We start from the raw sequence: 51,152 nt of genomic DNA on the forward strand, positions 1-51,152 counted from the left end.
GCTTCCTCGTGAAGCTCCCGCAAGGCAGCCAGTGCGAGGGCGCGCAGACGGCTCTGCGTGGCGTGCTGGCCACATGCCGCCTGCAGTCGCTCTAGGACAGCCGGATGGATATCTCCGCCCCACGGCAGACGATGGTCGGTTGCGTCGCGTCGTCCGCCGGGAAAGACGTGCAGATCGGGCATGAAGACATGCGCCTTGTTACGCCTGCCCATCAGCACGCGCACGTTCTCTCGCGATCGATCGAGCAGCATGATCGATGCCGCATCGCGTGGCCGGAGTGAGCGCTTTGCGGCCTCCGGGCGGGCGCCGGGTGCACGCGGCTGTACGTCCATCGGTACCGTCACGCGGCCGGATCCCGTGCAGGCAGGATATCCTCAGGCCTGTCCTCGTGGTCTCCGAAGCCGTGCATTCTCAGCGCCCATTGTAGGCCGATGACGCCTCCCTTGACGGGCTGCATTAGGGCCAGCGACCCGATGATGGTGATCGGCACCCAAATGGCCAGATGCCCCCAGTTGGAGAGCGGCAGGATCATTTCCGTCGCCATGAAACCGGCCAGCACGACATGACCCATGATGGTCACGACGATATAGGGTGGGAAATCGTCGGCGGCGTGCCGGTCGAGCTGTTCGCCGCAGGAAGCACAGGCGGGAACCGTCTTCAGGAAGCGGCCGAAAAGCCGGCCACTGCCACAGGCCGGGCAGGTGTTGAGAAGCCCGCGCTTGATGGATCGCCAGACGGGGCGCTCGGTGCGTTCCGTCTGTTCGAAGCGGATCGTTTCAGGATTGCTACCGGTTGCCTGCATCGCCAAATCCTCATTTCATGAACGCGGGCAATGCCCGCATCCCTCAGCGCCTGCCGCGCGGCGGCCGTGTTCCCGGCATCTTGCGATCCCGGCGGCCGGACTTGTGGAAGGAGCGCGTTGCCGTCGGCATCTTGCGTCCTTCGCTGATCATCTCGAAGCGAAGCGCGCCGGCCAGCGGCACGGCCTCCACAAGCTTGACCCTGATCTGATCGCCCAGGCGATAACCGAGACCGGTCTTTTCGCCCGACAGCGCCTGATGGGCCTCGTCGTAGATGTAATAGTCGCGGCCCAGCGTAGATATAGGCACGAAACCGTCGGCGCCATAGGCCGGCAGGGTGACAAAAAGTCCCGCCTTGGTCACGCCGGAGATACGGCCGTCGAATTCCTCGTTGACCCGACCGCTCAGATGATGGGCGATCAGCCGGTCGATCGTGTCGCGCTCGGCTGCCATCGCCCGGCGCTCGAAGGTGGAGATTTCGGCGGAGATATCGTTGAGGGCCGCTTCTTCCGCCGGCGTGATGCCGCCTTCACCCAGTCCCAGCGTGCCGACGAGCGCGCGGTGCACGATCAGGTCAGCGTAACGGCGGATCGGCGAGGTGAAGTGGGCGTATTTCATCAAGTTCAGGCCAAAATGGCCGATGTTTTCCGGGCTGTAGATCGCCTGGCTCTGCGAGCGCAGCACCATTTCATTGACCATCGTCTCGAAAGGCTTGTCCACCGCCTTCGACAGGATGCCGTTGAAGTGGTTGGAACGCAGGTTGCCGCCCTTGACGAGCGACAAGTCGAGTGTCGCCAGGAACTCGCGCAGCGTCTCCTGTTTGGCGAGTGATGGTGCGTCATGGACGCGGTAGACCAGCGGCTGCTTCTTGATTTCCAGCGTCTCTGCCGCGGCCACGTTGGCCTGGATCATCATCTCTTCGATCAGCTTGTGGGCATCGAGGCGATCGGGCACGAAGACCCGGTCGACGGTGCCGTCGGCCTTGAGGACAATCTTGCGCTCGGGCATGTTGAGTTCGAGTGGCTGGCGTCGGTCGCGGCCGCGCGTCAGGATGGCGTAGGCGTCCCACAGCGGCTTCAGGATCGGTTCAAGCAAAGTACCAGTCTGATCGTCCGGATTGCCATCGATGGCGGCCTGAGCCTGATTGTAGGAGAGCTTGGCAGCGCTCCGCATCATGATCCGGTGGAAGGTATGGCCGGCCTTGCGCCCTTCCTTTGAAAAACGCATGCGCACGGCAAGCGCCGGGCGATCGACGCCCTCCTTCAGCGAGCAGAGTTCGTTGGAAATCCGTTCGGGCAGCATCGGCACGACGCGATCCGGGAAGTAGACGGAATTGCCGCGTTTGGCCGCCTCGTGGTCGAGCGCGGATTTCGGCCGCACATACCAGGAGACATCCGCGATCGCCACGGTGACGATCACGCCGCCCGGATTGTGCGGGGACGGGTCCGGCTCCGCATGAACGGCGTCGTCGTGGTCCTTGGCGTCGGCCGGATCTATGGTGATCAGCGGTAGCGAACGCCAGTCTTCCCGGTGCGACATGGTCGCGGGACCGGCGGCCTCCGCTTCCTTCAATACATTTTCAGGGAAGATATAGGGAATGCCGTGGGCATGAATGGCGATCATCGAGATCGCCTTTTCCGAGGCGACGGAGCCGACGACGGATTTCACCTGCGCGCGCGGCAGGCCGAACCGGCCGGCGCGAACGATTTCGACCTCGACGAGATCGCCGTCCTTCGCCGTGCCCTGATGCTCGGCATCAACCTGCATTTCTTCGCTGCGCTTTTCGATCGGCATGATCCGGCCGCCACCATCGGGCAGGAGGCGGAAAACACCCATGGCGGCGTTGTTGTTGCGCTTGCGATCCAGCACCTTGACGATGCGCGCTGTATAGGCCGGACCGCCACGGTCCTTGGCTGGAAAGATCTTCGCCAGAACCCGGTCGCCGATGCCGCCGACGGGCGTCTTGCCCTTGGATTGGCCGATGCTCGACTGACGGATCAGCACGGCAGGCGCCACACCTTCATCCTCCGGCCATTCGGTTGGCCGGCCGATCAGTTCGCCGTCCTTGTCGCGGGTCGTAATGTCGAGAACCGTGACCGGGGGCAGGGCGCCGGGGCGGACCAGCGAGTTGCGCTTCTTTTCCAGAAGCCCGTCCTGTTCCATCTCGCGCAGCAATGCCTTGAGTTCGACGCGCGTCTCGCCCTTCAGGCCGAACGCCTTGTAAATCTCCCGCTTAGAGGCTTTTTCCGGGTTTTCCGAGATGAAGCGCATCAGCACGTCGCGTGGCGGCACCGCGCCGTGAATGATCACGACGTCATCTGCCGGCAACACGGCCTTCTTGCCCGCGCGTCCGATCCGGACTGCGGGTTTGCCGGGCCGTTCGGATCGATCGCGTGGGATTCTGGTCACGTTCAGGCCTTCTTGGCTTTTGCTGCCGTCTTTGGCTTGGCAGCCGCTTTCGGTTTGGCGGCGGTCTTCGGCTTCGCGGCCGCCTTCGGTTTTGCTGCCTTGGTCGCGCCCTCGGCCTTTTCTGCTTTCGGTTTCGCAGCCTTTGTTGCCTTGCCCTTGGCGGGCTTGAGCCCGGCCTTGGCGATACGCTCCGCAATCAGCACCAGCGATTCATCCAGTGTCACGGATGCCGGATCCTTGCCCTTCGGCAAGGTCGCATTGACCTTGCCCCAGTTGACATAGGGGCCGTACTTGCCGTCGCGCACGGTGATCGCGCCGCCGTCGGGATGTTCGCCGATCTCCTTCAGCGCGGCAGCAGATGCGCCGCGTCCACCCGGTCCCTTGGCCGCCTTGTCGGCAAGCACCGAGACGGCGCGGTTGAGGCCGATCGAAAACACGTCCTCGATGCTTTCGACGTTGGCATATTTCCCATCATGAAGGATGAAGGGTCCATAGCGGCCGAGGCCGGAGGATATCATCTTGCCTGTTTCCGGATGGGCACCGATATCGCGTGGCAGCGAGAGCAGCGCCAGTGCCTTCTCGTGGTCGATGCTATCCGGTGCCCAACCCTTGGGCAGGCTGGAGCGCTTGGCTTCCTTGCCGTCGCCACGCTGGACATAGGGGCCGAAGCGGCCGGATCGCAGGGTAATTTCCTCGCCGGTATGCGGATCCTTGCCGAGCGCCTGCGGTTCGTTGCTGACGCCAGCTTCACCATTTGCGGCTTCTGCGCCGAACGGGCGGGTATATTTGCATTCCGGATAGTTCGAGCAGCCGATGAAAGCGCCGTTGCGGCCGAGCTTCAGCGACAGCTTGCCCGTTCCGCAGACCTGGCACGTGCGCGGATCGCTGCCGTCCTCGCGCTTCGGGAAGACCAGCGGTGCCAGTTCTTCGTTCAGCGCATCGAGAACGTTGGTGACGCGCAGTTCCTTTGTGTCTTCGATCTGGGCGAAGAAATCCTTCCAGAAGTCGCGTAGCACGTCCTTGTAGTTCAGTTCGCCGGCGGAAATCTGGTCGAGCTTCTCCTCCAGCGATGCCGTGAAATCATACTCGACATAGCGGGTGAAGAAGCTTTCGAGGAAGGCTGTGACCAAGCGTCCCTTGGCTTCCGGGATCAGTTTACGCTTGTCGGTGACGACATATTCCCGGTCGCTCAGCGTCTTCAGCGTCGCGGCATAGGTCGAGGGTCGGCCGATGCCGAGTTCTTCCATCTTCTTGATCAGCGAGGCTTCCGAATAGCGCGGCGGCGGCTCGGTGAAGTGCTGGGTCGAGTTGATCTTCTGCTTGGCGAGATTTTCGCGTGCATTGATCTCCGGCAGGCGGCCATCCTCGTCGCCGTCGTCGCTCTGCTCGCCATCCTCCTTCTGGTCGGTATAGGCGGCGATGAAGCCGTCGAAACGGATGACCGAACCGACAGCACGCAGGCCGGCCTTTTCGCCCTTGTTGTCGGCGGTGATCTCGGCGGTCGTGCGTTCGATCTCAGCCGACGCCATCTGGCTCGCGATGCCGCGCTTCCAGATCAGGTCGTAAAGGCGCAACTGGTCGGCGTCGAGGAAGCGCTTCACCTGGTCCGGCGTGCGGGTGAAATCGGTCGGCCGCACCGCTTCGTGGGCTTCCTGGGCATTCTTCGCCTTGGTGGAATAAAGGCGGGCCTTGTCGGGCACGTATCGTGCGCCGAACTGGTCAGCAATCGCGCTGCGGGCGGCATCGATCGCTTCGGCCGCCATCTGCACGCCGTCGGTACGCATATAAGTAATGAGACCGACGGTCTCGCCGCCGAGGTCGACACCTTCATAGAGTTTTTGCGCAACCTGCATGGTGCGCGAGGCGGAGAAGCCGAGCTTGGAGGAAGCGGCCTGCTGCAATGTCGACGTGGTGAAGGGCGGCGACGGGTTGCGCTTGACGGGCTTCGCCTCGACGCTATCGACCACGTAGCTGGCACTTTCCAGCAGAGCCTTCAACTTGCCCGCATCCTCGCCATTGGTGACGGCACGGGGCTGCAGACGCTTGCCGTCGGCCGAAACGAGCCTAGCCTCGAACTCATCGCCGCGTGGTGTTTTCAGGAGCGCGGACAGGTTCCAGTATTCTTCCGAAACGAAACGTTCGATCTCGGCTTCACGATCACAGACGAGGCGCAGCGCAACCGACTGCACGCGGCCGGCTGAACGGGCACCCGGCAGCTTGCGCCACAGGACCGGCGAGAGATTGAAGCCGACGAGATAGTCGAGTGCGCGGCGTGCCAGATAGGCGTCGACCAGCGGCACGTCGATGTCGCGCGGATTGGCCATTGCGTCGAGCACGGCCTTCTTGGTGATGGCGTTGAAGACGACACGGCTCACCGGCTTGTCGCCGATCAGCTTCTTCTTTCTCAAGAGATCGAGCACATGCCAGGAAATCGCCTCTCCCTCGCGATCCGGGTCGGTTGCAAGGATGAGACCGTCGGAGGATTTCAGCGCGTCGCCGATATCCTTCATGCGCTTGGCGGAGGAGGCATCGACCTCCCAGAGCATGGCGAAGTCATCGTCTGGCAGGACCGATCCATCCTTGGCGGGCAGGTCGCGCACGTGTCCGAACGAGGCGAGAACCTTGTAGCCTGGGCCTAGATACTTGTTGATGGTCTTCGCCTTTGCGGGCGATTCCACGACGACGACATTCATGGTCATATTCTCAACGCAACCGTTCAAAGCTGTGCCAGGCCGGGGAAAGGCGGCACATTGGGAAATATCGATGCCCCGACATGAACAGGGATTCGTCTGCGGTCAAGTGCCGCGTGGAAAATAAGCCCATACAACGCAATGCAACCTAAAAGAGATTACGTTTTTATTGCAATTAAAGATAAATGCGTTATCGTTCATGAAGTGTACTCGATCTCCATCGAAACCAGGGCTTGAAACCAGTATTCGGCCCGACGGGGAGCCTGTTGACACGACCCGGGCGCCGTATTGGGTTTCGCTCGAACATGATGGCCTGCCGATGGGCGAAGTTGAATGCGCAACAGGGAAAACCGATGATTCCGAATTCGAGCGGCACCGGCAAAAAGGAAGCCCAGACCCATGAAAAGATCGCCTATATCCGGCAGATGCTCGGCGAACTTCGCGGTGTCGCCAGTAATAAGGGCGCGGACATGCTGTGCTACCTGATCGAAATGGCCGCCGTGGAAGCCAGCGACATCCTGGCCGGCAAGCGGCGTCTCTCATTCGCCAATGCTGATGGAAACCAGACCGCCGGGATGCCGATGAAGGCGTCCGGCAAGATCAAGTTCTAACAGGACAAGGTAGACTGCGGACGCTGAAAGTCCGGTGTGGCGAATGATGTCGTCGATTTCGACGGGCGTCGGCCCCAGCGCATCGGTGATCCTGACGCGATCGTTCTCATCCGGCGGCGGCGTCATTGGGCCGGGATCGTGTTCACCGGGTTCTTCCGCCCGCGGTGGCGTGAACAGATCGATGCGGCTGAGAGGCGCCAGGGCTTGCAGGATATCCTGCGCTTCGGTCGTCACCGTCGCGCCGTCCTTCAAGAGGCCGTTCGTTCCATGACAGCGCGGATCGAGCGGCGATCCCGGAACGGCAAAGACAAGGCGGCCGAAGTCACCGGCATACCGGGCAGTGATCAGCGAGCCTGAGCGCGATGCGGCCTCGACGACGAGGAGGCCGAGGCTGACACCGGCAATCAGCCGGTTGCGACGCGGAAAATCACGGGCGCGGGGTTCCCAGCCGAACGGCATTTCACTGATCGCCAATCCATTGCCGTCGGTGATTTCATCGAGCAGGCCGACATTCTCCGGCGGGTAGGGCTGATCGAGACCGCCTGCAAGTGCTGCGATCGTTCCCGTGTCGAGGCTGGCGCGGTGGGCCGCCGTATCGATCCCGCGCGCAAGGCCGGAAATGATGGAATAGCCGGATCGGCCGACATCGCGCGCCATCATTGCGGCAAACTTGGTGCCGCTGATCGAGGCATTGCGGGAGCCGACGATGCCGAGCGAGGGCACAGTGCCGATGGCGGGATTGCCCTTGGCCGCAAGCAGTGGCGGCGCGCCATCGATCTGGCGCAGGGCTGGAGGGTAGTCGGGTTCGCCGATGCCGACGAAGCGGGCACCCAGACGACTAGCGATTGCCAGTTCCTTCTCCGCCTCGGCGACGGAAGCGACACGGATCGCGCGGGTCGAACCACCACGCCGCGACAGTTCCGGCAGCATCTCCAGCGCCGTCTCGGCCGAACCGAAATGATTGATGAGGTCACGGAAAGTGGCCGGGCCGACATTGTCGCTGCGGATCAGCCTCAGCCAGGCAATTCTCTGTCGTTCCGTCAGCGCAATCCCGTTTCGTCCCGCGCTGCCGTTCGACATTCGGTCTTATCCCTTTTCCCCGATCCGGCCCTCGGTTCCGGCCATAAGCCGCTGGATGTTCGCCTTGTGCTTGATCCAGGTGATGATGCTCATCACCACGAACAGAATGCCGATTTTCCCATAGCCCGTTGCCAACAGTACAACCGGAACGACGACGGTTGCAACCAGCGCCGAGAGCGAGGAATAACGGGTGAGCTTGGCGATGCTGAGCCAGACGGCAGCAAAGACGAGGACGATCAACGGCGCAAGTCCAAGCAGGACGCCAATATAGGTGGCAATGCCCTTGCCACCCTTGAAGCCCAGCCATACGGGAAAGAGATGGCCCAGAAACGCCGCGAACCCGGCTGCGATGCCGGCCTCGATCCCCCAACGTGATGCAATCGCGGCGGCAGCCGTACCCTTAAGGGCGTCGAGCAGCAGGGTGGCAGCGGCCAGTTTCTTGTTGCCGGTGCGCAGAACGTTGGTCGCGCCGATATTGCCGGAGCCGATCTTGCGCACATCACCCAGCCCCGCCATGCGGGTGAGGATGAGGCCGAAGGGGATCGTGCCGAGCAGATAGCCGAAGATTGCTGCGATGGCCGTCGATACGGCATCGAGCTGCCAGGAAAATATGTCCACCGGTTCCCCTCCCATGGTCCGTATCGCTTAGATGGAATGGACCAGTTTTCCCGCAACATAGGTTTGAACCGCCCGGCCGGTAAAGCGGGCATTTTCGAACGGCGTGTTTTTCGATCGCGAGATGATGGCGTCCTTGCCGAACAGCCAGGGCTCTTCGAGATCGATCAATGTAATGTCGGCCTTGGCGCCGGGCTTCAGCGTGCCGGCGTCGAGGCCGAAGATCTGTGCTGGGCGGGTCGACAGCGCATCAATCAGGCGCATCAGCGGCACGCCGCCGCTGTGGTAGAGCCGAAGGGCGGCTGGCAGAAGCGTTTCCAGACCGATCGCGCCATCGGCGGCATCGGCGAAGGGCAGGCGCTTGGTATCGACATCCTGTGGATCGTGCGAGGAGACGATGATATCGATCGTGCCATTTGCCAGTGCTTCCACCATCGCCACCCGATCGTCCTCGCCACGCAGCGGCGGCGAGAGTTTGAAGAAGGTGCGGTATTCGCCAATATCGTTCTCGTTCAAGGTCAAATGGTTGATCGAGATGCCGCAGGTGACATTGGCGCCGCGCTTGCGGGCCGTGGCGATGGCTTCCGCCGATTCCGGTAGCGAGATTTTCGCAGCGTGATAGGCGGCCTTCGTCAGACCGGCGATGCGCAGGTCGCGCTCCAGCGGTATGATTTCGGCTTCGCGCGGCACGCCCGAAAGGCCGAGCCAGCTTGCCAGCAGACCCTCGTTCATGACGCCGCCGGCGCCCAAATACTTGTCGCGCGTTTCGAGCGAGATCACCGCCCCGAATTCCCGCGCATAGGTCATGGCGCGGCGCAGCACCAGCGTGTCATGGACAGGCTGGCGGCCATTGGTGAAGCAGACAGCGCCCGCTTCTCGCAACAGGCCCAACTCGGTCATTTCCTCGCCGTCGAGATGCTTGGTCAGTGCGGCAGCCGGATAGACGTTGACGAGCGCCTTGTCGCGGGCGGTCTTCTGGACGAATTCCACCAGCGCGATATCGTCGATCACCGGATCTGTGTCCGGCATGGTGATGATCGAGGTGACGCCGCCGGCAGCCGCCGCGCGCGAGGCGGATTCGATCGTTTCGCGATATTCGCCGCCGGGTTCGCCGACGAAAACGCGCGCATCGACAAGACCGGGCACGGCGACAAGGCCGTTGCAATCGCGGATTTCGGCACCGGCTGGCGCGCCATGTGCGTCCTTGCCGACAGCCGTGATGACGCCGTTTTCGATGACGATATTGCCGGTTTCATCGATGTTACGCGAAGGGTCGATGACGCGCAGGTTTTTCAGGACGAGGGAATTGGTCATGCGCGCGGCCCCTGGTTCTGCGAAAGAAGAAGTGTTTCCATCACCGCCATGCGCACGGCGACCCCCATTTCAACCTGTTGCTCGATGACGCTCTGCGGGCCATCGGCAATGTCGGATGCGATCTCGACGCCACGGTTCATCGGGCCGGGATGCATGACAAGCGCATCCTCCTTGGCCGCCTTCAGCTTTTCCGCGTCAAGGCCGTAGTAGCGGAAATATTCGCGCACCGAAGGCACGAAGGAGCCGGCCATGCGCTCACGCTGCAGGCGCAGCATCATCACGACATCGGCATCCTTCAGGCCTTCCTCCATTGAGTGATAGACCTCGGCGCCCATATCGGCGATTCCCGACGGCAGCAGTGTGGCGGGCGCGACGACGCGCACGCGGGCACCCATCTGGTTGAGAAGCAGGATGTTCGAGCGGGCGACGCGCGAATGCAGCACGTCACCGCAGATGGCGACGATGATGCGCGACAGCTTGCCTTTGGCGCGGCGAATGGTCAGCGCGTCGAGCAGGGCCTGCGTCGGATGTTCATGTTGGCCGTCGCCGGCATTGACGACAGAGCAAGAGACTTTCTGCGCGAGTAGGGCGGCGGCCCCGGCGGAAGAGTGGCGAACGACCAGCACGTCGGGGTGCATCGCGTTCAGCGTCATCGCGGTATCGATCAGCGTCTCGCCCTTCTTCACCGAAGAATTGCTCACCGACATGTTCATGACGTCGGCACCGAGCCGCTTGCCGGCCAGTTCGAAGGAGGACTGCGTGCGGGTCGAGGCTTCGAAGAACAGGTTGATCTGCGTCAGGCCGCGCAGCGTCGATGTCTTCTTTTCTCTCTGCCGGGAAATCTTGACGGCTTCGTCTGCCCGGTCGAGCAGCAGCGTGATGTCCTGTTCCGTCAGGCCCTTGATGCCCAGCAGGTGGCGATGCGGAAAGAAATCCATGGAGAGCCGCCTCATTTTTTAGAAGTTGGGTGGGTCTATAATGACTGTGCGGTAAACCGGCAAGGCTGAGGGGGTGCAAACCGGGTGCATCCCCACGCTTTTCTGGCCTTATCGCAGCATCCTCAAAATTGTTGCGGCAAGCGGCGTTTATCCCATCCCGATGCTGTTCCTAAGCATCGGGACTTAAGCTAGAAACGCGACATGACTCTGAACCGAAATGAACAGAAACTCGCCGATCTGAACCAGCCCAAGCCCTGGTCGGGGATCAATGCATTCCGCTCCGATCCGTTGTTGGTCGATGTCGCTGCGTCGATGCCGCGGCCGCTGCGCGACGATTTCGAATCGATCGGCCGCTACGTGACCTCGCCGGAAGCCCAGGATCTGGCGCGGATGGCGAACGAAGGCGTGCCGAAGCTGCGCACCCACGGCCCGCGTGGCGAGCGTCTCGATGTCGTCGATTTCCATCCGGCCTGGCACGCGCTGATGCGCCGTTCGATGACCTCGGGCCTGCATGCCTCCGCCTGGGAAAACATTGCCGACGAGCGCGGCCGGTCGCACAAGGCGCGTGCCCTGCGTTTCTACCTGACGGCACAGCTTGAAGCCGGTCATCTCTGCCCGTTGACGATGACCAGCGCTTCTGTCGCTGCGATCTCGGCGTCTGCGGCGGTACAGAAGGAATGGGCGCCGAAGATCCTGTCGCGCAAATACGATTCGTCGAACAAGCCCTGGATGCAGAAATCCGCCGTGACCATCGGCATGGGCATGACGGAAAAGCAGGGCGGGACGGATGTGCGCGCCAATACCTCGATCGCCGAGCGGGTGGGCGAGGGAATATACCGCCTGACCGGCCACAAATGGTTCCTGTCGGCGCCGATGAGCGACGCTTTCGTGATGCTGGCGCAGACGCGCGACGGTCTCGGCTGCTTTCTGGTGCCGAGGTTGCTTGAAGACGGTTCGGCCAATGGGCTCAGGTTCCAGCGGTTGAAGGATAAGATCGGCAATCGTTCCAATGCCTCCTCGGAAGTCGAATTTTCCGAGACCTTCGGCTTCCTGTTGGGAACGCCGGATGCCGGCATCCGTACCATTCTCGACATGGTGACGCTGACTCGGCTCGATTGCGCTCTGGCATCCGCCGGCATGATGCGCGCCTCGCTGGCCGAGGCCGTCCATCATGTGCGCGGCCGCAAGGTGTCCGGCAAGCCGCTGGTCGCCCAGCCGATGATGACACGCGTGCTCGCCGATATGGCGCTCGACGTGGCGGCCGCAAGCGCCTTGTCTTTCCGTCTCGCCGAAGCCTTCGATAAGGCGCGCGACAGCGCCGAAGACGCCGCCTATGCCCGCATCATGACCCCGGTCGCCAAATACTGGGCCTGCAAGATCGCGCCCGCGCTGATCTATGAGGCGATGGAATGCATCGGCGGCAGCGGCTATGTCGAGGAGCGCCCGATCGCGCGTCACTACAGGGAGGCCCCGGTCAATGCGATCTGGGAAGGCTCCGGTAATGTCATGGCTCTCGATGTCCTGCGTGTGCTGACACGCGGCAAGGATCTGTTCGAACTGCTGTTCCAGGTGATCAGCCGCGATCTCGGGCCGGCCGGCAAGAAGACCGTCGATGTCCTGCGTGCCGCCATGTCGCTCTGCGAGCGCGACGAGGGTGCGGCCCGCATGCTGGTCGAACAACTGGCGCTGGCCGCCTCCGCCGCCGAACTCTATCGTCTTGGGGCAGGGCGGGTGGCCGATGCCTTCCTCGAATCCCGGCTTGCTGCCGGCTGGCGTTCGACCTACGGCATGCTCGATTCGCGCTTCGATTCCGCTTACATCGTCGACCTGCTTTACCCGGCAGCGATATAGCCGGTGACGGTCAGCACTAGCGGGATGGTGAAGAACGAGACCACCGTCTGAACGGTAGCAACGGCCGCATAGAGCGGCGCATCGCCACCCATCTGCTTGGCAAGGATATAGCCGTTCATCGCGGTCGGTACGCTGGCGCCGAGCGCGATCACCAGCAGCGCATCACCGCGAATGCCGAGCAGCCAGCTGGCGCCGACCATGAAGACCGGCATGATGATCAGCTTCAGGAAGACGGCGAGCAGGGCGACGCGGCTCGGTCTCAGCGCGTCGGCTACCTTGAGACCGGCACCTACCATCACCAGACCGAGGCTGAGCGATGCCTGCGCCAGCATTTCGACCGCCGTCAGCACTGGCTCATAGACCGTCAGGCCGGCAAGATTAATCAGAATACCCAGCGCCGAGGCAACGATCATCGGATTGGTGGCGATCTTGATAATGAAGAAGCGCAGGCCCCGGCCGCTGCCGGTGAAGGCAATCAGCACGCCGATATTGTAGAGATTGATCGGAATGATCAGCAGCGTCATCACGAGCGCTGTCAGGCTGAGGCCGAGCGGACCGTAGAGTTTTTGCGCGATGGCCAGTGCCATGAAGCCGTTCCAGCGCGTCGAGGTCTGGAAGATCGAGGTGAACGCGGGGGAGGAGACATGGCGCTGGCGGAGAAACGGCCAGGTTAGCAGCAGCGCCGCCGACATCAGAGAGATGCTGCCGATCGTGGCAATGGCGGTAGTGTCCGCCTTCATCCCCGCGAAATCCGCCGTCGCCAGCGTCGAAAACAGCAGCGCAGGGAAGAGGATGTAGTAGCCAAGCTGCTCCAGTCCGTCCCACAGCGTGATGTTGATCAACGGTGATCGCCTCAACCAGACGCCCAGCGAGACGAGCAGGAAGACCGGCAGGATGCTTTCGAAGATGATCATCATGGGGGAGAGGCCTGAAGGAAATCGGCTTCACCGATAGACCCTTGTCCACAGGCGGGCAACCGCACGTCCGGATATTAACCTTAACAAATGGTTTACGTTGCGCCGACAAGGTTAACGGGCAAGAGTGAAAACCGCAGATAATTTTAACCATACCCGGCATGAGGCAGGTTCGGTGAGAACTGGCTTGACGATCATCATGATGATGTTTTTTGCGACGCTGACGCTCGATCTGGCTGTTCCGGCGGCCATCCTGACGAGTCTGATGGCACTGGACTGGTTGTCCTCGCAGTTGAAGCGCGGGCTGATCGGCGAGGGGAGGACGGCATGAAGTGGTTCCTCATTCTCTGGGCGTGCCCAGTCCTTCTTCTCACCGGCTGGTACGGTCTTTCCTATTACGACATGAATTTCGGCATCTTCATGCTGACGCGACAGGCGCATGATCTGGTTTTCGCGGTTTATGGCCATGTCCTGGGCCTGCCGCCGGAAAGTATTCCGCCGCTTGTCGCCCGCGCCATCGCCGTAGACAGCCTGATCGTCTTTGCGATCATCGCGTTCCGCAAGCGCCGCCAGATTCGGGCCTGGTACCAGCGCCGTTTTCCCGCTGCTCAGCCGTCTGAAGCCGTGGAGGCGCCCTTCGCCAAGGACGCCAACCTGTCCAGCGCGCCCTGAAGGATGAAGGAGGCGGCGGCCGAATCGATCCGGTCGGCCCGCTTCTTGCGCGAGACATCCATTTCGATCAGTACCCGCTCCGCCGCCACCGTCGATAGCCGCTCGTCCCAATAGACGAAGGGGAGATCGGTCTTCTGCGCCATGTTGTGCACGAACGCTCGGGTCGCCTGCGCACGCGGACCGGCCGATCCGTCCATGTTGATCGGCAGGCCGATGATGAAGGCGGCGATCTTTTCTTTGTTGGCCACGGCCAACAAGGCCTCGGAGTCCGGCCCGAACTTCACGCGCTTGATCACATCGCGTGGCGTTGCAAAACGCCGACCGAGATCCGAGACGGAAATGCCGATGGTCTTGGTGCCGAGATCCAGTCCGCCAATGGCCTGACCGGGGGCAAGCGCGGCCGACAGTTCTTCTATTGTAAGCGTCGTCATCCCTGGCTCAGCGTTTGCGGACAAATTCGGTGCGCAGCACGAGACCCTTGATGCTCTCGTGGCGGCAGTCGATTTCGTCGATATTGTCGGTCAACCGGATCGACTTGATCACGGTTCCTTGTTTCAAGGTCGTGCCGGCACCCTTTACCTTAAGATCCTTGATCAAGGTCACCGAATCGCCATCGACAAGCTGGTTGCCCGCCGCATCGCGCACGATCGCTGCCTCGGCCGCTGCCATTTCGGAAGCGGGGCGCCATTCGCCGGTTGCTTCGTCATACACATATTCGTCATCGGCCGTTGCCATCGTCATTTCCAATTCGCACTCAATGTCATTCGCGTATATCCACCTATGTCATACTCTTCCGTAAGAATCCAAAGGAGCGCACAATGAAGATCAAATGGCTCGGCCATTCCGCCTTCCATCTGGAAACCGCCAGCGCGAAAATCCTGATCGATCCCTTCTTCACCGGCAATCCGTCCTTCGACGAATCGTCGCGCAAGGATGCGGCAGCCGGCCTCACGCATATCCTGCTTACCCACGGCCACGGCGACCATGTCGGCGATACGATTGCACTGGCGAAGGAAACCGGCGCCACTGTGGTGGCCAATGCCGATCTCGCCGCTTGGCTGGGCTCAAAGGGCGTGAAGGCACTTGAAATGGGCAATACCGGCGGAACCATCCATCTCGACGGTTTTTCCACGACCTTCGTCAATGCCCTTCATTCCTCGGCACAACTGACCGAGGATGGTGTGTCGCATTCGCTCGGCAACGCCAACGGCCTCGTCCTGCATTTCGAGGATGAGCCGACGGTCTATCACATGGGCGATACCGACATCTTCTCCGACATGGCGCTGATCCACGAACTGCATTTGCCCGAGATCGGCCTGGTGCCGATCGGCGATCGCTTCACCATGGGCGGTGCGGTTGCGGCACTTGCCTGCCAGCGCTTCTTCAAGTTCGAGACGGTCCTGCCGTGCCACTACGGTTCTTTCGGTATCATCGACCAGACCCCGGAACTGTTTATCGCTGGTATGGACGGTGCCACTACGAAAGTCGCGACACCCAGGGTCGGCGGCATCGTTTCGTTCTGACGGGCGAAATGCCCTGCAAGGCGCGCAACACAGCGATTCCCCCGTTGCGCGCCCGGGGCTTGGTCATTATAGCGGGTAGGAAATTTCTATCGGAGACTATCCATGTCAGTTGACCTCGCCACCGTGAAGCGCGTCGCGCGTCTTGCCCGCATTGCCGTCACCGAAGAGGATGCGCAGCGCATGACCGGCGAACTGAATGGCATCCTCGGTTTCGTCGAGCAACTGTCCGAGGTGAATGTCGAGGGCGTCGAACCGATGACGTCGGTCACGCCGATGGCGATGAAGAAGCGCGCCGATGCCGTTACCGATGGAAACAAGGCTGACGATATCGTTGCCAATGCGCCGAACGAGGACCGGAATTTCTTCCTCGTCCCAAAGGTTGTCGAATAAGCCTTCGCCGCGCCGCCCGAACGCACCTGATTTTTGAAAGCCTGCCATGACCGACCTGACCCATCTGACCATTGCTGAAGCGCGCACCAAGCTGAGCGCCAAGGAAATCACCGCCGTCGAACTGACGGAGGCCTATATCGGTGCGATCGACGCGGCCAATGGCGCGCTGAACGCCTATGTCGTTACGACGCCGGACAAGGCACGCGTCATGGCCAAGGCGTCCGACGCCCGTATCGCTGCCGGCAAGGCCAGGGCGCTCGAAGGTATTCCGCTCGGGATCAAGGACCTGTTCGGCACCGAGGGCATCCATACCCAAGCCTGCAGCCACATCCTCGATGGCTTCAAGCCGAAATATGAGTCGACTGTCACCCAGAACCTCTGGAACGACGGTGCCGTCATGCTCGGCAAGCTGAACATGGACGAATTCGCCATGGGCTCGTCGAATGAATCCTCCTATTACGGCCCGGTCAAGAACCCCTGGCGCGCCAAGGGTTCCAACCTCGATCTGGTTCCGGGCGGTTCATCCGGCGGTTCGGCCGCAGCGGTTGCCGCTTTCCTCTGCGCCGGAGCTACCGCGACCGATACCGGCGGCTCGATCCGCCAGCCGGCCGCCTTCACCGGCACCGTCGGCATCAAGCCGACCTATGGCCGCTGCTCGCGCTGGGGCATCGTCGCCTTCGCCTCGTCGCTCGACCAGGCCGGCCCGATCGCCCGCGACGTCCGCGATGCGGCGATCCTGTTGAAGTCGATGGCCTCCGTCGATGCCAAGGATACGACCTCCGTCGACCTGCCGGTGCCGGATTACGAAGCCTCGCTCGGCCAGTCGCTGAAGGGCATGAAGATCGGCATTCCGAAGGAATACCGCGTCGATGGCATGCCGGAGGAGATCGAGACGCTCTGGCAGCAGGGCATCGCCTGGCTGAAGGACGCCGGCGCCGAGATCGTCGATATCAGCCTGCCGCACACGAAGTATGCGTTGCCAGCCTATTACATCGTCGCCCCGGCCGAAGCCTCGTCCAACCTGGCGCGCTACGACGGCGTCCGCTACGGCCTGCGCGTCGACGGCAAGGACATTGCCGACATGTATGAGAAGACCCGCGCCGCCGGCTTCGGCACTGAGGTCAAGCGCCGCATCATGATCGGCACCTATGTGCTGTCGGCCGGCTATTACGACGCCTATTACCTGCAGGCGCAGAAGGTCCGCACGCTGATCAAGCGCGATTTCGAACTCGCTTTCCATGCTGGCGTCGATGCGATCCTTACGCCTGCGACGCCATCCTCCGCCTTTGGCATCGCCGACGAGGACCTGGCGTCCGATCCGGTCAAGATGTATCTCAACGACATCTTCACGGTGACGGTCAACATGGCCGGCCTGCCGGGCATCGCCGTTCCCGCCGGCCTCGATCACAAGGGCCTGCCGCTCGGCCTGCAACTGATCGGCAAGCCTTTCGAGGAAGAGACCCTGTTCAAGACGGCGCATGTCATCGAACAGGCAGCCGGCCGGTTCTCTCCCGCAAAGTGGTGGTAATTTCATCGGCGCTGCTGGTCAAACGGCAGTGCCGATGCTCTATTCGCGGTGGAAGGGGTCTGCCGCATGATCACGGTTCGCACCGCGCGTGAACTTGAAATTCCAGCCCTGACGGCCGTGGGCCTCGATGCCTGGGAGCGAGCCGTTTCAGGCCTCGCCGATGCGAGGGGCATGCGGCATATCGCCGAGCTTTCCTTTCTCTCCTTCCTCCGCTCACATTGGTATGGTGTCAGCGTCGTCGAAGCCGGCGGCGTCATCGCCGGCTGGGCAGCGCGCGAGGATAATGACGGCAGCATTTCCGATCTGTGGATCGCTCCGGACGTGCAGCGCAGCGGTCTAGGTTCCTTGTTGCTCGCGGACCTCGAACGGACGATCAAGGCTCAGGGCTTCGAGACCGCCATGGTCAAGACCCACGCCCAGAACACCCGGGCCATCGCCTTCTTTCATAAGCATGGCTATTCCGTCAGTTCGCTATCGACCGCCTATGCGCCCAAGCTCGATCGAGACGTCGAATCCATTGGCATGACAAAGGTTCTGGAACACTCCGTGATCCGGCAGGGTCAGGAATGGTTCTGATGGTCACGTCTCCTTGCACATGAAAATGTGATCGGCCGTTCTGGTGAAAACCGTGGCCGCGCGCCCCCTCCAATGTTAAAGATTACTAAAATCTTAATTAATTGTTGAAGCGCGCCTGAGTTTCATTGGGCCGCCCCCTTTGCAGGCGCATTTTGGGGAGAGATCATATGGCAACGATTACTGGTACGTCCGGTCGCGATCTCGTGCATCGTAACGGCGATGGACACACGCCGGGTTTCGGAGTGACTGAATTCAACACGGCAACGGTTGGTGCCGACACGATCAATACCGGCGCCGGAATCGACGAAATCTATTCGGATGCCGGCGACGACGTCGTCAACGCCGGCGATGACGACGACTTCGTCTTTTCCGGTTCCGGCAATGATACGGTGGACGGTGGAAACGGAAACGACACCATCATCGGCGGCGCCGGCATCGATGTCCTGATCGGCGGAACCGGGACGGATGCGTTTCAGTTCAATGCCGCCTCGGACATCAACAACCTTGCCGAAAGCATCAATGGCGGTGCTGACGAAGACATCATCGATTTCGCGCAATTCAATGCATTCGGCACAGTCAACCTCACTGCCGCGACGATCACCGATGTCGAGCATTTCCGCTTTGCCGGCGGTGGCAATGTGGTGACGCTGACAGCCGCGCAACTGGGAGCATTCACCAAGATTTCCGCCGGTTTCGCGACCGATCGATTCTATCTTTCTGCTGCCGGCACGGTCGATCTGACCGGCGCCATTATCAACGATCTCGTCGATGAATTCCGCGGAACATCCGGCAACGACACATTCATCCTCACTGATGTCGGTTTGGGCCAGACCGTCAACGGACTTGGCGGCGTCGACAAGATTTACGGCAGCCTCGGCAATGATAATTTCGATGGCGGCGCCGGTGCCGACACTGTCCTTGGCTATGAGGGCAATGACACGCTGAAGGGCGGTGCCGACGATGATACGATGAGCTCCGGCGACGGTAATGATGTCATCAACGGCGGAGCCGGCATCGACAAGCTTGGCGGCGGCACGGGCAATGACATCTTTGTCGTGACCAATGTCGCGGAGATTTCCGGCCTGGCGGAGACCGTGAACGGCGGTGACGATACCGATCTGTTGCGCTTCGACGGTGCCGGCAAGGTTGATCTGACGAAGGCGAGCCTGAGCAATCTGGAACAGCTTGGATTGAACGGCAACGATGTCACGATCACCGCCGCCCAGCTGAGCCAGTTCGACCAGATCAATGCAAGTTTCGCCGCAGACAGGATTATCCTCGCGGCCGCTGGCACCATTGATCTGTCCGCTGCTGTCATTAGCAACTTGCTGGATGAGCTCCGCGGTTCTTCCGGCAATGACGTGATCAACTTCCAGGCCAATGCGCAGGGGTTGTTTGTCGATGCGCGGCAGGGCAACGACACGATCAATGCTGGCGAGGGGAACGATAGCCTGCGCGGCTGGACCGGAAATGACACACTCGGTGGCGGCGATGGCAACGATATGCTCGATGGAGGTGCTGGAACCGACAAGTTCAACGGTGGTGCGGGCAATGACCTCATTGAGGTCAAGCAGTCGTCGGATATCAGCGGTCTGGCGGAGACGATCAATGGTGGCGCCGATCTCGATGAGTTGAATTTCACATTGCTGGGTGCGATCGGCACGATCGATCTGTCGCTTGCCACACTGTCGTCGCTGGAGAAGCTATCGATAGGAAGCAATTCGATGATCATGACCGGCGCGCAGATGTCCGAGTTCGAGACCATCGCAGCCGGATTCGGTGTCGAGCGGCTGATCATGTCGTCCGCCGGCACAGCAGACTTCACGGGCGATACTCTGGTGCTTGTCGATGAAATCCGCGGATCGACCGGCAATGACATCGTCAAGCTGTCCGGTGTCGCTGATGGGCAGACAGTCAACGGTCTGTCCGGCAACGACAATATCGGTGGTGGCCTCGGTAATGACATCCTCGACGGCGGTTCGGGCACTGACACGCTGTCGGGCACCGCAGGTAACGACACCCTGATTGGCGGCACTTCGGCGGACACGATGGGCGGCGGCTCTGGGGTAGACACATTCCTCTACCGTTCTGCAACGGAAGCACCCGTTGCAACTGCGCACGACGTGATCACCGATTTCGTCCACGGCACCGACCTGATCGACCTTTGTCAACTGGATGCGATGGACGACGTGGCCGGCGATCAGGCCTTTACCTTTATTGGTGGTGGTGCGTTTACGGGCGTTGGTGGCCAGTTGCGTTATTCCAACGGCATCATCTACGGCGAGATGACAGGCGATACGACGGCTGATTTCCAGATCGAGCTTGCCAACAAGGCGGCGATCACCGCGGTCGACTTTCTGCTTTGACGGAAACGGGCGGGAGCATACTGGCTCCCGCCCGTGCTTGCCTAGCGGTTGTTCAACTGCGCGCGCACCAGGACCAGCCCGCGTTGCGTGATGCGGTAGGGCTTGCCGCTGGAGGAGGCGATCGCCTTCTTACGCTTCAGCTTGCGGAAAAGCTCCAGCCCGAAATCAGGATAGAGCCAGCCATCGCGGGTGAAGCATTGTGCCTGGTCAATGCTTTTGCCGGCCCGAATGACTTCGATGCGCCCGCCTTGGGCCATGAGATGAAGAATACGCTGTTCGTCGCGTGAAATGTCCATTGATGATGAGATCCGAAAGGCGTTCCGAAGAACGCATGAAAACGGGTCTGGCGTTCAGTCGAACGTCAGGGCTTCGTTTTCCGGCCCGTGCGCGCAAAGCAGATTTGCGGGCAGGGCCTTCAGGCAATCTCAGACGAGGTAAACATAAAAACTCCAAAGGACAGGCGTTTTCTAAAACGGTAGCTGTGCCTTCGTCAAGAATGTGCAACGGGGAACATCAGCGACTGATGGACGCCGAGCCCCGCCATGACGCCATCGGCGGAGGACAGTGTGATGTTTCCGAAAGCGCGGGCATTGTCTCCGGCTGCGAAGACACCGGCAACGGTGGTTGCCTTCATGGCATTGGTGGCGATGATCTTTCCAGCCGGAGAATCGTCCAGCGCGCAACCGAGATCCTGTGCCAGCGTGCCGCGAATATGCAGTTCCGGCGCGATGAACAGCGCCTTGACTTCGACGCTCGTACCGTTGGCGAGGCGGACTTGCGCCGGAGCATCCGGCGCGCCGTCAATGGCGATAACCGTACCCGGCTGCAATCTCACGCTGCGCTGGGCCAACAGGTCGAGCGTTGCCTCGTCCGGCTCAGGCATGCCGTTCGTGAAGAGCGTCACGTCGCCCCAGTCCGCGACTACGGCTGCCTGATGGGCCGACATCGGCTGGGTGGCGATGACGCCGATCGGACCGCCGCCGATTTCATAGCCGTGGCAATAGGGGCAATGCAGCGCCGTCTGGCCCCAGCGCTCCTGAAGGCCGGGAATATCGGGCAGGCGGTCTTCGACGCCGCTTGCTAACAGGATACGCCGCGTCGCCACCACTTCGCCGCTATCGGTGCGGACGTCGAAATCGTCGAGCGTTCCTTCCGCAGAGTCAGCCTCTCCCCGGAGAAAGGTGACGGTGGGGTAGGCAGAGAGTTGTGCCCGGGCCTCGGCGAGGATTGCGGCACCCGATTTTCCGTCATGGCCCAGCACGCCATGTGCATGTGCGGCAAAGCGATTGCGCGGAGTCCCGCTGTCAATGATCGTGACATGGCGGCGGGCGCGGCCGAGGATGTAGGCGGCGGACAGGCCGGCGAAGCCGCCGCCGATGATGATGGCGTCCTGTTGCATGATTGTTCCTTTTGTCATGGCTCCGCCGGCCGGGTTCTAGGTGTGGAAGCCGGAGGCGAAGCCGAGGTTTGGTTTGACTGTCAGCCGTGCGGTTTGAGCCTGGCCCGATGTTCGGCAAAGCGCCGCTTGAAATCGTCGGCAAGGGCCGCCAGCGTGACTTCGCCGAGACGGGCGATCAACATCGCCTCGGCGTCGCGAAAGGCGTCGTCGAGCGCGTGATTGACAGCCTGTTCGACAAGGCAGCCCGGGCTTTCGCTGACATTGCCCATCTGGAAAAGCATCGGCTCTCCGAGCGCCGCGTAGATGTCGCGCATGGTCAAGTCCTCGAGCGGGCGCGCGAGCGTCCAGCCGCCGCCATGGCCGCGGCCGGAAGCGACGAGCCCCGCTTCACGCAGCCCGGCCATGGTGCGCCGGACGACGACGGGATTGGTGCTCAGGCAGACCGCGAGTTCATCCGAGGTCATCGGACGTTCGCGTTCGGCCATGTGGAGCAATGCATGCAGCACTGCGGAAAGTCTGCTGTTTCTCTTCATGTAATAATAATAGTTACGAATCTTGCGCTATGTCAAGCGACACGCCGAAAGACGTAGCAAGGCGAGTGATCATCCGCCGAAGATGGCGCTGGCCAGCTTCCAAAGCGCGATCATGGTTCCGGCAATGGCAATGAGCGCATGAAACAGCAGGATGAGGATCAGCCGGGTGCGAAACGGCTCCTTGCGCGTCTTGTGACGCAACCATTGCTGGGCAGCGAGCGCGCCAAGGCTGCCGCCGATGAAGGCAAGGCCGAGCAGCCGGCCTTCGGGAATGCGCCAGGCGCCGCCGCGTGCCGCCTGCTTGTCCCACCAGAAGACGCAGAAGGTGACGATATTGAGCAGCAGAAGGATCGCAAGGATGGTTAGGGCCGTTGTCATGGCCGATACGATACCGGGTAGGTCTGAACGGAGCGCAAACACATGGTTCCCGCCTGTTTGCACGGCTGCCGCGCGCGACAAGCCTTGCACGCCCTAGCCAATTGTTCTACCGAGGGAACCACGAATTCGAGCTTACAGAAGAGCATTCCATGACCCTCGTCGACGTCCGCATCTCCGAACCGAAACGCTATATTCCCGGCGCCACTGGCGACTGGGAAGTGATCATCGGCATGGAAGTCCATGCCCAGGTGACGAGCAATTCGAAGCTGTTTTCGGGCGCATCGACGACGTTCGGCAATGCGCCGAACGCCAACGTGTCGCTCGTTGATGCGGCCATGCCCGGCATGCTGCCCGTCATTAACGAGGAATGCGTCAAGCAGGCGGTTCGCACAGGCCTCGGCCTGAAGGCGAAGATCAACAACCGCTCGATCTTCGACCGCAAGAACTATTTCTATCCGGACCTGCCGCAGGGCTACCAGATTTCGCAGTTCAAGGACCCGATCGTCGGCGAAGGCAAGATCATCATTTCCGTCGGTCCGGATCGTCAGGGCCAGTTCGAGGATGTCGAGATCGGCATTGAGCGGCTGCACTTGGAACAGGATGCCGGTAAGTCGATGCACGACCAGAGCCCGACCATGTCCTATGTCGACCTGAACCGGTCGGGCGTGGCGCTGATGGAAATCGTCTCCAAACCGGACATGCGCTCGTCGGATGAAGCCAAGGCCTATATGACCAAGCTGCGGTCGATCGTGCGCTATCTCGGCACCTGTGACGGCAACATGGACGAGGGCTCGATGCGCGCCGACGTCAACGTCTCCGTGCGCAAGCCCGGTGCCGATTTCGGCACACGCTGCGAGATCAAGAACGTCAACTCCATCCGCTTCATCGGCCAGGCCATCGAATTCGAAGCCCGCCGCCAGATCGCGATTCTGGAGGAGGGCGGTACGATCGACCAGGAAACCCGCCTGTTCGACCCGAACAAGGGCGAGACCCGGTCGATGCGCTCGAAGGAAGATGCGCACGATTACCGCTATTTCCCCGATCCTGACCTGCTGCCGCTCGAATTCGACGATTCCTTCGTTGTGGCGTTGAAGGCGGACCTACCGGAATTGCCGGATGACAAGAAGGACCGTTTCGTCAGCGAACTCGGCCTGTCGGTCTATGACGCCTCCGTGCTCGTCTCGGACAAGGCGATTGCCGACTATTTCGAGGCTGTGGCTGAAGGCCGTGATGGCAAGGCGGCTGCAAACTGGGTCATCAACGACCTGCTTGGCGCGTTGAACAAAGCCGGCAAAGGCATTGAAGAGACTCCGGTTTCGCCCGCCCAACTCGGTGGCATTCTCGATCTCATCAAGTCGGAAGTTATTTCCGGCAAGATCGCCAAGGATCTTTTCGAAATCGTCTGGAACGAGGGCGGCGATCCGGCCAAACTGGTCGAAAGCCGTGGCATGAAGCAGGTCACCGATACCGGCGCCATTGAAAAGGCCGTCGACGAAATCATCGCCGCCAATCCGGATCAGGTTGCCAAGGTTCAGGCCAAGCCCTCGCTTGCCGGCTGGTTTGTCGGTCAGGTGATGAAGTCGACCGGCGGCAAGGCCAACCCGCAGGCCGTCCAGGCGCTGGTCAAGGCCAAGCTCGGTATCGAGGACTAAGCAATTCCAGGAAAACTGTTACGCGGTTTTTCGTCCGGAATTGCGATTGAAAGGCACAAAACATGTTCTTCGTCCGCACGGCCACGGAGCGGGATCTGGCGAAAGTCTCGGCGCTTCTCGGCGAGACCGCGCATGCGACCTATGATGCGCAGTACGGCGCCGAGAAGATCGACGAGATGACGGCCAAATGGTACTCGGTGGCTGCGCTGAAGGCCAATCTGCAGCGCAAGAACGGCGAGTTTCTAGTTGCCGATGACGGCAAGGTGATCGGCGGTATGGGCTTTGCATCCATGTCCGAGACGCTGCACGAGACAGCGATCCTGCACCAACTCTACGTCCTGCCGCAGTTCCAGCGGCAGGGGATCGCACGCGACATCTTCGCCGAGCTTGAGACGTGCTTTCCCTATGCGGGTACGATGCGGGTCGAGGTCGAGGAAAACAATGCGAAGGCCATCGCCTTCTACGAGGCGCATGGTTTCGTCCGCGCAGGGGCGGGTGCCGCGACCTGGGGCATCCCGACGATCGCCATGGAGAAGGCGCTCGACTGAGCAGCGCTGCTGCTTGCTGCCGAACCGTCACATTTCCTTCGTCATCGGCTGGCATGCCACGCGGAAAACAGGAATCCGACGCATGCATGCCCCAAGACCGAATGTCAACATCAGGCCGGCCACTTGCGAGGATCTCGCCGACATCATCGCCCTGTTCGCTTCGGACACTGTCGGTGGTCATGGCGATACGACTGATGGCGATGCTTTCCCGGATTACCTCGCGGCATTTGAGCACATTCTCGCAACACCGACAGAGACGCTCTATGTCGCCATTCTGGACGACGCAGTGGTCGGCACGTTCCAGACGACGATGCTGCGCACGCTCGTCGGGCGTGGTAGCTCCTCGATGATGATCGAGGCGGTGCAAACGCGCGAGGATATGTGCGGCAGGGGGATCGGCGAGGCGATGATGCGCTTTGCCGTCGGGGAGGCGCAACGGCTCGGTCTTTCCAAGGTTCAACTGACGTCGAACGGCAAGCGCAAGGACGCCCACCGCTTCTATGAGCGCGTCGGTTTCGAGCCGTCGCATCTCGGCTTCAAGATCCGGTTGAAATAGCTGCAGTGCAACGGAATCGCTGGACAATCGGTAGCCTGCGCGGCATAAGCGGGGCAGGAATAGTGTGTATCCGCCCGTCCATCGCACGGCGCGGTCAAGGACGGCAATCATGAAGTCTCTGCTGCAGATTTTTACCTGGTGGAACGGACAGACGATCGGCACCCGGTTCCATACCTGGCGCTTCGGCAAGCGCGTCGGTTCGGACGATCAGGGCAATGTCTATTATCAGGGTGGCAAGGATTCCGAAGGGCGCACGCGCCGCTGGGTGATCTACAAGGATTATGCCGAAGCCTCTGCCATTCCTCCGGGTTGGCACGGCTGGATGCATCACCGCACGGATGTGTCGCCGGCTGACGAGAATTACAAGCCGCGCGAATGGCAGAAGCCGCATCGGCTGAATGGCACGGGTTCCGCGGATGCCTACCGCCCGCAGGGCTCGATCAACAGTACCGGCGAACGTCCACGGGTGACCGGTGACTACGACGCCTGGACGCCGCGTTCCTGAGACGATTGAAGCAGGGCTTTCCTGAATTTGTTGATTGCTCCGTTGGCATCATGCCTCGGCCACATTTGATGTTTAGCGCCTGATATCCGGTGGTTAGGCCGAGTATCGCGCGGGAGACGGGTGTTCATGGTAGTTTCAGGTCAGCGAATTCAGATGCGCCGGTTTCTGGTTGCAGCTGCCGCATTCGCGATTGCCAGCACATCTTATCTGTCTGCCGCGCAGGCCGCCCGTATCACCAATCCAGTGGCCGTCTTCTCCGGTATCGACAAGATCACCGGGCGCATTACGACGTTCGATGTGTATATCGGTGAAACCGTACAGTTCGGCGCGCTGCAGGTGACACCGCGCGTCTGCTACAGCCGTGACGATACCGAAGCGCCAAAGACCGACACGTTTGTCGAAGTCGACGAAATCACGCTCGACCGCAAGATCCGCCGCATCTTCACCGGTTGGATGTTTGCCGACAGCCCCGGCCTGAACGCCGTCGAGCACCCCGTCTATGACGTCTGGCTGAACAGCTGCAAGGCAAAGTCGGACCTGCCGCCGCCGGATGATGCGGCCAAGCAGTAACCGGAATATTCCGAATTTCAGAACGGCAGATGCGGCGAATCGATCGCCCGCTCCAGCATCTTCACATAACGCGCCTTGGGCACGTCGATGGCGCCGAAATTCTTGAGGTGCTCGGTGGTGAATTGTGTGTCGAGAAGCCTGAAGCCGTTCTGGCGCAGGCGTTCCACCAAATGCACGAGGCAGATTTTCGACGCATCTGTGCGGCGCGAAAACATGCTCTCGCCAAAGAAGGCCGCGCCGAGTGAGACACCATAAAGCCCGCCAACCAGTTCATCGCCGTCCCAGGCTTCCACCGAGTGAGCGTAACCCATGTCATGGAGCGCCGTGTAGAGAGAACGGATCCTGCGGTTGATCCAGGTTGTCGGCCGGTCCAGGGCAGGGGCAGCGCATCCTTCCATCACCGCCTCGAAAGCCGTGTCGTAGCGGATGTCGAACGGCGCACGGCGAATGGTCTTCGTCAGGCTTTTGGAAATGTGGAACTCATCGAGCGGGATGATGCCGCGCAATTCCGGCTCGACCCAGAAGAGATCGGGGTCATCGGCGCTGTCGGCCATCGGGAAAAGACCGATGGAATAGGCCCGCAGCAACAAATCCGGTGTAATGTCCGGTTGCCTGCTGCAGGTGCCTTTCATTTAGAGCCTCATTTCTCTTATACGATCCATTCTGTCGGCTCAAAACGGCCATCCCGCAAGAAGGATGGTGCGGAGCGATGCGATACCATCGGTCAAGCCATCCGCCGCAGTGGGTGGCCGTTTTCAGCCGACCCGAAGGGCTGGATGAATTCTGGCTATTACCGTCGCCGGCCGCCTCGACCGCAGCTTTTTCTGCGCTCTTCGCCAACCGCCTTGGTCCTAGCCAGAATTCCTTCCAGCAGGATGGGTCGTATAAGAGAAATGAGGCTCTAAAGCCTCATTCGGCCGACTGGGCCAGATAGTTTTCCAGCCAGTGAATGTCGTAGTCACCGTTGGCGATGTCCTGATTGTTGATCAGGTCCTGGAACAGCGGCAGCGTCGTCTTGATACCGTCGATGACGAATTCGTCAAGGACGCGGCGCAGGCGCATCATGCATTCGACGCGGGTGCGCCCGTGCACGATCAACTTGCCGATCAGGCTGTCATAGTAGGGCGGGATCTTGTAACCCTGATAAGCGCCGGAATCGACGCGCACGCCAAGGCCGCCGGGCGTGTGGAACGTCGTGATCGTGCCGGGCGACGGCACGAACGTGCGCGGGTCCTCGGCATTGATACGGCATTCGATGGCGTGGCCCGCGAAGACGATCTCGTCCTGCGTGACCGACAGGCCACCCCCGGACGCGACGCGAATCTGTTCGTGCACGAGGTCGATGCCGGTGATGGCTTCGGTGATCGGGTGTTCCACCTGCAGGCGGGTGTTCATTTCGATGAAATAGAACTCGCCGTTCTCGTAAAGGAACTCGATCGTGCCGGCGCCGCGATACTTCAGCTTGCGCATGGCATCGGCGCAGATTTCGCCGATCGCCATCCGTTGCTCGACGTTCAGCGCCGGCGAATTGGCCTCTTCCCAGACCTTCTGGTGGCGGCGCTGCAACGAGCAGTCGCGTTCGCCCAGATGGATGGCATTGCCTTCGCCGTCGCCGACGACCTGGATTTCGATATGGCGCGGCTTGCCGAGGTATTTTTCCATGTAGACGGCGTCGTTGCCGAACGCGGCGAGCGCCTCGGAACGAGCAGTCGAAACGGCTTCTTCGAGGTCGGCTTCGGTCTTGGCGACCTTCATGCCGCGTCCGCCACCGCCCGCTGTCGCCTTGATCAGGACCGGGAAGCCGATCTCGCGGGCGATTTCGAGCGCGTTCTCGGGCTTCACCTCACCGGCGGAACCGGGGACGACGGGGATGCCGAGCGCCTTTGCCGTTTCCTTTGCGGTGATTTTGTCACCCATGATGCGGATATGATCGGCGGTCGGGCCGATGAACGTAATGCCGTGCGCGTCGAGAATGTCGGCGAACTTGGCATTTTCCGACAGGAAACCGTAACCCGGATGAACGGCGTCGGCGCCAGTGATTTCACAGGCGGCAACGATCTGGTGAATGTTCAGATAGCTGTCGCGCGACGGCGGCGGACCGATGCAGACGCTTTCGTCGGCAAGGCGCACATGCATCGCATTGGCGTCAGCCGTGGAGTGAACCGCGACGGTTGCGATACCCAGTTCCTTGCAGGCGCGCAGGACCCGGAGGGCGATTTCGCCGCGATTGGCAATGAGGACCTTGGAAATCATCTGTTTGGCCTATTCGATGACGACAAGCGCTTCGCCGTATTCGACCGGCGTGCCGTCTTCAACGAAGATTTCAGTGACCTTGCCGGAGCGCGGCGCCGGAATCTGGTTCATCGTCTTCATGGCTTCGATGATCAGGATGGTCTGGCCTTCCTTGACCACGGCGCCGACTTCGACGAATGGGCGCGATCCCGGAGCCGGCGACAGATAGGCCGTGCCGACCATGGGGGCGGTGACCGCATTCTTCGACAACCGGGCTTCCGCTACAGGGGCGGCAGCAACCGCTGCGCCGGCGGAAGTAACCTGAAGCGGTGCTACGGCGGGGACGGGAGCGGAGACGTATTGCGGCGTACCGGCGCGTGAAACGCGAATGCGCAGGTCGTCCTGCTCCACTTCGATTTCGGTGAGATCGGTCTCGTTGAGAATATTGGCGAGATCGCGGATCAGCGACTGGTCGATCGCGGGTTTCTTGTCAGCCATGGGTGTGAGCCTCTGTGTTCTTTTTATTTCGTGATTTGGGTGAGTGTCTTTAGCGCATTGAGCGCAAGAATGTAACTGTCGGCGCCGAAACCGCAGATAACGCCCTTTGCGGCCGGGGCAAGCATCGACTTGTGCCGGAATTCCTCGCGCGCATGGACATTCGAGAGGTGCAGTTCAACGACGGGAATACCGATCGCCTTGGCCGCATCGTGCAGGGCAATCGACGTGTGGGTGTAGGCGCCGGCATTGATCGCAATACCGGCAGCCACTTCACCGGCCTCGTGGAACCAGTCGACAAGATCCCCCTCATGGTTGCTCTGCCGACAAACAACGTCGAGACCGAGCGACTTGCCATGTTCGACACACATTGCCTCGATATCCGCCAGTGTCTGGCCGCCGTAAATACCGGGCTCGCGCTTGCCGAGCGCGTTGAGGTTGGGGCCGTTCAGCACGAAAATTGTCGATGGCATAAGGGATCCGGTCCGATAATCGAGCGTTACCTATAGACCGATGGTCCCACAAGGAAAAGCCCTTTGCCTCCCTGCGGGATTTGTCCACAAGCGATGGGGAATTGCGACTTCAAACCGATCGGCTTCAGCAGACCGTCTTGCCGCAGGTGCGGACATTCGTCACCTTGGCTTCGATCTCCTCGGCACCGACAGCGCCGTAGACCGCTTCCTTGCCGACGACATAGGACGGTGTTCCGGTGATGCCGAGGTCATTGGCGAGCGTGTAGACGACCTTCACGGCATCGTCCTGCGTATTCTCGGCCATCTTCTTGCGCATATCAGCCTCGGAGACACCAAGGCTGGTCGCGACTGCCATGGCGGTTTCCTCGTTGGCCCGATCCTCGCCGCCCAGCAGGGCGCGGTGGAATTCGCCGTATTTCTCTGGGGCGATGGCCCGGAATGCGGTGCTGACCTTGTGCGCAGCCATCGAATCGGGGCCGAGGATCGGCAGTTCCTTCAGCACGAAGCGAACGTTCTTGTCGTTCTCAAGGATGGTTTCCATGTCGGAGAGGGCGCGTTTGCAATAGCCGCAATTGTAATCGTAGAATTCGACGATGGTGACGTCGCCGTTCGGGTTGCCGAGCGTTACATCATACGGCGACTGGAAGATTTCTTTGTCGTTCTTGGTGATCGCGGCTTGCGCCTGCGCCATCTGCTCGTCAGCCTGCTTTTGCTTCAGCGCCTTTTGTGCTTCCAGCAGAATTTCAGGATTGGCGACGAGGTATTCCTTGATGAAATCGCCGATCTCCTGCTTCTGCTTTTCGTCAAGCGCATAGGAAGCCTGCGGCAGCACCGTGCCAGCGGAAAACAGGATGAGTGTCGCGGCGATGATCTTGCGGGCGTTGAATGCCATGGTGGTCCTCGTTGTCTCTCGGTCTATGTCTGTCGTTCAAGGTTTAAGGCCGGTCAACAGCTTGTTTGAAAGACAACAGAATTTCGCCCAAGCATAGGGCGGTGCTGCGCCAAACGAAACTGCAAAATCGGCGGAAGTGCGGCGCTCGCGCACTTGTGAAGCCCTTTGCGATCAGGCACATGCCAGAGGCCAATATCAAAAACACCGAGGACATGCCGTTGAAGCCGCTTTCCGCCCGTAGTTCCGTCGAACCCTTCCACGCGATGGATGTCCTGGCGGAAGCCACCAAGCGTCGTGAAGCCGGTTATCCCGTCATTTCCATGGCGGTCGGCCAGCCGAGCCATCCGGCGCCGAAGGCTGCATTGGAAGCAGCGCGCGCAGCGCTCGGTCATGGGCGGCTCGGTTACACGGATGCATTGGGGACCTCGTCACTGCGCATAGCCATTGCCAGGCACTACCGCAGCCGTTACGGCGTCGAGATCGATCCGCAGCGTGTTGCCGTGACGACGGGATCTTCAGCGGGTTTCAATCTCGCCTTCCTCGCCCTGTTCGATCCCGGCGATTGCGTGGCGATCGCGCGTCCCGGTTATCCGGCCTATCGCAACATCCTTGCGGCACTCGGACTGACGGTGGTCGAGGTCGAGGCGGGCGCCGAAAATGGCTTTACGCTGACGCCGGAAGGGCTTGATACGGCGGCGAAACAGGCGGGCAGGGCGATCAACGGCGTGTTGCTGGCCAGTCCTGCCAACCCGACGGGCACGGTCACTGGTCGCGCCGGCTTGAAGGCTCTGGCAGACTATTGCCGCGATCGCGACATCGCGTTCATCTCCGACGAAATCTACCACGGACTAACTTTCGCGGGTGAGGAAACCACGGCGCTGAGCGTTACTGACGAAGCCGTGATTATCAATTCCTTCTCCAAATATTATTGCATGACCGGCTGGCGAATCGGCTGGATGGTGCTGCCGGAAACACAGGTCCGGGCATTCGAGCGCATCGCCCAGAGCCTCTACATCTCGCCGCCCGAACTGTCGCAGATCGCGGCGGAGGCAGCGCTCGGCTGTGAGGCCGAACTCGACGTCTACAAGGCCTCCTACGGCGCCAACCGCGCGCTGCTGTTGAAGCGGCTTCCGGAAATCGGATTCGATATCGTCTCGCCGATGGACGGTGCGTTTTATGCCTATGCTGATGTCAGCCGTTTCACCAATGACAGCATGGATTTCGCGAGAAAGATGCTGGCGGAAATCAATGTCGCGGCCACGCCTGGCCTTGATTTCGATCCGATCGAAGGCCATCGCGCCATGCGGTTTTCCTATGCGGGGGCAGAGGCGGACATGATCGAAGCGATGGATCGAATTTCCCGATGGCTGGCGTAATCTGTCAGTATTTCAATGCGTTGATAGGCTTTCCGGAATCGATCACTGACGGACATGAATCGGATTTTGAACCTGCCGGCGGCGAATGCGCGCCCGGCGGACGCGCAATATCTGAAAGTTCATCTGACCGGGCTGGTCAACGGCAGATCCGGACCTTCTTGACGACTGTATTGCCCTCATCATCCGTCGAGCGAACCTTACGGACAACGCAGACCGGTTCATAGGCCGTGTCATAGCTCTTGTAATAGTAGTCATTGTAGCGCTGGCGTCCTTCACCCTGGGAGGCGTTCGCGAAGGATGTCAGCGAGATCGTGGCAAGGGCTGCGGCGACAATAAGACGACGCATGATTGTCTCCTCTGGTTGAGACCGGACAGGCCCATCCCATCCAGCCATCAGGAGTGTGTCACATCAATCGCCATTGCCCTGTTCCGGTTGGAACAGTCGCTCAAACGAAAAGACCGGCCAATTGCTTGGCCGGTCTTTGTATTCAAAAGTCAGAAATGGGCTCAGAAGAAGCCGCGCTTCTGCCACCAGCCACCCTTCTTGGGCTTCGGTGCATCGCCGTCGCCGTCGCTCTCCTTGCTGGAGGACTTGACGACCGGCTCGCTAGCAATCGTATCGAGATCGCGGTTGGCGCGGACCGGCTTGGTTTCCTCGAGCGAGGCCGCGGCCTGTTCGACGGCAGGTTCCTCGACAACGGCAACCGGTTCCGGTGTCGCTTCCACGGCGGCCTGGGCGTCAGCATCGATGGTCGCGGCAGGTGCTTCCTCGGCTACGGCTTCTTCCACTGCGGCAACAGCCTTCTTGCGGCTGCGCTTCGGCTTGGCAGGCTTCGCTTCCGCTTCGACGACGGCTGGGGCCTCGACAACCTCTTCCGCGGCGACGAGCGGTGCAGTGGCTTCCTCGGCAACAGTCTCGACTGATGTATCGGCCGCGTCTTCGGAGCCGTCAGATTCGGCCGTTTCGCCGTCGGCGGACAGGGTTTCACCCTCTGCCTCCTCCGGACGGTTGCGGCGGCCACCACGCTTGCCGCGACGGCGGCGCTTGCGCTTCTGGCGCTCTTCGTCGCTCAGGCCGGCGTCCTGTGCATCCTCGCCGGCGGACTGAACGGCGTTATCGTCGCTGTCATCCTCGTCGCCATCCTCATCGGAAGCGTCTTCGGCGCGCACGCCGGCTTCGCTGCCCTGTTCACCGTTCGAGCGTCCACCCCGACGCCGACGGCGGCGCTTACGCTTGCGGTTGCCCTGGTCATCGCCCTGTTCGGCAGGGGCGCGCTCGCTCCGCTCGGTCCGTTCCGCACGTTCCGGCTTGGCTTCCGCCACCTCTTCTTCGTCGTCCTCGATCTCCTCTTCGATGACGATATCGTCGTCCTCGTCGATTTCCGGCTCGAAATGTATGATCTGCTCGATCTTGACGGGGTTCTCGACAGCTTCACCACGATCGATGGCAAAGTGCTGTGCGCCAACGTGAGCATCAGCTTCAATAATGATCTGGACGCCGAAGCGCTCTTCATAATCAACGATCGTGCCGCGCTTGTGGTTCAGCAGATAGAGCGCGATGTCCGGCGTGGTCCGCACGGTGATATTGTGCGTGGTGTTCTTCAGCAGATATTCCTCGATGCCGCGCAGCACATGCAGGGCAACGGAAGACTGCGAGCGAACGTGCCCCGTACCGTTGCAATGCGAGCAGACCTGCATGGTCGATTCGAGAACCGAGGCGCGAATACGCTGCCGCGACATTTCGAGCAGGCCGAAATGCGAGATACGGCCGACCTGGATGCGGGCGCGGTCGTTCTTCAGATGATCCTTCAGACGCTTCTCGACAGCGCGGTTGTTGCGCTTTTCTTCCATGTCGATGAAGTCGACGACAACGAGACCGGCCAGGTCGCGCAGGCGCAACTGACGGGCCACTTCTTCCGCGGCTTCCAGGTTTGTCTGCAGCGCTGTGTCTTCGATCGAATGTTCGCGTGTCGAACGGCCCGAGTTGACGTCGATGGCGACGAGCGCTTCGGTCTGGTTGATGATGATGTAACCGCCGGACTTCAGCGTCACCTGCGGCACCAGCATCCGGTCGAGCTGGGCTTCGATGCCCGAGCGCGAGAAGATCGGGTGCACGTCGCGGTAGGGCTGAACCACCTTGGCGTGGCTCGGCATCAGCATCTTCATAAAGCCCTTGGCTTCCTTGTAGCCTTCCTCGCCGGCAACGATGATCTCGCTGATGTCCTTGTTGTAGAGGTCGCGGATCGAGCGCTTGATCAGCGATCCTTCTTCATAGACGAGGCAAGGTGCCGTCGATTGCAGTGTCAGCGTGCGGACGTTTTCCCACAGGCGCATCAGATATTCGAAGTCGCGCTTGACCTCGACCTTGGTGCGGTTGGCACCGGCGGTACGCAGGATGACGCCCATGCCCTGCGGCACGTCGAGCGCACGGGCAATTTCCTTCAGGCGCTTGCGGTCCGGCAGGTTGGTGATCTTGCGGGAAATGCCGCCGCCGCGCGCCGTGTTCGGCATCAGCACCGAGTAACGGCCGGCGAGCGACAGGTAGGTGGTGAGAGCCGCGCCCTTGTTACCGCGTTCTTCCTTGGCCACCTGCACCAGCAGGATTTGCCGACGCTTGATGACTTCCTGGATTCGGTACTGCTTGCGCGGACGGCGGTTGACCTGGCGATCCGGAACTTCTTCCATCGCGTCTTCGGCGCCGACGGATTCGATGATTTCCTTTTCCTCGTGATGACCATCGTCATCATCGTCGTCGTCATTGTTGCGGCGACCGCCGCGTGCTTCTTCCGAGATGCTGTCGGTATCGACCATTGCGGCCATTTCGCCGCTGTTGCCTTCTTCGCCGTCTGCGTCAGACGCTTCCGTTGCGGTTTCGGCGGCAGCGGCCTTCTTGGTGCGACGCGGACGCTTTGCCTTGGCCTTCGGCTTTTCCTCAACCTCGGCGACCGGTTCAGCGGTTTCGATGACTTCGACCGTCTCTGCGGCCTCGACAATTTCGACGACGTTGTCAGCCGGTGCTTCTACGGTCTCTTCGTCGGTGTCGTTGCCAAGATCCGTGCCGGTTTCGACATGCTCGATGTCGTCATCGCGACGTGCTTCCTCGGCTTCCTGACGCAGCAGCGCCTGCCGGTCAGCGAGCGGGATCTGGTAATAGTCGGGGTGGATTTCGGCGAAGGCCAGAAAGCCGTGGCGATTGCCGCCGTAATCGACGAAGGCCGCCTGCAACGACGGTTCGACTCGCGTGACTTTCGCGAGATAGATGTTGCCGCGGATCTGTTTCTTGTGTTCGGATTCGAAGTCGAATTCTTCTATGCGGTTTCCGCGTACGACAACGACGCGCGTCTCTTCAGCGTGAGACGCGTCGATAAGCATTTTCTCTGCCATGTAAGTGGTGCTCCTCGGCGCACCCGTGAAGCCGCAGGAAGGTAGCGTCCCGGAGGAGACTTTCCGTGCCGTTCAGGTGTTTCGCCGGATGTGAATGTTCCTGCACGGTCGAGGAGACGGTCCAACAGCCAGACGGCAGCCGGAAACATCGTGTTCCGGGGCCTGTTTACTTCTGACCGATACTGCTGAGACAACGTCGATGACCAAACAAGAATGCCAATGTACTAGGCCCTGGAGGCCCGATGAATATGCCCGGTCACGGGCTTTCGGTGATCGTCACCATAAGCGATCCGGCCACCGCCGGAATTTCACGATTCTGCATGCAAGAAAAAAGTGGAGCGACGGCGGATGAAGCGCGACTGCTTGTCCGAGACGTGATCTTCAATGAAGCGGTTTGACCCGTCTCGATCACGCTCTGGCGCCGGGGCTGAGAAAACCCTTTGGCTGCCGGTCGTCGATTCTATCCCGTCAACACTTTCTCCCTGTGAAGCTTTTATGTTTTCTATGTCACAATGGCAAGGGAAAAGCCGGAACGGCCATAATATTGATTGATTCGCTTGCCGGGGTGTGGGGTGAGCGAAGCGCGATTTTGCTGTTTGCCGGATGCCCGGTTCCGAGCTTGGCAAGGTTCGGTTAACCATATTGCGGCATGCATGCAAGTGGACCAACCGGCGATTTTGGGGCTTCGATCGATCGCGGGCGAAGTCTTGCAATATTCAGTGATGTGGCGACCGGTGTATATGGTGGCACATTGGCGGCGAGGAATGTGATCTTGATCCTGTCTGCGATGATACGGCGATGCCTACTCGGGCTTGTTATTCTCGGTCCGGTGGTTCTGTCTTCGATGTCGGTCGTCCATGCCGATGATGCGCCTTTGCTGGCTTTCGGCGCCAGGATTGCCGGCGACGACGCGCGGACGCGGGTTGTGATCGATTTCGACCGCAAGCCGGAGTTCTTCGTTCACTACGTTGCAAATCCGACTCGCGTCATAGTCGATCTTCCGGAAACGTCTTTCGGCCTCAAGCCCGAGGATCTGAAGGCGAGGGGCCTGTTCTCAGAAATACGCTACGGCGCGATGGGGGCGGGCAGCTCGCGGGTTGTCCTCACGGCGAAAACCCAGGTGGCGGTGACTGTCGCCGAGGTGATGGCCGATGAGAATGGCAAGGGGTTTCGGCTGGTTCTCGATGCGGAGAAGGTCGACGGAGAGCGCTTCGCCGCGCTGATCGAGGACCAGAAGTGGACCGGCAGCGTCGTATCGGCGAAGACTGACCGCGTGGTCGCTCCGCAGGAATCCGGTGCGTTCGTCGTTGCCGTCGATGCCGGACATGGCGGGATCGATACGGGTGCCATCGGTTCCGAGACCAAGATGGAAGAAAAGAGCGTGACGCTTGCTTTCGCCAACGAACTGGTCGCGGCCTTGAACAAGGAGGCCGGCATCAAGGCTTTCATGACCCGTGACAAGGATGAGTTCCTGTCGCTGCCGCAGCGCGTGCAGATCGCCCGCCAACACAGTGCCAATCTGTTCATTTCCCTTCACGCCGACACATTGAAACAGCGCGATATTCGGGGCGCCACCGTCTACACGATCTCGGACAAGGCGTCGGACCATCTGGCGGCCAATCTCGCCGAGCGCGAAAATTTGTCGGACGAGATCGCCGGCGTTGCACTCAGCAGCGAGCCGGCCGAAGTTGCCGATATCCTGATTGATCTCACGCGCCGCGAAACACAGGCCTTCTCGGTCAACCTGGCGCGCTCCGTCGTTACCTCGTTCGAAGGGCAGATCAACCTGATCAACAACCCCCATCGCTATGCCGGTTTCCGGGTTCTGCAGGCGCCGGACGTTCCGTCCATCCTGCTCGAGATGGGATTCCTGTCGAACAAGCAGGATGAAAAGCTGCTCGTCGATCCCGTTTGGCGAAAGAAGCTGGCGGATCGTCTGACGGTTGCCGTGCGCAACTATCGCGGCGCCGACACCGCAAACGGTGGCTGAACCGGCCTGTAACAAGCCCGGATGTCATCAGCGCGTTGTTTTCAAGGGCAATAACGCTTCTTGTGATTTGTGTCGCGGAAGTAACAGCGATATCCTTTTCAAGGGAATGGCACGTGTTTATTGCGTCACGAGCCCTATTTTGCTCACAATCCGGTCGCTATCCGGAGGTCTGAATTGCACGGCCGCTCGTATCTGCTGACAGCAGGGCGATCGGAAAATTATGAAAGTGCGGACAGATGGCAACCGGTCCCTGGCGGCGGTTGCTTTTCGCGATGTTAATTTGTTTGGCGTGATTGCAATCGGGCATGGCGCGGGTTAGGGCCTCGCACGAGGCAATCCCGTAAAAACGCAACAAGGTACCGGTATCTGGCTGATGATCAGACTGATTGGATATTTCTTCGGCATTGGCGCTTTCCTGGTGCTCGGCGTAGCGGCGGCGGCCGCTGTCTATCTCGGGCATGTCACCAAGGATCTGCCGGACTATGAGGTCCTGAACAGCTACGCGCCGCCGGTCACGACGCGCGTTCACGCGGGCAATGGCGAGTTGATGGCGGAATATGCGCGCGAGCGCCGCCTCTATCTTCCGATCCAGGCCATTCCGGATCGCGTCAAGGCGGCCTTCATCTCTGCCGAAGACAAGAATTTCTATCAGCATCCCGGCGTTGATATCACCGGTCTCGCCCGTGCCATCGCCGTCAACCTGCAGAATTTCGGCTCTGGCCGCCGTCCGGTCGGCGCCTCGACGATCACCCAGCAGGTCGCCAAGAACTTTCTTCTGTCGTCCGACCAGACGATCGACCGCAAGGTCAAGGAGGCGATCCTGTCGTTCCGCATCGAGCAGGCCTACAGCAAGGATCGCATTCTCGAGCTTTATCTCAACGAAATCTTCTTCGGCCTGAATTCCTACGGTATCGCCGGTGCGGCGCTGACCTATTTCGACAAGTCGGTCACGGAACTGACCATCGCTGAAACAGCCTATCTCGCCGCACTTCCCAAGGGACCGGCCAACTACCATCCATTCCGCAAGACCGAAGCCGCCCTCGAGCGCCGCAACTGGGTTGTCGATCGCATGGTCGAAAACGGCTATGTGACCAAGGCCGACGGCGAGGAAGCCAAGAAGCAGCCACTCGGCGTGACCGTTCGGCGCGGTGGCTCGCACCTGTTCGCTTCGGACTATTTCGCCGAGGAAGTGCGCCGCCAGATCATCCAGCGCTATGGTGACAACGCTCTCTACGAAGGCGGCCTGTCGGTGCGCACCTCGCTGGATCCGAAGCTGCAGATCGAAGCCCGCAAGGCGTTGCAGAACGCACTGGTCAGCTATGACGAACGTCGCGGCTTCCATGGCCCGCTGAAGACGATCGAGATCGGTGGCGACTGGGGCGAGCCGCTCGGCAAGCTCGAAGCCCTCTCTGATGTCCCTGAGTGGAAACTCGCCGTCGTTCTGTCCGTCGATGACAATGGTGCCGAGATCGGCATCCAGCCGGACAAGGATGGCTCCGGCAAGATCGGCACGGACCGTGTGAAGGGCAATATCTCCGCCAAGAACATGCAGTGGGCTTTCCGTTCTTCATCACCGGATCGCAAGTCGACCAAGTCGCCGGAAGGTGTGGTTGGCCCGGGCGATGTTGTTTATGTCGAAGAGACCGACGAGGAGGGCGAATATCGCCTGCGCCAGCCGCCTAAGGTACAGGGTGGCCTCGTTGCAATGGACCCGCAGACGGGTCGCGTTCTCGCCATGGCAGGCGGGTTCTCTTACGGCCAGTCGGAATTCAACCGCGCAACGCAGGCGATGCGCCAGCCGGGTTCCTCGTTCAAGCCCTTCGTTTACGCCGCCGCTCTCGACAACGGCTACACGCCGGCATCCGTCATTCTCGACGCCCCGTTCGAACTCGTGACCGGCGGTCAGGTCTGGCGTCCGGAAAATTACGGTGGTGGCTCGGCCGGCCCGTCGACACTGCGCCTCGGTATCGAAAAGTCGCGTAACCTGATGACGGTCCGTCTTGCCAATGACATGGGCATGAACCTTGTTGCAGAATACGCCGAGCGTTTTGGCATTTACGACAAGATGCTGCCGGTGCTTGCGATGTCGCTCGGCTCCGGTGAAACGACGGTCCTGCGCATGGTTTCGGCCTATGCCGTCATTGCCAATGGCGGAAAGCAGATCAAGCCATCGATGATCGACCGCATCCAGGATCGGTACGGCAAGACGATCTTCCGTCATGAGGAGCGCACCTGCGATACCTGCAATGTCGCCGACTGGCAGGATCAGGAAGAGCCTGTTCTCACCGACAATCGCGAGCAGGTTCTCGACCCGATGACCGCCTACCAGATCACCTCGATGATGGAAGGCGTCGTCACGCGCGGTACCGCAGCCGGCAAGATCAAGCTCGACCGTCCGGTCGCCGGCAAGACCGGTACGACCAACGACGAAAAGGACGCCTGGTTCGTGGGCTACACCCCGGACATGGTTGCCGGCCTTTATCTCGGCTTCGACAATCCGGCGCCGCTTGGACGTGGCGCCACCGGTGGCGGTCTGGCCGCACCTGTGTTCAACGACTTCATGCAGGCTGCCCTGCAGGGCACGCGCCCCGTCAAGTTCGTCGTTCCGGAAGGCATGAGTCTGATCCCGGTCAACCGCAAGACCGGCATGGCGGCGGCCGAAGGCGATCCCGACACGATCATCGAAGCCTTCAAGCCCGGCACCGGCCCGGCCGATACCTTCTCGGTCATCGGCGGCATGGACCAGTATGTTCCGCCGGAGGAAATCCTCAAGGCTTCACCGCAGGCGAGCGAGGCCATCAACGGCGGCGGTGGCGGTCTGTTCTAAACCTCTCCATTCCGTTTTCGCGACGCCCGCCGCTTTACATCAGCGGCGGGCGTCGTTATTCACGGCGCACGTTAAAACAGATATCAAGAAGCAGGATCATGCGGACCGAAATCGAGAATATTGTCGACGAAATCAAGCAGGCCATAAGCCTGCTGAGGAGGCATCTTTGACTGGGACCAGGCGGTAAGACGACTGGACTGGTTGAACAACAAGGCCGAGGATCCGAACCTCTGGAACGACGCCTCCGAAGCGCAGAAACTGATGCGCGAACGCCAGCAGCTTGATGATGGCATCAACGGCGTGCGGTCTTTCGAGCAGCAGATGCAGGACGCCGTCGACCTGATCGAACTGGGCGAGGAAGAGGGCGACGCCGACATCATCAAGGATGCGGAAGAAACTCTGCGCACCCTGCGCGCCGAGGCGGCCCGCCGCCAGGTCGAGGCGATGCTGTCGGGCGAAGCCGATGGCAACGATACCTATCTTGAAGTGCATTCCGGCGCAGGTGGTACCGAGAGCCAAGACTGGGCGAACATTCTCTTGCGCATGTACACGCGCTGGTCCGAGCGCCAGGGCTACAAGGTCGAATTGCTGGAAGTTCACGACGGCGAAGAAGCGGGCATCAAGTCCGCGACGCTCCTCGTCAAGGGACACAATGCCTATGGCTGGCTGAAGACCGAATCGGGCGTGCACCGACTGGTCCGCATCTCGCCGTTCGACAGCAATGCGCGCCGCCACACCTCGTTCTCGTCCATCTGGGTCTATCCGGTCATCGACGATTCGATCCAGATCGACATCAACGAAAGCGATTGCCGCATCGACACTTATCGGTCCTCAGGCGCCGGCGGTCAGCACGTCAACACGACGGACTCGGCCGTTCGCATCACCCATATGCCATCCGGCATCGTCGTGCAGTGCCAGCAGGAGCGTTCGCAGCACAAGAACCGGGCCAAGGCCTGGGACATGTTGCGTGCCCGTCTCTATGAAGCGGAGCTGAAGAAACGCGAAGATGCCGCCAATGCCGAGGCCGCGTCAAAGAGCGATATCGGCTGGGGTCACCAGATCCGTTCCTACGTGATGCAGCCATATCAGTTGGTCAAAGACCTGCGCACCGGCGTTTCCAGCACCGCGCCGGACGATGTTCTGGATGGCGACCTCAACGAGTTCATGGAAGCGGCGCTCGCGCACCGCGTCAATGGTGGCGGTGACGCCGTGGTCGACGATCTGAACTGATCACCGGAATCCGCGAGGTGGAGTTTTCTTCGCCTCGCGAGAGGATTGCTCGGCCCATGTGTTCGTTCTTGCAGCTAACACGATTTTCGGCGGCACGTTAAAATTGCGCTTGTCCCGCTGGTCAGGATTTTAATGATGGGGGGCTATTGTGCCCCCCATGACTTATGTTCCTTTATTTCTCGTTTTCTGTACCGGATTTGTCATCCCGCTGATGGCTTATTCGTGGCGTGGGCTTGGCATCAGCCTACTGGTCAGTGCTGCGATTGTCGTCGTTGCGATTCGCTGGTCGGGAACGGGTGGCGGCTTCATGATGTTTGTCTTCGCCGGCCCGATCATCATCTTCGCTTTCGGAACTGTTGCAGGGTTGGTTACCCGCTGCGTCATGCTGTTCATGCGCTGGCCGCTGTTCTCAAGCAAAGGAATGGCGGCTGCTATTCTCGGTTTGATTTTCGTACCTTTCTTTTGGCATGCCTATGGTTGGTACAACACCTTGCAATCTGAAAACATCTATGCGGCGCTGCCGGATGCCTCAACATTGCCTGATGTCACCGCCTGCCTGCAATTTCGCGATGCCGGGCCGCTGCTGGATGCGGTTCTTACAAAGCGATCCGACGAAATACGTGCCAATACGTTGCCTGTGTCGGATATGGCGGTCAGATATCCCGCCGCTTATATGGAGCCATTTCCGCCGCGTTTCCCTAAGGACGGCATGAAATGGTCGGAACTGCAGTTCGAGATGTATGTGGAAAACGCCCGCCCCGCGCCGCAGGAAGATGAAACAGATGCCAACGGTGACTTCATTCCATTGATGGAGCGAGCACCGTCAGTGTCCTTTCGGTTCTCCAGCGATCTGCCCGTATCGAGGTCCGCAGCCCATCAACTGAATACATTTTCCGGGCGTTACGGCGAGACCGAGATATTGCCCTCTGATCTCAAACTTTCGGAGTCCGCGATTGCGAGACTGCAATTGGTCGTCGCCCCAGAGCCGCGCGTTGATGCAGGGAATACAGAGACCTACGTCGCGATGCACGGTGCTGAAATCAGCGAGTATCTACGGTGCCAAGGCCGAGGACGGGTCCCTAATCCGCAGTGCACCTTCCAGTTCGACGTCGCCGGGTTACCGATCGCAGGCCGATTCCGCCTGGCAAATCTTCCCGAATGGGAAAATATACGCGCAAATGTACGCAACTTCGCTGAATGCAGCGTTGCTGCAGCGAAAATCTGATTCTCGTCAATTCGTCTCGCGCTCGACCTTGATATCGCCGATGTCGTCGATCAGCACGGTCCAGGTTTCCGGCTCCGTGGCCGTCGGATCGGTCTTCAGATAGACGGTGGCGAACAATCCCGGCTGACGGACGACGCCGTTCGAGGTCTCCGGCCGGATATCCGTCACATAGACCTTCATCGCCGAGAACTCGTCGAGTTCCGCCGAGGAGATCATCTTCGGACCGTTGGCATCGAGCGCGATCTGCTGCAGGAATATGTGCGCATTGCCCTCCGGTTGGCGCACCGCGATGAGCTTGTAGTAGCCGCGCTGCACCGGGACCTCCGTTGCGTCTGGCTGCTTGTCAGCGGTCTTCCCCGACTCGGGATCGAGGACGTTCAGCGGATCGCCGCTTTCCTCCCAATATCCGGTGCTCGTCACGAAGATGATATTGTCTGGTATCAGCGCCGGCTCCTGGGCGAATGCCGGGGCGGGTGGAGCGCACACGATCAGAAGGCCGGCAAGGGTAAGACCGGCAAGCCATCGTCGGCTTTTTTGCGCGCGCGGACGTTCTTTCTGCAGCATCGTTTCGCCCTTGATTCCCTGTTGATCCGCCAAGGCTTACGCAGCCGTTTGCCGATTTTCGGCCGAAACCGATTCCGTTTCAAGGTCCGGCCTTCGGACCGCCTGCCTTGTGCTAGTTCGAGAACTGCTCGGCGAGGATACGGTCCGACCAGGAATAGTCGGGATCGGAGAGAATATGGGCCGTCATGTTCTCCGATTCGGCGATCCGCACCGTCACGACCGATTTGACCTCGATATGATCGGCCACCGCGTTCACCGGACGTTTTTCCGGTTCGAGGATCGCGATATCGACGGTCACCTTGTTCGGTAAGAGCGCACCGCGCCAGCGCCGGGGGCGGAAGGGGCTGACGGGGGTCAGCGCGAGCAGGGGCGCCTCCAGCGGCAGGATCGGTCCGTGGGCGGAGAGATTGTAGGCGGTCGAGCCTGCAGGGGTCGACAGCAATACGCCGTCACAGATCAGTTCCTCCAGCCGCACTCGCCCATCGACGACGACCTTGAGCTTGGCCGCCTGGTAGGATTGGCGGAAGAGGTAGACCTCGTTGATCGCCAGCGCCTTGAAACGGTTCCCATCGGTATCGACGGTCTGCATTTCGAGCGGCCGAAACGTGTTTTCGACAGCTTCTACCAAACGTTCATGCAGGTTTTCGGTGCTGTAGCGGTTCATCAGGAAGCCGATCGAGCCACGATTCATGCCATAGACCAGCTTGCCGGAATTCATCGTCTTGTGCAGTGTTTGCAGCATGAACCCGTCGCCGCCGAGAGCGACAATAACATCGGCATGCTCAGGATCTTCCTGGCCATAGATCGCGATCAATTCCTCTGCCGCCTTTTGCGCTTCCTCGGTGGCGGAGGCGGCAAAGGAGATGGTTTTGAACGTGCGAGCCATGAAATGCCTGTGCTTTGAATAGGTTGGGTCCGAATGGGAAAGACCCGAAGAAGTATCCGCTGTCCGCCGGCTGCACCTCAACGGGTGCCATGGCCAGTGCTACCACCGGCATCATGCATAAAAGTTCGCGGTGTGAAAGGAAAAGAATGGTCGCCGAATGGCAACCACTGGCATAGTTGCCTGATTCAACTGCGATTTATGGATTCTACAAATGGCAATCCGATGCCTTGACCGGAGGCTCGACAAGTTTAATGGCCCGCAAAACATTGGCGGTGCGGAAGAATGGCGTCGGGAAATGAAGGAGAAAAATGGTGCCCCCACCAGGACTCGAACCCGGGACCCCCTGATTACAAATCAGGTGCTCTACCAACTGAGCTATAAGGGCAGCTACGCGGCAGGGAGTTAGCATATTCTCCGGCCGTGTAAAGGGAAAATACGAATTTCGTCGATTTCGGGTCCCGTTGGCACGCAGAACCGTGCCGGCGGGATTGTTTCCGGCGGGTGCCAATCGGATCAGGAGGTCGGGCGAGAGCGTGCTTTGCCCGGGTGTTGCGCATGTTGCGCGAGTCGCTTCTGAAGGCGTGGCGGGATGAGGAAGGCGAGGACCGTAAGGGATGCTGACAGGGCGCAGACCAGCCAGAGAACACCGCCGCCCAGCATCCGTTCGAGAAAGGCTCCGCAAATGCCGCCGGCGGCCATGCCGATCCAGGGAGCGATCTGAATGATCCAGTCGCGGCGCGGGCTGCCCACCATCCAGTGACCGATGCCCCGGCCGAAACGGGAGAGTGCGCCGGTCACATAGGTCAGCCCGATCGGCAAACCTTCGATATGCTCGACAGCCGCATTGACGAGGCCCATGGCCAGAACGAGCGCGTAGAAGCGAAGCGTGGCAAGAGCAGGGTCGTTGATCGTGGCCGCGACGCCAAGGGCGATCGTGACGGCCGACAGGACGCGAAAGGCACGGCGGGTGGCGTTGTGGACAATGATGATGCCGAGCGCATTGCCGGCCACAAAGATCGCCAGCGCACCGAGCAGCACAGCGGCATAGCCATACTGTCCGTCGGCAAGGGTAACCGCGGCGCGCGTTGTGTTGCCGCTCATGAAGGAGACGAAGCTGCCTGCGACGAGAAGGCCGGCGGCATCGGTCATTCCCGCCAGAAACGAAATGGTGACGACGAGGAACACCCCGACTGCGGTGCGCCGCGTCCGGATGATTCGCCGTCGCCGTTCCAGTGTCATGATCGCGCCCTCATCCCCGCCAGCGGTGATTCGGCGGCGGGACCGATCGATCATAACGCGCAGCACGGCAAACAGGCTGCGCGTCACGGCGACGCGCCCGGTCTGCACAGTTTTATGCAACCGGACCGCAATCCTGCTTATTCGGCAGCATCCAACATTGCGGGGGCCGGATCGACTTCATTGCAACGGGACATCGCGCCCGGCAGGTTTTCGGCAAGGAAATCAATCAGCGCACGCACGGACGGCAGCATGCCATGACGTGAGGTGAACACCAGATGCGCGATCGTATTGTTCGACGACCATTCCGGCAGGACAGGAACGAGCAAGCCGGTCCGGAATCCGCGCACACAGAGGTGGTTCGGCAGAAGTGCAATCCCCATGCCCTCGATGGCCGCACGTTCGAGAATGCCGAAATCGCCACAGCCGATAATGGGCTGATGGACGATCTCGCGCCTGGTGCCATCCATATGATTGAGCTGCCAGGTGTCGGTCAGGTGCTGTTCGTTCATCGACAGCGTCGGCATCTTGCCGAGCGTGTCGATCGTCACATTGCCCAGCCGCGCCATCAGGGTCGGGCTTGCGACGAGATATTGCCGGGCCTCACCGAGCTTGCGGACGATGAGATTGTTGTCGGTGTCGAGCTGGTCGCGGGCGCGCAGCGCCACGTCGATGCGTTCCTCGACAAGGTCGATCCGCCGGTTGGTGGCGGTGATCAGCAGGCGCACGCCCGGATACAGCCGGTGAAACATCGGAACGAGATGCCCGACCATCGGCGTGAAGCCGATCGGGCAGGACAGCCGCACGACGCCGACCGGCTCGCTCTTGGCGGCGGCCACCACCGCCTCCGCCGCTTCGATGCCGGACAGGATCGTTTCGCAACGCTCATAGAATTCTTGGCCGATTTCGGTCACGCGCAGCTTGCGGGTCGAGCGTTCGAGCAGCCGGACATCCAACTGCTGCTCCAGCCGCGCCACATGCTTGCTCAGCTTCGATTTCGGAATATTCAGGACGCGCGCGGCCGACGAAAAACCCTTGTGTTTGACGACGGCGGCAAACAGCGCGAGATCGTTCAGGTCCTGCATTTCACACCTCTGTTCCATCCGTGACACGTTTTCATCGTTTCTATCAGGAAACGGCCTGTCGAAAAAGAGGCGGCTTATCGATCGATTGTTTTAAATTCATATCTGAAGCACCCAAACGCCACACAATTTCCTACGAAGGTGCAAGATGAACATTCTCCATATCGACTCCGGCATTCTCGGCGATCATTCCGTGTCGCGCCGCCTGACGGCTTCGATCGTCGCGCGCATCAAGACAGAGCGCCCGAGTAACAGCGTCACCTACCGCGATCTCGCCGCTGATCCGCTCGCCCATCTCAACGGCACGCATCTGATGAATGCATCCGCCAACCCGGAAGGCCTCGATGCCAAGCTGGTCGCAGAACTTGATGCAGCCCGTGCCTCGCTCAACGAATTCCTCGCCGCCGACGTCGTCGTTGTGGGCGCGCCGATGTACAACTTCACCATCCCGAGCCAGTTGAAGACCTGGATCGACCGCATCCTCGTTGCCGGAACCACCTTCCGCTACACCGAAAGCGGCGTCGAAGGTCTCGCAAAGGGCAAGAAGGTGATCGTCGCCTCGACCCGTGGCGGCCATTATTCCGGCGCATCCCCAATCAGCGCCATGGACCACCAGGAAACCTATCTCAGCACGGTGTTCGGCTTTATCGGCATCACCGATGTCGAGTTCGTCCGTGCCGAGGGTCTGGCGATCAGCCCTGATTCGAAGGACGCAGCGATCAGCGCCGCCGAAAAGGCCATCGCCGACCGCGGCCATTTCGATATCGCCGCCTGATCATCGGATAGCATCTGCGAAATCTCAAAGCCGGGCACATCGTGTCCGGCTTTTTCACGGTCCACGCAGGATTGCGCAGAAGGCCGTTGATTCAGGCCCGGCATTCGTTAGTTTTCTCTTCGAAAACGAGGAGGGAACATCATGCTGCATCGCCATGCTTCTATCGGGATTGCACTGACGCTCCTGGCATCGTCCACATTCGCCGCGCCAGTCGATCCGTTCGACAAGCCCGCTGCCAACGAGACCGTCAAGCTACCGACGGACCCGCAATATCCTTCTGCCGAGCCGAAGGTCACCTGCAGTCGCTATGCCGATTTCATGGTCAAGCAGGTGGATCTCGGCGAAGTCGGCGCGGAAAAACTCTCCTTGCAGGCGGCGGATGCACCCTGCGAGCGGGAGAGTGCCGGCGAACGGCTGATCAGTGACGATCTTGCCGGTTATTTTCTCGGGGCCGCCGGATCCTATGCCTTCTTCCAGGCGGCGGACGGCTGGAATGGCGGTCTGCCCTTCGTGGTCTTTGACGCCAAGACCGCCACGAAACTTTTCGATACGGCAATGGCGATCGAAAGCCTTTCGGCGGTTGAAGTCGATGAACACGGCCTGTCGCTGGAATTTGTTCGTAACCTGACGACATCCTGTTCGCTCTATGCGGACACGGACGCTTGCTCGAAGCGAATCGGCGAGGAAACCGGTCTCGACGCGGCCCGCCTTCCTGATTGCAAGGATGTGTATGAGGCCGAGATGAAGCGCACGCCGGATTATGCCGATGCGATAAAGGCACTGCCGAGTGTGATCGAATATCCAGTGGCGCTGCGCTGGGCGGCGAATGCAGTGACGATCACGCCGCGGGATGGTGCGACGCGCTGCCTCCTGCCGTCCTGATACCGTCGCCCGTTTGGAGGCTGGAGCTTTTCATATTATACTTCGCTGATGAAAAGCGTTCGGGCACCACTGATGGCTACGCTTGCTCTGGCCCTTGCCGGATTGACCGCTGGCGTGTCCAGCGCCGCGCCGCCTGACGCTGGCTGCACCTGCCGCAAACGTGACGGCACCAAAGCCGAGCTTGGCCAGATGACCTGCATCCGTGTGGGAGACGATGTTTATCTGGCCCGCTGCGAGATGGCGCTCAATGTCACCACCTGGCGCAGGCTCCGGGATGGTTGTCCCGAAGCCCGCATGTCGGTGGGTGTTTTTTCTGCGGTGCGCTAGGTATCAGGCTTTGGCGAGATGGGCGCGCGCGGCATACATGGCGATCGCAGCCGCGTTGGAAACGTTCAGCGATTTGATCGCACCGGGCATGTCGAGACGCGCCAGCGCCGTGACGGTCTGGCGGGTCTTCTGTCGCAATCCCTTGCCTTCGGCTCCCAGAACCAATGCGATCTTCTGGCCGCTCAGTGATTTCTCGAGCGGAGCCGGTCCCTCCGAATCAAGCCCGATCGAGACGAAGCCGAGCTTGTGCAACTCGTCGAGCGCATCGGCGAGATTGGTGATCTGGATATAGGGGATCATTTCAAGGGCACCCGAGGCGGACTTCGCCATGACGCCGGATTCGGTCGGGCTGTGGCGCTGCGTCGTGATCAGCGCGCCGGCATTGAAGGCGACGGCCGAGCGCATGATGGCGCCGACATTGTGCGGATCGGTGACCTGGTCGAGCACCAGCACCAGAGGGCTGTCCTTCAGCGCCGAAAGGCGGCGGACGGGCAGGGGCGCCGTTTCCAACATGACGCCCTGGTGGATCGCGTCCGGTCCGAGAATCTTGTCCAGATCCTGCGGGCTGACGATCTCTACGGGAAAGCCCAGCGTATCCACCGCGCCGATTTCCAGCCGCACCAGCGCATTCTGCGTGACGGACAGCTTGGTGATCTTGCGGTCGGAATTGTCGAGGGCCGCGCGCACCGTGTGGATGCCGTAGAGCAGCACCTGATCGGGCGCCAGTTGCGGCGCCTTCCAGTCGGGGGAGGTGTTCTTGCGGCGCTTGTCCGGAACGGGCGTCGGGATTTCTCCGCGTTCGCGCTTGGCATCGCGGTGGGCGCGCCGGAGAGTTGCGTAATGGGTGTCTTTGGCGCTCTTGTCGCCGGGATTATCTTTGCTCATGCGCGTCTTATACTGGGGATGGCCCGCGCGTGGAACCATTTTTCGCGAAATCGGACGTCGTCCATCTTTATCGCGAATTTCCCAAATTTTTCTGGAAAGTCGTGTTGACAGGAGGAAACTGGCCCGTCATATACCCGGCGCAGATTGAACGGCCGACTTGCTCCGGCAGACGCCGCTTCGATCTGAGACTTGGTCGCTTGATCCCGACAGAATAATGGAGGGATGCCCGAGTGGTTAAAGGGGACGGACTGTAAATCCGTTGGCTCAGCCTACGTTGGTTCAAATCCAACTCCCTCCACCATTCTGTTGCACGGATCATGACCCCGCGGGTATAGCTCAATGGTAGAGCAGCAGCCTTCCAAGCTGAATACGCGGGTTCGATTCCCGCTACCCGCTCCAAAAATCCTGAATATTATTTTTTGCTTTAATATGTCGCGGCAAATCGTTGATTTGTGCCGCTTTCCGGATTGCTTGTTGCTGCTATTGGAATCGGATTCGGTCCTTCCCATATGTGGTCCATCCCGAGGCCAAGGGTCTCGAAGCGCGCAAAACAATTAAGTCTTGCGCAATTCTTCCGAAACCCTTAAACGCCTCCCCAAACCGGCGCCGCCGGTATGGTGCATTCTCATTGATCACAGGAAACTTGACCCCATGGCAAAGAGCAAATTTGAGCGCAACAAGCCGCACGTCAACATTGGCACGATCGGCCACGTTGACCATGGCAAGACGTCGCTGACGGCAGCGATCACGNTCACACCCGCTGTGGACGTGGTGTAGTCGAGTGTGTTGACCCCCCCATGGCAAAGAGCAAATTTGAGCGCAACAAGCCGCACGTCAACATTGGCACGATCGGCCACGTTGACCATGGCAAGACGTCGCTGACGGCAGCGATCACGAAGTATTTCGGCGAGTTCAAGGCGTATGACCAGATCGACGCCGCTCCGGAAGAAAAGGCCCGCGGCATCACCATCTCGACGGCGCACGTCGAGTACGAGACGGCTGCCCGCCACTACGCGCACGTCGACTGCCCCGGCCACGCCGACTACGTCAAGAACATGATCACCGGTGCTGCCCAGATGGACGGCGCGATCCTGGTTTGCTCGGCTGCCGACGGCCCGATGCCGCAGACCCGCGAGCACATCCTGCTTGCCCGTCAGGTCGGCGTTCCGGCAATCGTCGTGTTCCTCAACAAGGTCGACCAGGTTGACGACGCCGAGCTGCTCGAACTCGTCGAACTGGAAGTTCGCGAACTTCTGTCGTCCTACGACTTCCCGGGCGACGACATCCCAATCGTCAAGGGTTCGGCTCTGGCCGCTCTTGAAGATTCGGACAAGAAGATCGGTGAAGACGCGATCCGCGAGCTGATGGCTGCTGTCGACGCCTATATCCCGACGCCTGAGCGTCCGATCAACCTGCCGTTCCTGCTGCCGATCGAAGACGTGTTCTCGATCTCGGGCCGTGGTACGGTCGTGACCGGCCGCGTCGAGCGTGGCATCGTCAAGGTCGGTGAAGAAGTCGAGATCGTCGGCATCCGCGCGACGACCAAGACCACCGTGACCGGCGTTGAAATGTTCCGCAAGCTGCTCGACCAGGGCCAGGCCGGCGACAACATCGGCGCGCTGATCCGCGGCGTCACCCGTGACGGCGTCGAGCGTGGCCAGATCCTGTGCAAGCCGGGTTCGGTCAAGCCGCACAAGAAGTTCATGGCTGAAGCCTACATCCTGACGAAGGAAGAAGGCGGCCGTCATACGCCGTTCTTCACCAACTACCGTCCGCAGTTCTACTTCCGCACGACGGACGTGACCGGTATCGTTTCGCTGCCGGAAGGTACGGAAATGGTCATGCCTGGCGATAACGTCACGGTTTCGGTCGAGCTGATCGTTCCGATCGCGATGGAAGAAAAGCTGCGCTTCGCGATCCGCGAAGGCGGCCGCACCGTCGGCGCCGGCATCGTCGCAAGCATCGTCGAGTAA

The 51,152-nt window shown here is 60.6% G+C and carries 52 protein-coding genes and 3 tRNA genes (1 of these 55 cut by a window edge); 27 read left to right on the top strand and 28 right to left on the bottom strand.

Annotated elements, in window-relative coordinates; translation table 11 throughout:
- The 4 genes in view from ASG68_RS10825 to topA are tightly spaced (at most 43 nt apart) and all read right to left on the bottom strand, a layout consistent with a single transcriptional unit that may run on beyond the window.
- Positions 1–332, bottom strand: partial view of an NUDIX hydrolase gene (locus ASG68_RS10825; protein ID WP_062576449.1) — the start only. 373 nt of this gene lie to the left of the window's left edge; only the first 332 of its 705 coding nucleotides appear in the window; it begins with the start codon at positions 330–332; the stop codon falls past the left edge of the window.
- 8 nt (positions 333–340) lie between these two features.
- Complete coding sequence (locus tag ASG68_RS10830; protein ID WP_062576450.1) at positions 341–802, bottom strand: DUF983 domain-containing protein; 462 nt, start codon at positions 800–802, stop codon at positions 341–343.
- Between the two features lie 43 nt (positions 803–845).
- On the bottom strand, positions 846–3,209 hold the full coding sequence (gene rnr / locus ASG68_RS10835; RefSeq protein ID WP_062576452.1) for a ribonuclease R: 2,364 nt from the start codon (positions 3,207–3,209) through the stop codon (positions 846–848).
- Positions 3,210–3,211: 2 nt separating this feature from the next.
- A complete protein-coding gene (topA, locus tag ASG68_RS10840; protein ID WP_062576454.1) occupies positions 3,212–5,902 on the bottom strand; it encodes a type I DNA topoisomerase in 2,691 nt (896 codons plus the stop codon).
- Between the two features lie 350 nt (positions 5,903–6,252).
- Here topA and ASG68_RS10845 point away from each other — a divergent pair, with 350 nt between their 5' ends.
- Positions 6,253–6,510: a hypothetical protein gene (locus ASG68_RS10845; protein WP_062576456.1), complete on the top strand. Its 258-nt coding sequence runs from the start codon at positions 6,253–6,255 to the stop codon at positions 6,508–6,510.
- Here the strand turns inward: ASG68_RS10845 and dprA are convergent.
- Genes dprA through ASG68_RS10865 form a run of 4 tightly spaced genes read right to left on the bottom strand, consistent with a single transcriptional unit; the run spans position 6,439 to position 10,457 of the window.
- Complete coding sequence (dprA, locus tag ASG68_RS10850) at positions 6,439–7,590, bottom strand: DNA-processing protein DprA (RefSeq protein ID WP_062576458.1); 1,152 nt, start codon at positions 7,588–7,590, stop codon at positions 6,439–6,441. The genes ASG68_RS10845 and dprA overlap by 72 nt on opposite strands.
- Positions 7,591–7,596: 6 nt before the next feature.
- On the bottom strand, positions 7,597–8,208 hold the full coding sequence (gene plsY, locus ASG68_RS10855; RefSeq protein ID WP_156373870.1) for a glycerol-3-phosphate 1-O-acyltransferase PlsY: 612 nt from the start codon (positions 8,206–8,208) through the stop codon (positions 7,597–7,599).
- Positions 8,209–8,235: 27 nt separating this feature from the next.
- Positions 8,236–9,519, bottom strand: a complete 1,284-nt coding sequence (locus ASG68_RS10860) for a dihydroorotase (RefSeq protein ID WP_062576462.1) — start codon at positions 9,517–9,519, stop codon at positions 8,236–8,238.
- The gene (locus ASG68_RS10865; protein ID WP_062576465.1) at positions 9,516–10,457 is read right to left on the bottom strand and encodes an aspartate carbamoyltransferase catalytic subunit; all 942 of its coding nucleotides are present in this window, start codon (positions 10,455–10,457) and stop codon (positions 9,516–9,518) included. Before ASG68_RS10865 ends, ASG68_RS10860 begins: the two co-directional genes overlap by 4 nt.
- A gap of 201 nt (positions 10,458–10,658) precedes the next feature.
- Between ASG68_RS10865 and ASG68_RS10870 the strand changes: the two genes are divergently transcribed.
- Entirely contained in the window at positions 10,659–12,308 is a 1,650-nt protein-coding gene (locus ASG68_RS10870; protein WP_062576467.1) for an acyl-CoA dehydrogenase family protein, read from the top strand.
- On the opposite strand, the gene ASG68_RS10875 is transcribed toward ASG68_RS10870, so the two are convergent.
- Positions 12,290–13,225, bottom strand: coding sequence for an AEC family transporter (locus tag ASG68_RS10875; RefSeq protein ID WP_062576469.1), 936 nt, complete (start codon positions 13,223–13,225; stop codon positions 12,290–12,292). The genes ASG68_RS10870 and ASG68_RS10875 overlap by 19 nt on opposite strands.
- A gap of 172 nt (positions 13,226–13,397) precedes the next feature.
- On the opposite strand from ASG68_RS10875, the gene ASG68_RS31885 reads away from it, so the two are divergent.
- Both ASG68_RS31885 and ASG68_RS10880 read left to right on the top strand, forming a co-directional pair.
- The gene (locus ASG68_RS31885; protein WP_164491910.1) at positions 13,398–13,553 is read left to right on the top strand and encodes a hypothetical protein; all 156 of its coding nucleotides are present in this window, start codon (positions 13,398–13,400) and stop codon (positions 13,551–13,553) included.
- On the top strand, positions 13,550–13,894 hold the full coding sequence (locus tag ASG68_RS10880) for a DUF6105 family protein (protein WP_062576471.1): 345 nt from the start codon (positions 13,550–13,552) through the stop codon (positions 13,892–13,894). Before ASG68_RS31885 ends, ASG68_RS10880 begins: the two co-directional genes overlap by 4 nt.
- On the opposite strand, the gene ruvX is transcribed toward ASG68_RS10880, so the two are convergent.
- On the bottom strand, positions 13,831–14,325 hold the full coding sequence (ruvX, locus tag ASG68_RS10885; protein WP_062576473.1) for a Holliday junction resolvase RuvX: 495 nt from the start codon (positions 14,323–14,325) through the stop codon (positions 13,831–13,833). The two genes, ASG68_RS10880 and ruvX, sit on opposite strands and share 64 nt — an antisense overlap.
- Positions 14,326–14,332: 7 nt before the next feature.
- The gene (locus ASG68_RS10890; RefSeq protein ID WP_062576475.1) at positions 14,333–14,629 is read right to left on the bottom strand and encodes an alkylphosphonate utilization protein; all 297 of its coding nucleotides are present in this window, start codon (positions 14,627–14,629) and stop codon (positions 14,333–14,335) included.
- 83 nt (positions 14,630–14,712) lie between these two features.
- On the opposite strand from ASG68_RS10890, the gene ASG68_RS10895 reads away from it, so the two are divergent.
- The 5 genes from ASG68_RS10895 (at position 14,713) to ASG68_RS10915 (ending at position 20,277) form a co-directional block, all read left to right on the top strand.
- The gene (locus ASG68_RS10895; protein WP_062576477.1) at positions 14,713–15,417 is read left to right on the top strand and encodes a metal-dependent hydrolase; all 705 of its coding nucleotides are present in this window, start codon (positions 14,713–14,715) and stop codon (positions 15,415–15,417) included.
- 102 nt (positions 15,418–15,519) lie between these two features.
- The gene (gatC, locus tag ASG68_RS10900) at positions 15,520–15,807 is read left to right on the top strand and encodes an Asp-tRNA(Asn)/Glu-tRNA(Gln) amidotransferase subunit GatC (RefSeq protein WP_062576478.1); all 288 of its coding nucleotides are present in this window, start codon (positions 15,520–15,522) and stop codon (positions 15,805–15,807) included.
- Positions 15,808–15,853: 46 nt separating this feature from the next.
- Positions 15,854–17,335 (top strand): Asp-tRNA(Asn)/Glu-tRNA(Gln) amidotransferase subunit GatA, encoded by a 1,482-nt coding sequence (gene gatA, locus ASG68_RS10905; RefSeq protein ID WP_062576481.1) that lies wholly within the window; start codon positions 15,854–15,856, stop codon positions 17,333–17,335.
- A 66-nt stretch (positions 17,336–17,401) separates the two neighbouring features.
- A complete protein-coding gene (locus ASG68_RS10910; protein WP_062576483.1) occupies positions 17,402–17,911 on the top strand; it encodes a GNAT family N-acetyltransferase in 510 nt (169 codons plus the stop codon).
- A gap of 167 nt (positions 17,912–18,078) precedes the next feature.
- Positions 18,079–20,277 carry a hypothetical protein gene (locus ASG68_RS10915; RefSeq protein ID WP_062576485.1) on the top strand — a complete coding sequence of 733 codons (2,199 nt, stop codon included), beginning with the start codon at positions 18,079–18,081 and terminating at the stop codon, positions 20,275–20,277.
- Positions 20,278–20,318: 41 nt separating this feature from the next.
- Here ASG68_RS10915 and ASG68_RS10920 read toward each other — a convergent pair whose 3' ends face one another.
- The 4 genes from ASG68_RS10920 to ASG68_RS10935 all read right to left on the bottom strand — a co-directional run bounded on the left by ASG68_RS10920 (position 20,319) and on the right by ASG68_RS10935 (position 22,587).
- Positions 20,319–20,573: a YjhX family toxin gene (locus tag ASG68_RS10920; RefSeq protein ID WP_062576487.1), complete on the bottom strand. Its 255-nt coding sequence runs from the start codon at positions 20,571–20,573 to the stop codon at positions 20,319–20,321.
- Positions 20,574–20,767: 194 nt separating this feature from the next.
- A complete protein-coding gene (locus ASG68_RS10925) occupies positions 20,768–21,676 on the bottom strand; it encodes an NAD(P)/FAD-dependent oxidoreductase (protein ID WP_062576489.1) in 909 nt (302 codons plus the stop codon).
- Between the two features lie 80 nt (positions 21,677–21,756).
- On the bottom strand, positions 21,757–22,209 hold the full coding sequence (locus ASG68_RS10930) for an Rrf2 family transcriptional regulator (RefSeq protein WP_062576491.1): 453 nt from the start codon (positions 22,207–22,209) through the stop codon (positions 21,757–21,759).
- Positions 22,210–22,278: 69 nt separating this feature from the next.
- Positions 22,279–22,587, bottom strand: coding sequence for a DUF1294 domain-containing protein (locus ASG68_RS10935; protein ID WP_062576493.1), 309 nt, complete (start codon positions 22,585–22,587; stop codon positions 22,279–22,281).
- 149 nt (positions 22,588–22,736) lie between these two features.
- Between ASG68_RS10935 and gatB the strand changes: the two genes are divergently transcribed.
- The 5 genes from gatB (at position 22,737) to ASG68_RS10960 (ending at position 26,418) form a co-directional block, all read left to right on the top strand.
- A complete protein-coding gene (gene gatB / locus ASG68_RS10940; RefSeq protein WP_062576495.1) occupies positions 22,737–24,239 on the top strand; it encodes an Asp-tRNA(Asn)/Glu-tRNA(Gln) amidotransferase subunit GatB in 1,503 nt (500 codons plus the stop codon).
- Between the two features lie 62 nt (positions 24,240–24,301).
- Positions 24,302–24,787: a GNAT family N-acetyltransferase gene (locus tag ASG68_RS10945; RefSeq protein WP_062576498.1), complete on the top strand. Its 486-nt coding sequence runs from the start codon at positions 24,302–24,304 to the stop codon at positions 24,785–24,787.
- 82 nt (positions 24,788–24,869) lie between these two features.
- Positions 24,870–25,343, top strand: a complete 474-nt coding sequence (locus ASG68_RS10950) for a GNAT family N-acetyltransferase (RefSeq protein ID WP_062576675.1) — start codon at positions 24,870–24,872, stop codon at positions 25,341–25,343.
- Positions 25,344–25,449: 106 nt separating this feature from the next.
- Positions 25,450–25,848: an NADH:ubiquinone oxidoreductase subunit NDUFA12 gene (locus ASG68_RS10955; protein ID WP_413814008.1), complete on the top strand. Its 399-nt coding sequence runs from the start codon at positions 25,450–25,452 to the stop codon at positions 25,846–25,848.
- Between the two features lie 153 nt (positions 25,849–26,001).
- Positions 26,002–26,418: a DUF2155 domain-containing protein gene (locus tag ASG68_RS10960; protein ID WP_112406002.1), complete on the top strand. Its 417-nt coding sequence runs from the start codon at positions 26,002–26,004 to the stop codon at positions 26,416–26,418.
- 17 nt (positions 26,419–26,435) lie between these two features.
- Here ASG68_RS10960 and aat read toward each other — a convergent pair whose 3' ends face one another.
- The 5 genes from aat to ASG68_RS10985 form a co-directional block, all read right to left on the bottom strand.
- On the bottom strand, positions 26,436–27,050 hold the full coding sequence (gene aat / locus ASG68_RS10965) for a leucyl/phenylalanyl-tRNA--protein transferase (RefSeq protein ID WP_062576505.1): 615 nt from the start codon (positions 27,048–27,050) through the stop codon (positions 26,436–26,438).
- A gap of 277 nt (positions 27,051–27,327) precedes the next feature.
- The gene (accC, locus tag ASG68_RS10970) at positions 27,328–28,671 is read right to left on the bottom strand and encodes an acetyl-CoA carboxylase biotin carboxylase subunit (protein WP_062576507.1); all 1,344 of its coding nucleotides are present in this window, start codon (positions 28,669–28,671) and stop codon (positions 27,328–27,330) included.
- Positions 28,672–28,680: 9 nt separating this feature from the next.
- Complete coding sequence (gene accB / locus ASG68_RS10975) at positions 28,681–29,148, bottom strand: acetyl-CoA carboxylase biotin carboxyl carrier protein (protein ID WP_062576509.1); 468 nt, start codon at positions 29,146–29,148, stop codon at positions 28,681–28,683.
- Between the two features lie 23 nt (positions 29,149–29,171).
- A complete protein-coding gene (gene aroQ / locus ASG68_RS10980; RefSeq protein WP_062576512.1) occupies positions 29,172–29,618 on the bottom strand; it encodes a type II 3-dehydroquinate dehydratase in 447 nt (148 codons plus the stop codon).
- A gap of 124 nt (positions 29,619–29,742) precedes the next feature.
- On the bottom strand, positions 29,743–30,510 hold the full coding sequence (locus tag ASG68_RS10985) for a DsbA family protein (protein ID WP_062576514.1): 768 nt from the start codon (positions 30,508–30,510) through the stop codon (positions 29,743–29,745).
- A 212-nt stretch (positions 30,511–30,722) separates the two neighbouring features.
- Between ASG68_RS10985 and ASG68_RS10990 the strand changes: the two genes are divergently transcribed.
- On the top strand, positions 30,723–31,886 hold the full coding sequence (locus ASG68_RS10990; RefSeq protein ID WP_062576676.1) for a pyridoxal phosphate-dependent aminotransferase: 1,164 nt from the start codon (positions 30,723–30,725) through the stop codon (positions 31,884–31,886).
- 136 nt (positions 31,887–32,022) lie between these two features.
- Here ASG68_RS10990 and ASG68_RS10995 read toward each other — a convergent pair whose 3' ends face one another.
- Positions 32,023–32,232, bottom strand: coding sequence for a hypothetical protein (locus ASG68_RS10995; protein WP_062576516.1), 210 nt, complete (start codon positions 32,230–32,232; stop codon positions 32,023–32,025).
- Between the two features lie 161 nt (positions 32,233–32,393).
- Positions 32,394–35,270, bottom strand: a complete 2,877-nt coding sequence (locus tag ASG68_RS11000; protein ID WP_062576518.1) for an Rne/Rng family ribonuclease — start codon at positions 35,268–35,270, stop codon at positions 32,394–32,396.
- Positions 35,271–35,512: 242 nt separating this feature from the next.
- Here ASG68_RS11000 and ASG68_RS31345 point away from each other — a divergent pair, with 242 nt between their 5' ends.
- From ASG68_RS31345 to ASG68_RS11020, 5 genes are all read left to right on the top strand, one after another.
- Positions 35,513–35,668: a hypothetical protein gene (locus tag ASG68_RS31345; RefSeq protein ID WP_156373869.1), complete on the top strand. Its 156-nt coding sequence runs from the start codon at positions 35,513–35,515 to the stop codon at positions 35,666–35,668.
- A 389-nt stretch (positions 35,669–36,057) separates the two neighbouring features.
- The gene (locus ASG68_RS11005) at positions 36,058–37,260 is read left to right on the top strand and encodes an N-acetylmuramoyl-L-alanine amidase (protein WP_062576679.1); all 1,203 of its coding nucleotides are present in this window, start codon (positions 36,058–36,060) and stop codon (positions 37,258–37,260) included.
- Positions 37,261–37,633: 373 nt separating this feature from the next.
- A complete protein-coding gene (locus tag ASG68_RS11010) occupies positions 37,634–40,087 on the top strand; it encodes a penicillin-binding protein 1A (RefSeq protein WP_062576520.1) in 2,454 nt (817 codons plus the stop codon).
- A 98-nt stretch (positions 40,088–40,185) separates the two neighbouring features.
- Positions 40,186–41,317 (top strand): peptide chain release factor 2 gene (gene prfB / locus ASG68_RS11015; RefSeq protein ID WP_112406010.1). Its coding sequence is split into 2 segments (ribosomal slippage): positions 40,186–40,254 and positions 40,256–41,317, totalling 1,131 coding nucleotides; the frame shifts between segments, so codons are not numbered across the junction.
- 157 nt (positions 41,318–41,474) lie between these two features.
- A complete protein-coding gene (locus ASG68_RS11020; protein WP_062576524.1) occupies positions 41,475–42,542 on the top strand; it encodes a hypothetical protein in 1,068 nt (355 codons plus the stop codon).
- 6 nt (positions 42,543–42,548) lie between these two features.
- Here ASG68_RS11020 and ASG68_RS11025 read toward each other — a convergent pair whose 3' ends face one another.
- The 5 genes from ASG68_RS11025 to ASG68_RS11045 form a co-directional block, all read right to left on the bottom strand.
- Positions 42,549–43,106, bottom strand: coding sequence for a hypothetical protein (locus ASG68_RS11025; protein WP_244484196.1), 558 nt, complete (start codon positions 43,104–43,106; stop codon positions 42,549–42,551).
- Between the two features lie 112 nt (positions 43,107–43,218).
- Positions 43,219–43,992 (bottom strand): NAD kinase, encoded by a 774-nt coding sequence (locus ASG68_RS11030; RefSeq protein ID WP_062576526.1) that lies wholly within the window; start codon positions 43,990–43,992, stop codon positions 43,219–43,221.
- A 309-nt stretch (positions 43,993–44,301) separates the two neighbouring features.
- A tRNA-Thr gene (locus tag ASG68_RS11035) sits at positions 44,302–44,377 on the bottom strand.
- A gap of 128 nt (positions 44,378–44,505) precedes the next feature.
- Positions 44,506–45,231: a YoaK family protein gene (locus tag ASG68_RS11040; RefSeq protein WP_062576683.1), complete on the bottom strand. Its 726-nt coding sequence runs from the start codon at positions 45,229–45,231 to the stop codon at positions 44,506–44,508.
- 137 nt (positions 45,232–45,368) lie between these two features.
- Positions 45,369–46,313: a LysR family transcriptional regulator gene (locus ASG68_RS11045; RefSeq protein WP_062576527.1), complete on the bottom strand. Its 945-nt coding sequence runs from the start codon at positions 46,311–46,313 to the stop codon at positions 45,369–45,371.
- 145 nt (positions 46,314–46,458) lie between these two features.
- On the opposite strand from ASG68_RS11045, the gene ASG68_RS11050 reads away from it, so the two are divergent.
- The 3 genes from ASG68_RS11050 (at position 46,459) to ASG68_RS11060 (ending at position 48,294) form a co-directional block, all read left to right on the top strand.
- The gene (locus ASG68_RS11050; protein ID WP_062576529.1) at positions 46,459–47,085 is read left to right on the top strand and encodes an FMN-dependent NADH-azoreductase; all 627 of its coding nucleotides are present in this window, start codon (positions 46,459–46,461) and stop codon (positions 47,083–47,085) included.
- A 141-nt stretch (positions 47,086–47,226) separates the two neighbouring features.
- Positions 47,227–47,967 (top strand): hypothetical protein, encoded by a 741-nt coding sequence (locus ASG68_RS11055; protein WP_062576531.1) that lies wholly within the window; start codon positions 47,227–47,229, stop codon positions 47,965–47,967.
- Between the two features lie 48 nt (positions 47,968–48,015).
- Positions 48,016–48,294 carry a hypothetical protein gene (locus ASG68_RS11060; protein WP_062576533.1) on the top strand — a complete coding sequence of 93 codons (279 nt, stop codon included), beginning with the start codon at positions 48,016–48,018 and terminating at the stop codon, positions 48,292–48,294.
- Between the two features lie 3 nt (positions 48,295–48,297).
- On the opposite strand, the gene rlmB is transcribed toward ASG68_RS11060, so the two are convergent.
- Positions 48,298–49,179, bottom strand: coding sequence for a 23S rRNA (guanosine(2251)-2'-O)-methyltransferase RlmB (rlmB, locus tag ASG68_RS11065; RefSeq protein ID WP_062576686.1), 882 nt, complete (start codon positions 49,177–49,179; stop codon positions 48,298–48,300).
- Between the two features lie 216 nt (positions 49,180–49,395).
- On the opposite strand from rlmB, the gene ASG68_RS11070 reads away from it, so the two are divergent.
- The 4 genes from ASG68_RS11070 to tuf all read left to right on the top strand — a co-directional run bounded on the left by ASG68_RS11070 (position 49,396) and on the right by tuf (position 51,152).
- Positions 49,396–49,480 (top strand) — tRNA-Tyr (locus ASG68_RS11070).
- A gap of 24 nt (positions 49,481–49,504) precedes the next feature.
- A tRNA-Gly gene (locus ASG68_RS11075) sits at positions 49,505–49,578 on the top strand.
- A 252-nt stretch (positions 49,579–49,830) separates the two neighbouring features.
- Positions 49,831–49,929 (top strand): GTP-binding protein (locus tag ASG68_RS30540; RefSeq protein ID WP_141681087.1); only part of this gene is annotated, 99 nt, incomplete at its 3' end.
- Between the two features lie 47 nt (positions 49,930–49,976).
- Positions 49,977–51,152: an elongation factor Tu gene (gene tuf / locus ASG68_RS11080; protein WP_062576534.1), complete on the top strand. Its 1,176-nt coding sequence runs from the start codon at positions 49,977–49,979 to the stop codon at positions 51,150–51,152.

This window comes from Rhizobium sp. Leaf453 (assembly GCF_001425605.1).
Lineage (GTDB): Bacteria > Pseudomonadota > Alphaproteobacteria > Rhizobiales > Rhizobiaceae > Pararhizobium.

Bases quoted from the DNA above. Each gene is read 5' to 3' on its own strand.
- ASG68_RS10830 (WP_062576450.1), bottom strand. From the start codon at position 802: ATGCAGGCAACCGGTAGCAATCCTGAAACGATCCGCTTCGAACAGACG.
- topA (WP_062576454.1), bottom strand. From the start codon at position 5,902: ATGAATGTCGTCGTCGTGGAATCGCCCGCAAAGGCGAAGACCATCAAC.
- ASG68_RS10845 (WP_062576456.1), top strand. From the start codon at position 6,253: ATGATTCCGAATTCGAGCGGCACCGGCAAAAAGGAAGCCCAGACCCAT.
- dprA (WP_062576458.1), bottom strand. From the start codon at position 7,590: ATGTCGAACGGCAGCGCGGGACGAAACGGGATTGCGCTGACGGAACGA.
- ASG68_RS10860 (WP_062576462.1), bottom strand. From the start codon at position 9,519: ATGACCAATTCCCTCGTCCTGAAAAACCTGCGCGTCATCGACCCTTCG.
- ASG68_RS10865 (WP_062576465.1), bottom strand. From the start codon at position 10,457: ATGGATTTCTTTCCGCATCGCCACCTGCTGGGCATCAAGGGCCTGACG.
- ASG68_RS10870 (WP_062576467.1), top strand. From the start codon at position 10,659: ATGACTCTGAACCGAAATGAACAGAAACTCGCCGATCTGAACCAGCCC.
- ASG68_RS10875 (WP_062576469.1), bottom strand. From the start codon at position 13,225: ATGATGATCATCTTCGAAAGCATCCTGCCGGTCTTCCTGCTCGTCTCG.
- ASG68_RS10880 (WP_062576471.1), top strand. From the start codon at position 13,550: ATGAAGTGGTTCCTCATTCTCTGGGCGTGCCCAGTCCTTCTTCTCACC.
- ruvX (WP_062576473.1), bottom strand. From the start codon at position 14,325: ATGACGACGCTTACAATAGAAGAACTGTCGGCCGCGCTTGCCCCCGGT.
- ASG68_RS10890 (WP_062576475.1), bottom strand. From the start codon at position 14,629: ATGGCAACGGCCGATGACGAATATGTGTATGACGAAGCAACCGGCGAA.
- ASG68_RS10895 (WP_062576477.1), top strand. From the start codon at position 14,713: ATGAAGATCAAATGGCTCGGCCATTCCGCCTTCCATCTGGAAACCGCC.
- gatC (WP_062576478.1), top strand. From the start codon at position 15,520: ATGTCAGTTGACCTCGCCACCGTGAAGCGCGTCGCGCGTCTTGCCCGC.
- gatA (WP_062576481.1), top strand. From the start codon at position 15,854: ATGACCGACCTGACCCATCTGACCATTGCTGAAGCGCGCACCAAGCTG.
- ASG68_RS10910 (WP_062576483.1), top strand. From the start codon at position 17,402: ATGATCACGGTTCGCACCGCGCGTGAACTTGAAATTCCAGCCCTGACG.
- ASG68_RS10915 (WP_062576485.1), top strand. From the start codon at position 18,079: ATGGCAACGATTACTGGTACGTCCGGTCGCGATCTCGTGCATCGTAAC.
- ASG68_RS10920 (WP_062576487.1), bottom strand. From the start codon at position 20,573: ATGGACATTTCACGCGACGAACAGCGTATTCTTCATCTCATGGCCCAA.
- ASG68_RS10925 (WP_062576489.1), bottom strand. From the start codon at position 21,676: ATGCAACAGGACGCCATCATCATCGGCGGCGGCTTCGCCGGCCTGTCC.
- ASG68_RS10930 (WP_062576491.1), bottom strand. From the start codon at position 22,209: ATGAAGAGAAACAGCAGACTTTCCGCAGTGCTGCATGCATTGCTCCAC.
- ASG68_RS10935 (WP_062576493.1), bottom strand. From the start codon at position 22,587: ATGACAACGGCCCTAACCATCCTTGCGATCCTTCTGCTGCTCAATATC.
- gatB (WP_062576495.1), top strand. From the start codon at position 22,737: ATGACCCTCGTCGACGTCCGCATCTCCGAACCGAAACGCTATATTCCC.
- ASG68_RS10945 (WP_062576498.1), top strand. From the start codon at position 24,302: ATGTTCTTCGTCCGCACGGCCACGGAGCGGGATCTGGCGAAAGTCTCG.
- ASG68_RS10950 (WP_062576675.1), top strand. From the start codon at position 24,870: ATGCATGCCCCAAGACCGAATGTCAACATCAGGCCGGCCACTTGCGAG.
- ASG68_RS10960 (WP_112406002.1), top strand. From the start codon at position 26,002: ATGCGCCGGTTTCTGGTTGCAGCTGCCGCATTCGCGATTGCCAGCACA.
- aat (WP_062576505.1), bottom strand. From the start codon at position 27,050: ATGAAAGGCACCTGCAGCAGGCAACCGGACATTACACCGGATTTGTTG.
- accC (WP_062576507.1), bottom strand. From the start codon at position 28,671: ATGATTTCCAAGGTCCTCATTGCCAATCGCGGCGAAATCGCCCTCCGG.
- accB (WP_062576509.1), bottom strand. From the start codon at position 29,148: ATGGCTGACAAGAAACCCGCGATCGACCAGTCGCTGATCCGCGATCTC.
- aroQ (WP_062576512.1), bottom strand. From the start codon at position 29,618: ATGCCATCGACAATTTTCGTGCTGAACGGCCCCAACCTCAACGCGCTC.
- ASG68_RS10985 (WP_062576514.1), bottom strand. From the start codon at position 30,510: ATGGCATTCAACGCCCGCAAGATCATCGCCGCGACACTCATCCTGTTT.
- ASG68_RS10990 (WP_062576676.1), top strand. From the start codon at position 30,723: ATGCCGTTGAAGCCGCTTTCCGCCCGTAGTTCCGTCGAACCCTTCCAC.
- ASG68_RS10995 (WP_062576516.1), bottom strand. From the start codon at position 32,232: ATGCGTCGTCTTATTGTCGCCGCAGCCCTTGCCACGATCTCGCTGACA.
- ASG68_RS11000 (WP_062576518.1), bottom strand. From the start codon at position 35,270: ATGGCAGAGAAAATGCTTATCGACGCGTCTCACGCTGAAGAGACGCGC.
- ASG68_RS31345 (WP_156373869.1), top strand. From the start codon at position 35,513: ATGAATATGCCCGGTCACGGGCTTTCGGTGATCGTCACCATAAGCGAT.
- ASG68_RS11005 (WP_062576679.1), top strand. From the start codon at position 36,058: ATGATACGGCGATGCCTACTCGGGCTTGTTATTCTCGGTCCGGTGGTT.
- ASG68_RS11010 (WP_062576520.1), top strand. From the start codon at position 37,634: ATGATCAGACTGATTGGATATTTCTTCGGCATTGGCGCTTTCCTGGTG.
- ASG68_RS11020 (WP_062576524.1), top strand. From the start codon at position 41,475: ATGACTTATGTTCCTTTATTTCTCGTTTTCTGTACCGGATTTGTCATC.
- ASG68_RS11025 (WP_244484196.1), bottom strand. From the start codon at position 43,106: ATGCTGCAGAAAGAACGTCCGCGCGCGCAAAAAAGCCGACGATGGCTT.
- ASG68_RS11030 (WP_062576526.1), bottom strand. From the start codon at position 43,992: ATGGCTCGCACGTTCAAAACCATCTCCTTTGCCGCCTCCGCCACCGAG.
- ASG68_RS11040 (WP_062576683.1), bottom strand. From the start codon at position 45,231: ATGACACTGGAACGGCGACGGCGAATCATCCGGACGCGGCGCACCGCA.
- ASG68_RS11045 (WP_062576527.1), bottom strand. From the start codon at position 46,313: ATGCAGGACCTGAACGATCTCGCGCTGTTTGCCGCCGTCGTCAAACAC.
- ASG68_RS11050 (WP_062576529.1), top strand. From the start codon at position 46,459: ATGAACATTCTCCATATCGACTCCGGCATTCTCGGCGATCATTCCGTG.
- ASG68_RS11055 (WP_062576531.1), top strand. From the start codon at position 47,227: ATGCTGCATCGCCATGCTTCTATCGGGATTGCACTGACGCTCCTGGCA.
- ASG68_RS11060 (WP_062576533.1), top strand. From the start codon at position 48,016: ATGAAAAGCGTTCGGGCACCACTGATGGCTACGCTTGCTCTGGCCCTT.
- rlmB (WP_062576686.1), bottom strand. From the start codon at position 49,179: ATGAGCAAAGATAATCCCGGCGACAAGAGCGCCAAAGACACCCATTAC.
- tuf (WP_062576534.1), top strand. From the start codon at position 49,977: ATGGCAAAGAGCAAATTTGAGCGCAACAAGCCGCACGTCAACATTGGC.